We start from the raw sequence: 44,272 nt of genomic DNA, 5'->3' as shown, positions 1-44,272 counted from the left end.
CATGCGGAACAGACTTTTTTGACCTAGGCCTACTACCTCGCAACTTGGGTTAGCTGCTCTCTTCGTTGAAAAGCCAGCCTACTTGTGGGCTGGCTTTTTCATTGCCTTTAATCCGAAGGACGCAGTTTCCCTCCTCTGTCCGCTACTATCTTTGCACCCTATGCTTCGCTCTCCGCTCACTTGGCTTTTGCTTTTTGTTGTTTCCACGGCGCTGGCCGCTTGTTGCGGCTCGGTAGCTTGCGACTGTCAGGACTCGGTTGACGATGCTATATTCTTCAACTTCAATCTGGACCCAGCCTCACCCAACCGCTTCAAGCCCAATGAAGTGGAAACGGTTTTTCTGGTGCGGCAACTACTGCGGGACACGGCCCGCCGCCCCGTCATTGATACGGTTGCGCTTATCCGCCCCCGAGTTGATATCGGCAATAGTGTAGTGCTCAACAACACCCAACCCTTTGCCCAGCGCGGCACTCGCAAACTCAACCAGTATTCTTATATTCTCTACTTGGGCCGGCGGCGCGCCCCTACCACCAGCTTCAAAATTGATAGTATCAAGCTCCGTGACCAGCTCGACAGCGACGGCTGCTGCACCTGCAACCGCAACACGCAGAAGCTGCTTTACCTCAACGGCCGCACCACGCCGCAAGACCTCACCGACCCCACCGGCAAAGACCAGCCGGTGCCCGTAGTGCTGAGTCGATAGGCATTCGGCTGGGCCGCGCTAACGTCCGGTTGGCAGGTGATTTCGTATAGCTAAACATGCCGCAAGCTAGCTGCAATCAATTGGCTACCTTCGGTGTTGTTGCTTTTGCTATGCTGCCCGAACTCACTGTTACTCGTCCGGCCCAGGACGTTTTTCCTTTCAAGACCTCGCTTAGCTTTGAGCCTATCATTGCGTATTGGCAGGCCCGCGAAGACGACGCTAATCCCGGCGTGGCTTTGTTGGCGCGCGCTATTGGCGAGAAAGTAGCGGCGCAGGCCTGGTGCCGAGGCTCCATCACCGATATGAGCGTGCTCGACTGTGGCTGCGACCTAGTGGACACGCTCATGCTGGCCGTGTTTCCGCCCGCCTCCTTCGACTGCGACATCAGCGGCGCCATCGTGCCGTTTCAGCGCTACAGCTTCTACCACACCCCACGCTTTGCCGAAGTGCTGCTCACGAGCGCCAAAACTGTAAAGCAGCCGCTCAACATCGACGCTCATACGCTGGAAGTCAACACGGCGCGCATGGCCTACCAGCTGATTCTGGAGAAGGTATATGGTGTGCAAATGCCCCACCAAGGCGGTATTGTCTTCACTGTTCCCGATTATAGTATTGGCCTCTACCGCCACTACAGCGTCGAGTTCAACTCCACGTTTTTGCAGGTGCGCGTGGTGGGCCACAAGCCGGAACTGACCTCGGAGCAGATAGAGCAACTCACTCGCCACCCCCACCGCACCGAGCTGTGGCGGGAGCTGCTACCGCCGGAAAACTTCGAGCTGGAAGGCTTTAATATTCTGCACCTGGTGGACGTGACGGACCAGGAGATTCTCTCGGAGCTGAAGTACGACTTGCTGGAGCGCGACGTGCTACAAGCCTCCGACCGGCTGGAACAGATTCAGGAAAAGCTGCGGGTGCTGTTCAAACGGCCCTTTTTGCAGCTTGGCATTGCGGCCTATAATGACAAGAAACAAGCCTTTGTCGATTTCGGCCGCAAAATCAACCACAGCTTCCTCACCAAGCAGCTCCACAACCAGGATGCTGGCTCAGGCTTCCGGCAGATTTACAGCGAGCTGTGGCGGAACCGCCAGCCGCTGGTGCTGGAAGACGTGGAAACAGCTGCCATCCCCGAAGACCTGCGCCAGCAAATCCTGAGTATCGGCATTCGTTCGGCCATTCTGGCCTTGCTGCCCTACGGCGACGACACCGTGGGCCTGTTGGAACTAGGCTCGCCCAATGTGGGCGACTTGGATGAGTTTGACGTTGACACGGTGGCGCAGTTTATCCCGCTGTTTGCCGTGGCGGTAAAGCGCAACGCCGAAGAGATTCAGACGCGCGTGCAGTCCATCATCAAGGAGAAGTTTACGGCCATTCACCCTAGTATGGAGTGGCGCTTCACCAACGCGGCAGAGAACCTGCTACAAAAGCTGGAAGACGGCAACCGCAACGCCGAAATGGAAGACATTATCTTCCACGACGTGTACCCGCTGCACGGCTCCTCCGACATCCGGGGTTCCAGCACGGCACGCAGCGAAGCCATTCAGGGCGACTTGATTGAGCACTTGAATCTGGCCAATAAGGTGCTAAAAAAGGCCTCGGAGTTTCAGGCGCTGCCTATTCTGGATGAGCTGAAATTTTACGTCAGCAAAAACCTGCGCCGCCTACGCCAAAGCCTCATTTCGGGCGACGAGGTGAGCATCTTCGAGTCGTTGAAGTCGGAGATGGAGCCGCTGTTTAAGTACCTGAGCCAGCACACGCCGGAGCTGCGGCCCGTCATCAACGAGTATTGGTCGAATATTGACCCGGAGCTGGGCATTCTCTACAAGCGCCGCAAGGCATTCGAGCAAAGCACCACCCTTCTCAACGACGCCGTGAGCGACTACCTCGACGAAGAAGAGGAAAAGGCCCAGCAGATGTACCCGCACTATTTCCAGCGCTTCAAAACCGATGGCGTGGAGTATAACATTTACGTGGGCGGCTCGCTGGTAGAAAACAAGCCTTTTGATTTGGTATTCCTGAAAAACCTGCGCCTGTGGCAGCTCCTGACGATGGTGGAAATTACGCGCCGCACCACCGCTCTCAAGCCCAAGCTGCCGGTCCCGCTCGACACCACGCAGCTCATTCTCATTCACAGCCAGCCGCTGGCTATTCGCTTCCGCCAAGATGAGCGCCAGTTCGACGTGGACGGCGCCTACAACATCCGGTACGAAATCATCAAGAAGCGCATCGATAAAGCCACTGTGCAAGGCTCCGGTGAGCGCCTAACCCAGCCCGGTCACATTGCCTTAGTCTATTCGCAGCAACGCGAAGCCGACGAGTATCTTGAATACCTCGACTACCTCCAGGACCGTGGCCTGCTCGAACCCGAAATTGAAGAGCTGGAACTCGAAGAGTTGCAAGGCGTGAAAGGCTTGCTGGCCCTGCGCGTGAAAGTGAAGCTGAGCTGAAGAACGAATTTTCCTAACAGCCCAAGCCCCGGAGGGGCGATATATGGGTAGTAAAGAGTTGGCACCAAAACCCAAAGCCCCGGCGGGGCGGCACCAATCGTTAGGTGTCGCCCGACCGGGGCTTTGGGTTTCTTATATGGCGCGAGGCTACCAATATGCCGCCGCGCTGCGGCTATAGTTCATCACCTAATTACCTAAAGGTGGCATGTCTTTCGGCCATTCTGCCCGCCAAAAAAGTAGGCAGACTCGATCATTAGGCAATTCTTCATCCCTCATTCTTCATTCCTAATTATCACCTGCTCCCGCCACCACAGCCTTAGTGCCGTGCGGACCAGGATCAGCCAGAGCAGGCCGGCGGCGAAGCCGGCTAGCACGTCGGTGGCGTAGTGGACGTGCAGGTAGATGCGGGTGAGGCCGATGAGAACGGCCCACAGCACTAGCAATACGGCCCAAATGGAGTGCCGGCCATGGCGCCACAGCAGCCAGGCCAGGCACCCGTAGAGTGCCATGCCAATCATGGCGTGGCCGCTGGGGAAGCTCAGGCCTATTTGCGGCATCAAAGCCGAGCTGGGCCGCAGCCGGTGGAAATAGGTTTTGAGCAGTTGATTGAACAGCGAAGCGCCCGCCACGGCCAGAAACACTTCCAGCGCCTCGCGCCGCCGGCCCACCCAGCGTAGCACTAGCGGCCCCAATATGCCCGCCGCCACGAGAAAAGGAAACGAAGCGAAGAAGGTAATGAAGCTCGCTACGTGGGTGAGCGGCGGCCAGCTCGCGCGCAACACGTCCATCTGCCCGAAAGCCCAATCATCAAGTTGGGCGGAGTGCGCCACGAATACCACGCGCGTGAGGTAGAAAAACAGCAGCAGCGACGCCAGAAACACGCCGCTCACCAGCAGTACTTCTATGGTGAGGAAGCTCAGAAAGGAAAGCAGGCGGGCCGGAAGGTTTTTCATGAAGTGTAGCTTGCTCCGCAGTATACGCAGTTGGCTTTGTTTGATTCTTGCTGGCTTCTGTCTGGTTCTATCCCGCCAGCCCCACGCCCTAAACCCGCCCCACCGCCCCCGAAGCTCCGTCCACAACGCCCAACGCAGCGAAATTAGCTAGTGGATGGACCTTCGGTTGCTATAGTTAGAGCTTCGGATGCTACAGATAGACCTTCGGATGCTACCGCTGAAGCTTCGGTGGCTATAGTTACAGCTTCGGGTGATACCGGCGGACCTTCGGACGCTATAGATGGAGCTTTGGGGGCCGGGGTGGCGGCGTAGAGTGGAGTGGGGAGCAGTCCGGAACCGCCTATTCCGGGCAGAAGCGAAGGGCCAGCGAAAAATATTTCGCGGGAAGCTGTAACCTTCACTAGAAGGCGAAGTTTCCACGCCCGAATACGCCCTCACCTCCTCACCGGCTCTGCTTGAACATACTTACCGACAATGCACTCATGCTACAAGTGAAGGCCGGCCAGGTCGATAAGATGGGCCTGCTCTTCGAGCGCTATCATCGGCCGCTGTTTGCGTTTTTCTACCACTCCAACGGCAACTCTACGGCCAGTGAGGACCTGGTGCAGAACGTATTCTACCGGATGCTGAAATACCGCCACACCTTCAACGGTGAGGGCGAGTTTCGAACCTGGATGTACCACCTCGCGCGCAACGTGCTAGCCGATGCCGCGAAGAAAGACAAACCCTCGGCCCATCACCAGGACATCGACGATTGGGCCGAGAAAATTGCGGGCGGGCCGGCAGCCGACGCCAGTCTGCAACAAACCCAGGATGTAGCGCTCCTCCACCAAGCCATGGCCCAGCTCAGCGCCGACCAGCGGGAAGTACTGGTGCTGAGCCGCTTCCAGGAAATGAAATACGAGCAGATAGCGCAACTGCTCGACACGACGGTAGGAGCCGTGAAGGTGCGCGCGCACCGGGCCCTGAATCAATTGAAAGACATCTACTTGAAACTGGAAAATGGAAGGAAAGTCCGTGAAGTGTGAGGGCGTACAAGAGGAGCTGATGGACTGGCTGGCTGGCAACTTACCAGCCGCCGAGCACCACACCATAGAAGCGCACCTGGCCCAGTGCCCTGCCTGCCAGCAGGAACTAGCCACCGTGCAGCGGCTCTGGCAGGCCATGCACGCCGTAACGGTACCCGAGCCGAGCGAGCAGCTGCGCCCGCGCTTCTATAGCATGCTGGCTGAATTCCAGGCCGCCGAGCAGCGCAAGCAGCGCTACTCTTTGGCGGCCCTGGTACAACGGCTGCGCGACTGGTGGCAGCCAGTCTACGCCGTCCGCCTAGCTTACAGCCTCGCTCTACTAGTGATGGGGCTAGTGGCGGGCTATAGCCTGAGCAACCGCGCGGAGACGTCGGGGCCGGAGCCGCGGCAACTAGCCGCCAATCAGCCCCAAAACGCGCAGCAAGTGCAGCTATTGGAGTTGTTGGCCGATCCTTCGGCGGTGCAGCGGCTGCGCGCCGTCAGCTACGCCGAAGAAGTGGCTCCTACCAACGAGCGAGTGGTGGCGGCCTTGCTGAGCACGCTCAACCAAGACCCCAACGTGAACGTGCGTCTGGCTTCGCTGGAAGTATTGGCCAGCCTCACCCAGGACCCCGTGGTGCGCCAGGGCCTGGTGCGGTCCTTGGCGCAGCAAGAGTCGCCGCTGGTGCAGTCGGCGCTGGCCGATGTGATGGTGCAGTTGCAGGAACGCCGCTCGGTGCGGCCCTTGCGCAAGCTCTTGCAGCAGGAAAACCTAAACGAGCAGGTGAAAGACAAAATCGAACAAAGCATTGAGTCCTTGTCGACTGACCGGGCTCCCCAACCTTCAACCTACCATGAAAACCACAACGATACTCCGCCTGATCTGGGCACTACTGTGGCTGCCTAGCTGCGCGCTCTACGCCCAGGACCGCGAAGCCACGGAAAAAATCAGCCGCGAACTGACGCTCACCGGCGACGTAGCCAACAGCACGCTGGCGCTTTACAACATCTTCGGCTCCGTGACGGTGCAGGGCTACAACGGCAAAACGGTGGTGGTGGAAGCCACAAAAACCATAAAGGCCGACGACGCGCAAACCCTGGAGCAAGGCAAGAAAGAAGCCCAGCTAGGCTTCGAGCAGCGCGGCGACAGTGTAATAGTGTACCTGCAAGGCCCCCAAGACTCGCGCCCCCGCCGCAACCGAAACTGGGATAACCGGGATATTGAGTACCACTACAATTTCGACATCGTGGTGAAAGTGCCGGCCACCATGCGCGTCAGCGTATCGACGGTGAATGGCGGCAAGGTGCTGGTGCAGGACGTGACGGGGCCGCTACGAGCCCGCAACGTGAACGGCGACGTTACCATCAAAAACGCCCGCCAAGCCACGCTGGCCCATACCGTGAACGGCGATGTGGAGGTGAGCTACGCCGCGGCCCCCACGCAGGCAGCTTCCTACCACACCATCAACGGCAACATTTTGGTGAGCTACCCGAGCAACGTGTCGGCGGACCTTTATTTCAAGAGCATGCACGGAGAGATGTTCACCGACTTTCCGCAGGCCGAGCTGCTGCCGGCCCGCGTGACGCAGAACCAGCAGCGCAACGGCGACGGCACCAAGTACAAACTCAGCAAAGAGACGGCCGTGCGGCTGGGCAAGGGCGGTACCGATTACCGCTTCGAAACCATCAACGGCAACGTCACCATCAAACAGCAAACCCGATGAACAAGATACTTTTCAAAACCCTGCTGGCTCTGCTCTTTCTGGCGTGGGTCCGGCCCCTGGCGGCCCAGCAGAGCAGCAAAGAACAGCTGGTGGTGGCGCTTAGCGCTCCTGGCAAGCCCGGCACGCTGCACCTGAAACTCGTGCGAGGTTCCATCCGGGTGGAAGGCTACAGCGGCAAAGACGTGGTAATTAATGTGGGCAACCGCTCCAGCAAGGATGATGACGATGATGACCGGGGGTCTCGCTCGGAAGACAACACCAGCGGGATGCGGCGGATTTCTAGAGTCAATGGCATGGATGTAACAGCGCAGGAAAAGGACAACCACGTGTACGTCCGCACCCAAAACCCCAATCAAACCGTCGACTTCACCATTAAAGTACCGCAGCGGTTTTCGCTGCAACTCGGCACGGTAAACGACGGGAATATTGTGGTGGAAAACGTAAGCGGCGAATTGGAAGTGTCGAACGTGAACGGCTCCATTCGGCTCGAAGAGGTGGCGGGTTCGGCGGTGCTGAGCACGGTGAACGGCGCTGTGTCGGCCAAGTTCAAAGATGTCACGGCGAGTGCGCCCATGGCCTTTTCTAGCGTGAACGGCAAGATAGACGTGACGCTCCCGGCCAAAGTCAAAGCCGATTTGAAGCTCAAATCTGACAGGGGCGAGATATACAGCGACTTCGACCTGAGCGTGGACAGCAACACGCCCAAAGTAACCCGCACGGCCAAAGACGGCACCTACCGCTTAAGCCAGGACAGCTGGACCTCCGGCAAGGTGGGCGGCGGCGGCGCGGAGTTCATGATGAAAACGCTGAACGGCAACATCTACATCCGCAAAACCAAATAGTTCGCCAGAAAGCCATCTGTACCACCTCCCGGTCTGCTGGCTCTTCGCCAGCTGACCGGGGAATTACTCTCCACTACTCATGGCGCTTTCTGGCGAGTCGGCCGGGCTCGTTCCCTCTTTGGGAGGCTTCCAGCCAGCCGGCAACGCGAGTTTCGCTTGCTCTCGCTCGCTGACGAAAACAAAAAAGCCGATCCAAAAATGGATCGGCTTTGTGCGCTCGGAGAGACTCGAACTCTCACACCTTTCGGAACTGCCGCCTGAAGACAGCGCGTCTACCAATTTCGCCACAAGCGCGGCTTATTTCTCAAACGGCCTCCCGCTGGGGAAGCCGTTTGATGCTGCAAAGATAGAAACAAGTTGAGGCGTTAGACAAGTTTTGCTTTAAAAAAGCCGATTATTTCTTCGCTAAAAAGCTTTTAATACGGCCTATTCAGGCTGTTTTTCAGAGGATTGCGCCTGTTTTTTGAAGCGGATTTTTGCGTTATTTTCCACTTGTTTCAACACCGGAATAGCCACTAGCAGCCACACCAATCCCGCCGTGAAGCCAGCCAGCACATCGGTGGCGTAGTGCACTCGCAAGTAGATGCGAGTAAGGCCAATAAGTAGAATCAGAGTGACTAAACCGGCCGTAAGCAGCCACCGTAGCCAGAGGCGCTGCACGTGGGTTTGCACCAAGTACACGAGTAGACCGTAGAACGAAGCCGAAATCATGGCGTGGCCGCTCGGGAAGCTCAGGCCCGAGGCGGACACCAACGGCAGCAAGGGCCGTGGCCGGTGGTAAAACTGCTTCAGCACCAGATTGAGCGTGATGCTGCCTAGCGCCACTACCGGCACCAACAGCGAGTACCAGCGGTGCCGCTGGCGGTGCAAAAACCAGACGATGAGCACGCAGCCCGCCACCGTAATGAAGTTGCGCGAGGCGAAAAACGTAACGGCTTCCACCCACTGTTGGCGCGGCCCCAGCAGTTCCCGCGCCCACCGAAAGGCTGCCGCATCGAAAGTGGCCGCGTCTTGGTCGAACACCTCTCGGCCCAGCGCTAGAAAGCCCACCACTCCCAGCACGCCGAGCAGCAGCGTAATGGCGAATTCAGTGATGAACAGCGTGAGTCTAACCAGCAGACGACGCAGGGCGTGGGTCATAGAAGGAAATCTAGCGTAAGCTTGTGTTGAACAGGAAGAATTCCATCACACATATTAACCAGCCCGCCGCCAGCCAAACCGACCATTTCGATTATCGTGCAGCAGCCCGATATACATACGGAACAAGCTGGGTATCTCAGATGTGCTATTCGTGGCACAAACTACAATATGCTGCACTCTCCGCCCGATTCTGGCTTTGACCGAGTAGCCGCCTTCTACGACCCGCTAGCTAGGCTCGTTTACGGACCAGCCTTGCAGAACGCCCAGCGGGCGGCCTTGGCAGCCGGTTTGCCACCAGGCGCGCCGCGGCTACTCGTAGCGGGGGGCGGTACGGGCTGGGTATTGATGGAGGTGTTACGCCACCGGCCGCAAGCGCGCGTGCTGTACCTAGAAGCCTCGCCGCAAATGCTGGCTAAGTCGCGCGCTACGCTGGTGCGGCAACTCCCCGCGGCTCTAGCGCAAGTGGAATTTCAACTCGGCACCGAAGCCAACCTAACCCCAACCGACACGTTCGACGCCGTTGTTACCTTCTTCCTGCTCGATCTATTTGAGCCCGTGCGTCTTCGCAGCCTTATAGAACGACTTAATGCTGCTCGCCAGCCTAGCGCACCCTGGCTGCTGACCGACTTCGCGCCGCCGCAGAACTGGTGGCAAAGGTGGCTACTAGCCTTGATGTACGGCTTTTTCCGGCTTACCACCGGCATTAGCGCCCGCCACCTGCCCCCCATTCATTCCGAGCTAGCCCGCTTAGGTTTGCGCCCCGGCAGTGAAGCCCATTTCTTCAGGGGCATGGTGGAAGCCGCAGTGTGGCGCCCTGCTGATACTTCTTAAGACAGTGGATTTTCGTGATTGATGCCGCCTCAAACTGTCAGGGTTAGTGGGCGGTATCCTGCTCAGTGGCAGAGTAGCGCGGAAATCTGTTCTGCACACGAGCCGCAGGCGAGTTCCTCCGCGTTGAGGCAAGTAGCGCAGTACCGGATACTCGCTTCGCTCGTCGCGAAACGGATTTTCGCGCTACTGTTCATCGACCTGCTAGCTTACTTGCTACATTCGTGGTCTTTCTCCATCACGAAATCTTCGATGCGTAAAACTGCTGCTCTGCTTCTTTTGGCGCTGCCGCTGGCTTTCAGCCGGCCCGTGGCGGCTCAGGTTCCGGTCGTTTATAAAGTAGCTTTCCCTAATGCGGTGCACCACGAAGCGCGCATCAGCGTCACGTTCACGGAAGTGGCGGCCGGGCCGCTGTCGGTGCGTATGGCGCGTTCTTCGCCTGGCCGCTACGCGCTGCACGAATTCGCTAAGAACGTGTACGATGTGCAGGCCACCAACTCCCAAGGCAAGCAGCTATCCATCACGCGCCCCGACCCTTACGGCTGGGACGTGACAGGCCACGATGGCACGGTCATTTTCACGTACACCTTGTTCGGCGACCGGACCGACGGCACTTACGCGGGCATCGACAGCCGCAACGCCCACCTCAACATGCCCGCCACTCTGGCTTTCGCACGGGGAATGGAGCAGCGCCCGGCCGAGGTGAAGTTTGACTTGCCCGCTGGCTGGACGGCCGCCACGCAACTGCGGCCCGGCGCCACGCCCGGCACGTACCTGGCTCCGCACCTACAATACCTCATGGATTCGCCTACTTCCCTGGGGCCGCAAAAAGTGCGCACTTGGCAGGAGCGCGGCAAAACCATCGAATTACAAGTGCTGCACGAAGGCACCGACGCTGAGCTAGACGCCTACACCGCACAAACAAAGAAAGTAGTGAAGGAGGCCGCTGCCATCTTTGGCAGCTTGCCCGATTACGATTTCGGGCGCTACACCTTCATTGCCAACTACCTGCCCCAGACTAGCTCCGACGGGATGGAGCACCGCAATTCCACTTCGCTCACCAGCAACCGTCCTCTGCGCGGCCCAGGGGTTCTTACCAACCTGGGCACCGTGGCGCACGAGTTTTTCCACGGCTGGAACGTGGAACGGATTCGTCCGCAGGACTTGGAGCCGTTTGATTTCGAGCGGGCCAACATCAGCAGCGGACTCTGGTTTGCGGAGGGTTTCACGCAGTATTACGGCCAGTTGCTCTTGCGCCGCGCCGGGGCCTACACCGATGAGCAATACTATCAGGAAGCCGCGGGGCCGCTGGTAAATGCCATGCTCAACTCGCCGGGCGCGGCCCGTTACTCGCCCGTCTACATGAGCCAGCAGGCGCCCTTCGTAGATGCCGCCGCCGCCATCGACCCTAACAACCGTCAGAATACCTACCTCAGCTACTACTACATTGGTGGGGCCAACGCGCTGGCGCTGGACTTGCTGTTGCGTCAGAACTTCAAAACCGACCTCGATGCCTACATGCGTGCCGTGTGGGAGCAGCATGGCAAAGCCCAGCACGATTACGCGCCAGCTCGGCCCTATACGGTGCCGGATTTACAGCGTATTCTGGGCGAAGTAGCCAAAGATACGGCCTTCGCGGGGCGGTTCTTCCGCAACCACATCTACGGCCATGAGCTATCGAAATTTGAGGAGCTGCTAGCCCCGGCGGGGCTACAAGTGCGCAAAGCCCGCGCCGGCCAGGCCAGTCTGGGCCTCAATCGTCTGCAATTTCTACCCGACAGCAGCGGCGCCGTATTGCCCGGTTCATCCCTCATCGGCAGTCCGCTCTACACCGCAGGCATCGACCGCGAAGACGTGTTGCTCAAGCTCGATAACCGGCCGCTCAAGCAAGCCAAGGTGCTCCAGCAACTCCTGGCCCAACACAAGCCCGGCGACGTGGTGCCCGTAGAGGTGCGCGCCCGCGAAGGTGTGCGCACTGTGCAGGTCACCCTCCAGGAAGACCCCACGCTGGAAGTGGTGCCGCTGCCTTCCCCAACCCGCAAGCAGCTGGCATTTCGGAAGGCTTGGCTGAATGGCAAGGCAAAGTAAAGCGCAATAATTTATCTGCTGCCCAACTGGCTCTCCCCTAAAAAAGCCCCTTCCAATACGTGTGGAAGGGGCTTTTCCGTGGCTTATTAACTACTGACGCTAGGTACAGGAATCAGTAATGTAGCCCCGGCGGGACGGCATATTGGTAGAAACACTGACTGTAAAAAGCATTTCAAGCCCCATCGGGGCGACACCTGCTTGACCGAGTGTCGCCCCGATGGGGCTTGAACCAACAAGTATAGCTGGTAATTCTACCGATATGCCGCCCCGCCGGGGCTATACACTACCTGTTTCGCAACTGCCAGCACATAGCTACCGCCGCCGGCCGAACAGGCGCAGCAGGAATAGGAAGAGGTTGATGAAATCCAGGTAAAGCGTGAGGGCGCCGAGTACGGCGGCTTTGCGGTCCATATCCTCGTCTTCGTAGCCGAGGAAAGCCAGGCCCTTTACTTTCTGCGTGTCGTAGGCGGTGAGGGCCGTGAAGAGCAGCACGCCCACAAAGCTCGTAATCCAATAGAATATGGAATTAGCCCAGAACAGGTTGACTACCGAGGCGATGATGAGACCCACCAAGCCCATGAACAGTAGATTGCCCCAGCGCGAAAGGTCGGTGCGGGTGACGTAGCCGTAGAGACTCATCACGCCGAAAGTGCCGCCCGTAATGAACAACGTAGAGCTTATCGACTCGCTGGTGTAGATCATGAAGATGAAACCCAGCGTGAGGCCGTTGAGCAGCGAGTAGCCCATGAAAGCTGCCGTAGTAGTGCCCGCCGACCAGTCGAAAGCTTTGCGCGACAGGAAGCCAACCACCAGCAGCTCCGCCAGCAAGAGACCCAGAAATACGAAACGGTTGCCGAATATGAGCTGCTGCAAGGTGGCCGACGCGCCGACGGCCATTGCTACGGCGCCGCTCATGGCCAGGGCGCCCGCCATCCAGCCGTACACCTGCGTCATGAACCGCGAAACGACCAGCGAAGCTTCTTCCGGCGACAGCACAATTTGCGGTTGCTGCGGCTCCAGTGGATTTTCAGAAGTAAGATCTTCCATAGATAGAAATGGGTTGAAGAGTGAAGTCGGGGCAAATTACTGGTTTATACCGTGCCAACCTAAAAGCCCGACGTGCCACACCTGACAGGTCCACGGACCTGTCAGGTATTCGTTGCTGACACCCGCCCCGCTCCGGTTAGTAATGGCTCGGTTCGGCGTCGGGCAGCGAAAACCTAAGAGGTCTGCGGACCTGTTAGGTTGCCCCTACCTTTGCGCCATGCCCGCCCCCGACCGTCGCCTGCCCCACATCTACCTCATCATCCTCATCGACGTGATTGTGGGCGCGGCTATTGGGCCCGTGATGCCGGAGTTTGTGCGTGGGCTGCCGCAGCCGCAGCTGTGGCTTTCAGTCGGGACGGGGCTGTTTCTGGGGGTGCAGCTGTTTTCGGCGCCGGTGCTGGGGCGGCTCAGTGATGGCTACGGGCGGCGGCCCATCTTCGTTTTATCGGCGGTGGGTACGCTGCTAGCTAATGTGCTGCTACTGCCGGTGCGGGCCGGATTGTTTTTCGTGAACCGCGCCTCCGACGGCCTCACCAACGGCATGTACGCCACCGTCCGCTCCGCCATCACCGACATTTCACCCAAGGAGCGGCTGTTCAAAAACCTCGGCATTGAAGGCGCTATTATTTCGTTGGGCTTTGTAATTGGGCCGATGGTGTCGGGCGTGCTGCTCACGACGCTGCACGTGCCGCCGGGCCACGAAGCGGCGTACGTGGTGCGGCTGGCCGTGGCGCTGGCGGCTCTGAACGTGCTGCTGAGTCTGTTTCTGGGCGAAACCCACCTTCAGCGCAACGGTGTACGCGGCGCCGAGCTGCGCAACGAGTTGGCACTGGCGCTCAACCCGCTCACGCTCTGGGCTCGGCTGCGCGACAAAGACGCCGCCACGCCCGGCATCCGCCGCATCGTGCTCACGCAGGTGGCGCTTACGCTCAGCACCGGGTACTATTTCTACATGGTGCCCTTCATCAGCCTGGGGCCGCTGCGCATGGACGCCCGCGCCATTTCTTACTTTTTCATGTGTTTTGGGGCGCTGAGCGTGGGGCTGAACTACGTGTTCTACACTTACTTCGCCGACCGGATAAACCAACGCCGGGCCATTGTGTGGCTGGCGGCGCTGGGCGTTCCGGTGCTGGCCGCCTACGGCCTAATGGGTTCCTCGCTGCTGACGATGTACGTGCTGGTCGTGTTCGATTGCCTCACGCTTTCTCTCATCCAAGGCTTGCTGGAAGGCCTGCTCGCCCAGCGCACCACCGACGTTGACCGGGGCGAGATTTTCGGGCTGAACCAGGCGTTCCAGGGGTTGGCCAGTTTCGCCACTACACTGGTATTTGGGGCACTGTCGGTACTGGATTTGCGGCTGCCTTGGGCATGGTTTGCGTTGTGTCTGGCGGTGGTGGCCTGGCTGGCAGGGCGCGGTAGCCGCTAGCAGGGAGACATGAGACGGTGAGACATGAGAAGTGAGACAGACGGATGGATGCACCAAGCGGACTAGAGCCAAGACTAGCTCCCCTCCTTTTTCAAGGAGGGGTTGGGGGTGGTTGACCATCATTGAACGTCCCTAAAAACTAGCTTTACTAATCGTTCTGGCGTCATCAACCACCCTTAGCCTCTCCTTAGATGAGGAGGGAAACTAGCTTTAAAATCACTTCGCGACTTGGTCTGTCTATCGGATTCTCACGCCAGCAGATTTACGCTGTTCTTACTGGCGGCTGTGCACTCCCGGCCATGCTGCCAGCGGCATTTCGCGGATCAAGCCTTATCTTTTCATCGGCAAGGCACTCTGGGTGCCACCTTTTCGTTTGGCTTCGTATCAGTCTAGTGCTGGCTGTTTCTGAAATCTATGCTTCGTCTTTCTATTTTCCTGGCGAGTTTGCTGCTGGCTGGCACTGCCGCCGCCCAAACTACGCCCGTCGCCACGAGCCTGCGGGCACCTGCTGCCTCTTTGCCGGGCGTGCTGGGGCCGCGGCAGACCTTTCGCGTCAACGCCGGCTTCCTGACGGCCGGCCGCCTCGGCACGGCCTCCTACCTCAGCCCAGAAGCGGCGTATCGGCTCACCAACCGCCTCACACTATTCACTGGCCTCACTTACGTGCGCGCCACGCCCGGCATCCTCAATTACCCAACCTACGCGCTTGATGACCGTACGCAGGCTACCTGGGCTGGCACCAACCACTACTTCGTGCAGGCCGGCGCGCAGTACGCCGTATCGCCGCGGCTGGCTCTCACCGGCACCGCTTGGAAAGATCTATCAACCGGATTACCCAGAGGGCCCATCGTAAATCCCTACGCGGGTTTCACCGGCAACATGGGCTCCGGCATGAGCCTGCGCGCCGACTATATGGTTACGGAGCACCTCTCGATTTCGGGCGGGCTACGAGTTTCGAATGGCACAACGGGTCTGCCCGGAAGTGGCTTCGCGCCATTTTATACGCCAGGTCTGCCCTAGTATTCCGCCAACTTATTCTTTCCCTAATCAAAAGGCCCACTGATTAAATCAGCGGGCCTTTTGATTGATGCATGGAAGTAGCGCGGAAATCTGTTCTGCGTACGAGCAAAGCGGGTTCCTACGCGGTGGCGCAAATAGCGCGGTAGTGCATACTCGCCTATGGCTCGTGCGCGAAACGGGTTTCCGCACTACAGTGCTCTAGTACGAAACTCCGAACGTGCCCCGGTCGGCGTAGTAGTACTGGTTGGTGCCGCCGGTGCCACCGCTCCAGGTGCTGAGGTTGAAAGTATTGGTACCGGTGCTGGTGCCCGCCACTTTGTAGACCTTCACGGCCTGCTTGGCGCGGTACCAGTCTAAGGAGCTACCACTGACGCACCGCTCCGGCGTGTTGCTGCTGCCGTTTTGTTGCAGGAAAAACGCCAGTCCAGTGCCAAACACCTTGGCTGTACCATTGGGCTCGATGCAAACGGCCGTTTCCTCATCAGTGCCTATACCACGCGCCAGCACGCCATTATCCTTGCTGGTACGGGCCATGAAGGTGAGTAGCCGACCCCGACGGTCGGGATTGTTGAAGTGGGTGTCTACCACCGTGTTGCCGAGGTAGGGGTTGTTGAGGAAGTCGTTGCCGCCCAGCGTCATGTCGCTGTTGTAAGGATTAGCTAGGGCCTGCGCCGAGGTTACGCTGTTGTTGAGGGCACTGTAATAGATGCTGCCCTCGATGGCACTGCCGGCGCTGGTACCGCCAATGGGGCACTGCTTGGTATTGCGCAGGTAGTTTAGTGCATCTTCCACTTTGGTGTCCTTCCAGAAGTTGACGTAGTTGGCCTGATTGCCCCCGGAAATAAATACAGCCTCCGCGCCCCGGATTTTGGCTTCCACTTCCGGATCGTTGGCGAGGGTGCGGGAGTTGATGAGCAGCGTTTCACAGGAATTAACGCCGCCCAAACCGTAGATGTAGCTGTTGTAGGCATCGGTGCCGGTGGCGCGCAGCACCAGGAAGTCGCCGCCGCCGGACTTGGTTATCATCCACTGAATGGCTGCATCGACATCAGGACCGCCGCCCATGAGGACGGTGCCGCCGGCCGTGGTGCGGGTTACGTCGGCCGCATCGCCGACTAGGCCGAGCGAGCCGGTTGCGTTGGTGGTGGCAGTGGCCGAAGGCGCGGGCACCGCTTCATTCTGGTGTTGCTGGCAGGCGGCAGCGCCGAGCAAGGCCGAAGCCAGGAGAAAAGAAGAAAGCTTCATAGGGGTTGGTTGGGGAGTTTGGTGAGGTGAAAAAAGAGCAGACTGGCAACCGCGCCGCGCTATATAGCGGCGGGCTACCTCCGACAAGGTACTGGATTATTCCGGGCAGCCTTCCCGGCTTTGCACTGTTCCCAGGCTTTGTCGTTTCTTTGGTCTCCGCCTTTCCTCTCTCCGTCCTATGGCTTCTGCCCCGCATTTCGCCCGCAACCCGCAGCTGCGCACCATCAAGCCCAACTATCCTGGCAACAAGATGATAGGCCAGGAATATTGTAACGGCGAAGAACTGTACGAGCCCTCGTTTGGCACCGTTCTTAAGTGGCAGCTCAGTCAAAATCCTCAGAAAGAAGAAAAGAAAGCCGATACCTGGGTGCCGGAGGTGGTGGATTGCACTGCGTTTTTGCAAAGCTCCGCCGAAGGCTTGGTGTGGCTGGGGCACGCAACCTTTCTGCTGCGGGTGGCGGGCATCACGCTGCTCTTCGATCCGCTGCTGTTTTCGTCGGTGGGGCTGCGCCGCCGCCACGCCCTGCCCTGCCGCCCCGAGGACCTCATCAACATCAATTTCCTGCTACTCAGCCACGGCCACCGCGACCATCTGGACGAGCAATCCATTCGGCTGCTGGCCCGCCAGAATCCGCAGCTGCTCACCCTGACTTCGCTGAGCATGACGCCTTTGCTGCGCGGCATGGTATCGGGCCTGAAGGTGCAGGAAGCCGGCTGGTGGCAGCAGTACGACCTCGGCGAAAACGCACCGTTTGAGCTATTCTACCTGCCCGCGTCCCACTGGCACCGTCGTGGCCTTTTCGACCTCAACACCGTGCTCTGGGGCTCTTTCCTGCTCCGCCTGCCCGATGGCCGCACTATCTACTTCGCCGGCGACACGGCGATGGGTGACCATTTCGAGCAGATCGAGAAGCAGTTTGGGCCGCTGGATACTGTGCTCATGCCCATTGGCGCCTACAAGCCGCCGTACATGATGCAGCTCAGCCACGTGAATCCGCACGAAGCCGCCAAAGCCACCAACCTGCTCCGCGCCGGCCACGTGGTACCCATGCACCACGGCACCTTCGACCTGAGCGACGAGCCGGCCTCGGAGCCAGTGCGGGAGCTGCAAACCGTAGCACACGGCGGCATGTTGCGCGCCGAACTGCACGTGCCGGCCGTGGGCGAAGTGCTGCGCTGGCAGGACTGGGAGTGAGTTATTAGTGCTTAGTTGGTAGTGCTTGGTGCTTAGTTGTTGGCTTTTCGTTTTTGGTTGTTGATTTTTTGGTGGCTGTGGTTGATGGTTGCCAATTGTTGGCGCCAAGGTGGTAGCTTCGGAGCCGTTTTGCTGCTGCCTCAGCAACCAGCCCCAGTTCACCAGCTAAGCACCACGCCCCAAGCACTAGGCACTAGGCACTAAGCACTACCACCTAAGCACTAACCAAAAAATGTCCCCCACCCTCATCCTGAGCCTGATTGCGGGCTATTTTGTCGTTCTCATCATCATTTCGATTCTGACGTCGCGCAAGGCGACGAGCGAGTCGTTTTTTATTGCCAACCGCAACGCGCCCTGGTACATGGTGGCCTTCGCCATGATAGGCACCTCGCTTTCCGGCGTCACGTTCATTTCCATTCCGGGCATGGTGGCCTCGCAAAGTTGGAGCTACATGGCCGTGGTGCTGGGCTACATCGTGGGCTATCTGGTGATTGGAACCGTGCTCATGCCCATGTACTACCGGCTGCGGCTCGTGAGTATCTACACGTATCTGGAGCAACGATTTGGGTTTTGGAGCTATAAGACCGGGGCGTTTTTCTTCCTGATTTCGAGGGCCGTGGGGGCGGCGTTTCGGCTGTTTCTGGTGGCGGGCGTGCTGCAACTGGCCGTGTTCGACGGGCTGGGCGTGCCGTTTGCCGTCACGGTCAGCATTAGCATTTTGCTGATCTACCTCTACACCTTCCGCGGCGGCCTCAAAACCATTCTCTGGACCGATACTTTCCAGACCATGGCCATGCTCGTGTGCGTGGGCGTGAGCATCTACCTCATGGCCGACGAGTTGAACCTGGGCTTTGCGGGGCTGGTAAAAACGGTCAAGGAAAGCACCATGTCGCAGATCTACTTCTCCGACCCGCGCGACGATAAGTTCTTCTGGAAGCAGTTTGCTTCGGGCGCCTTCATCACCATCGTCATGACTGGCCTCGACCAGGATTTGATGCAGAAGAACCTGAGCTGCCGCAACCTCGGCGACGCGCAGAAAAATATGTTCTGGTTCACTATCGCCATCGTGATAGTGAACGTGTTCTTCCTGTCGCTGGGCGTGCTGCTGTACCAGTACGCGGCGGCCAAAGGCATTGCGCTGCCTACCAACCCCGCAACTGGTAAGGTCGTCGGCGACAATGTGTTTCCGCTGCTGGCCACTACTCACTTCACGCTCTTCGCGGGCATCGTATTCATTCTGGGCATCATCGCCGTCACGTACGCCTCCGCCGATTCGGCCCTAACGGCTCTTACCACCTCGTTTTGCGTGGACATGCTCGATATCAAACAGTACGATGAAACCAAGCAGAAGCGCCTGCGCCAGCTCACCCACTTCGGTTTCTCGCTGGTCCTGATTGTGATTATCCTCATTTTCCGCGCCATCAACGACCAAAGCGTCATCACGGCGGTCTTCAAGGCGGCGGGCTATACTTACGGGCCGCTGCTGGGGCTGTACTCGTTTGGCCTGTTCACAAAGCGCGGCATCCAGGACCGGCTGGTATTGCCAGTGTGCCTTGCTACGCCGCTCCTCACTTACTTCATCAACGCTAACTCTAAAGCGTGGTGGGGCTACGAGTTCGGCTTTGAAATTTTAATTCTGAACGGTCTGCTCACCTTCGTTGGACTGCTGGCCATTTCGCGGGAGCGAACTGCGGCCGAATTGAACCCTGCTGTATAGGACATGTTTAGGAGGATGCAGCGTACCTTTGCACTGTAGCGTGGTGCGCTTTGTGCCATGAAAATCCGTTTCCTGACAAGCCAGACGAGTATTCGGTGCCGCCCCAGTTGCGCTGCCACTTAGGCAATCGTTTGTTGCTCGTCGCGAAGCGAGTTTTCGCGCTGCTTCCATCCTATGAAACACCTGTTCTTCTTGCTGCTACTCCTCGCAACGGCCGACTTGGCCCGAGCTCAACAGCCAGCACCAACCAAGCAGCCCATTGAATTGAAAGCGGGCCGTATGCAAGCCCAGGCTCGCCCGGCCGCCAACCGTCCCGATGTGCCGCCGCAGTTTCCGGGCGGCGCGCAGGCAATGGGCGCTTTTTTTCGGGAGAACGTAAAGTATCCCGAGTCTGCGCGCGTCAAAAGCCTCACTGGCAACGTGGAAGTAACCGCGACGGTGCAAGCCGACGGCCGCCTCGCCAACCCAGTAGTAGCCAAATCGCTTTCCCCGGAGTGCGATGCCGAAGCACTTCGCGTGTTGGCTCTAATGCCCGCCTGGAAGCCCGCCACTCGCAAGGGCGAGCCGGTGCCCGTGCAAGTCCGCTTGCCCGTACCCTTCGGCAACGCGGCAACGCTGAAAGTGGAGCAGGGCAAAACGAAATTTGAATAAATTTTAAGACATGAGAGATGAGACATGAGAAGTGAGATTTTGTTCAAAATAGTCCCAGCGATGCCAGAACACAGTCTCACTCCTCATGTCTCACCTCTCACTTCTCACCCAGGATGGCCCGAAGTGGATTGAATACAAGCGGCACTGGCCCTGAGTCAGAGCCCGAAAAGAAGAAGCTCAACAAAGAAAGTTTTCAGCGCGGGCTGCGGATTTTCCGCTTCACGCTGCCCTACCGGGGCAAGTTTGTGGTAGGGCTGCTGCTATTGGCGCTCAGCACCAGCACGTTTCTGGCGTTTCCGTGGGTGGCCGGCAAGCTCGTCGATGCCGCCAACCACAAGGCTGTCGTCATGCCCGGCGGCTTGGCGCTGAACATCGACCGAATTGCGCTGTTGCTCTTCGCCGTGATTCTGATGCAGGGCTTTTTCTCGTTTGGGCGCATCTGGTTTTTCACGCAGGTGAGTGAGTTCACGGTGCGCGACATTCGCCGGGCGCTTTACGAGAAATTCATGCGTCTGCCCATTCCGTTCTACGAAACGCACCGCGTGGGCGAAATCACCTCGCGCATTACCACCGATGTAGCGCAGATTCAGGACACGTTTTCGCTCACGCTGGCCGAGTTCTTCCGCCAGATCGTGACGCTCATTGGCAGCACGGTGTTCATCATGGTAAGCAGCATGCGGCTGTCGCTGTTTATGCTGGCCACGTTTCCGCTGATTGTGGGGCTGGTACTCGTATTTGGGCGCAACATCCGCAAGCTTTCCCGCAACACGCAGGACGAGTTAGCCAAGACCAACATCATCGTGGAAGAAACGCTGCAAGCCATTAACACGGTGAAGGCGTTTACCAACGAACTGTTTGAAGTAGGCCGCTACAACTTCTCGCTGAACCGGGCGGTGCAAGCGGCGCTACGCGGCAATATGTACCGCGGCGCTTTCGTGTCGTTTGTGATTATCGGCTTGTTTGGCGGCATCATTCTGGTGCTCTGGCGCGGTGCTTCGCTGGTATTTGCCGGCGAGCTGACGCAGGGACAATTGGTGTCGTTTATCATTTACACTGGCTTCGTAGGCGCTTCAGTAGGTGGCCTGGGCGAAATGTACGGTAAAGTGCAAAGTACGCTCGGCGCCTCGGAGCGCATTCTCGAAATCCTCGACGAGCCTACCGAGCCCACACACCTGCCCCGCACCGCTGGTCTCGCGCCGCTGGAAATACGCGGCAACATCGACTACTGTAGTGTGGCTTTCCGTTATCCCACCCGCCCCGATCTGGCGGTGCTCAAAGACATCAGCTTCGACATTCAGGCCGGCGAGAAGATTGCGCTGGTGGGCCCATCGGGCGCCGGCAAGTCTACTATCGTGCAGCTGCTCATGCAGTTTTATGAGCTGAGCGGCGGCCAGATTCTCGTGGATGGCCGCGACGTGCAACAGTACGACCTCACCGAGCTACGCCGCCACATCGGCATTGTGCCGCAGGAAACTATCTTGTTCGGGGGCAGTATCCGAGAAAACATTGCCTACGGCAAAACCGACGCTACCGACCAGGAAATCATTCAGGCAGCGCGCAAAGCCAATGCCTGGCAATTCATAGAGTCTTTCCCCGAAGGGTTGGACACGTTGGTAGGCGAGCGGGGCATTAAGCTTTCCGGTGGGCAGCGCCAGCGCGTGGCCATTGCCCGTGCCATCCTGAAAAACCCCGCCATCCTCATCCTCGACGAAGCCACCTCTTCTCTCGACTCGGAGAGCGAAAAGCTGGTGCAGCAGGCCATGGATGAGCTGATGCAGAACCGCACCAGCATCATCATCGCTCACCGCCTCAGCACCATCCGCAAAGTCGACAAGATCCTCGTCATCGACAATGGCCGCATCGTAGAACAAGGCACCCACGAAGAACTCGCCCATAACGACAACGGCCTCTACGCGAATCTACTGAAGCTACAGTTCGAGCTTTCGTAGTGCCTGAACTGTCAGTTCACTTCTTTGGGCCAATCCAATTGCAATCGGATTGATGCTGTTCTTCTAGGTCCGGTAGGCAACAATGAAAACCTAACAGATCAAAAAGGCTGTTAGGCTTTGTTTTCCGTACAATTGCTTCCATCACGCGCCAATTTGCAGCTTGGTTGCCGTTGCCTATGTCCATCACCCGTCTCAAACAACGTCTGGCTTTGCTCTCGCTCGTGGTGAGCGTGGTGTTGGTGCTGGTGAAATTCTACGCCTACTTCCTGACCCGTTCTCAAGCCGTTCTGACCGATGCACTGGAGTCCATCATCAACGTGGTAGCCAGCGGATTCGCGCTTTACAGCGTGTATCTGGCTAGCCTCCCCAAAGACGAAAACCACCCCTACGGACACGGCAAGATTGAGCACTTGTCGGTGGGGTTTGAGGGCGGGCTGATTTTGATGGCGGGCGGCTACATTTTCTACTCGGCGGTGAGGTCATTTTTCTTCCCGCACGCGCTGGAGCAGCCCGGCTGGGGTATGACGCTGCTGGCAGGCACGGCCCTCGTGAATCTGGTAGTCGGCTTTGTGCTGATTAGGGCTGGGCGGCAGCACCATTCGCCCACGTTGGTTGGGGATGGACAGCATTTGTACCTGGATGCAGTGAGCACGCTCGTGTCGTGCTTGGCGCTGCTGCTGGTGCTGCTCACGGGCCGCGTCTTGTTCGACTCCGTGGCTTCGGTGCTACTCGGTTTGTTTATCGTGGTGAATGGCTTCCGCATGGTGCGCCGCTCGGTAGGCGGGCTCATGGACGAATCGGATGTGAAAACCGTAGCACGCGTGATTCAGGAGTTGCAGCAGCACCGCCAGCCTTCCTGGATTGACGTGCACAACCTGCGCGTGCTGCGTTACGGCGCCAACCTGCACATTGACTGCCACATGACCATGCCCTACTATTTCAGCCTCGACGAAATCCACACCGAGCTGCACCGCATTGAGGAGTTCATTCAGAGTCGGTTTGAAGTAGATGTCGAAATGTTCGTGCACGCTGACCCGTGCAACTTTTCCGCCTGCTCACACTGCCACATGCCCGAATGCCCGGTGCGTCATCATCCGTTCAGCCAGGAAATTTCCTGGACCGTAGCCAACGCTATGAAGAACGAGCGCCACCAACTGGTAGAGTAGAAAGCTTTCTGGTAGATCATGCGGCTCATCTTATATAGTGATGGCCGTGAAGCTCAACTTCATATTTCGGCATATTCCATTGGCTTCTCCTCTAGCCCTCCTAGCTCCCGGCGTCACGATGACGACCGATGAATTTGTGGCCGTGAACTTCCGGCTCTGGCTGCGGCAGCCCGCCACTCGCCGCAACCACTGGATTTTGGGCGCCGCACTGCTGCTGCTCAGTACAAGTGTGGGACTGGATATAGTGAGGACAGGGCATGTTAGTAACCGGAAGACGCTGGCTTTTCTAGCAGTGGGCGGGCTTTATGGCTTATTGCGCAAGAGTCTAGTGCGCTATCAGTTGCGGCGCGGCTACTCGCGTAATTCTGTGTTGCGCGAACCAACCAATTTTTTCTTCGCAGCCGACGTATTACGCGGCCAAAGCGCCACTGGTGGCTTCGAGATACCCTGGGCTAAAGTGCGACGCGCGGTGTGGGTCCGCCCCAATTGGCTGCTCCTCTACCCCAACGAAACGGGCTGCTTCTACGTGGACCTGCGGCACCTGCAAGCACCTGCTACGCCAGATGATTTAATGGCCATATTGCGCGACCAGCAGATTACAGTGCGGGAAGTATAGGAGACCGTATTTTGAGTAAAACAATTAGCTTTAAATAGTTGCATCTTTCTAACCACAACCTTCCTAGCGATGACCCGTCATGGCTTATATCCCAAAGTATCCGCAGCTGCGCCATTATTCTCGCCCGATTCTCATGCTGCCCGACATGGCTCCGTTAGCAGGTGTAGTGTTTCTACTGGTTACCTTTTTCATGTTGACAAATCATCTTCATCTTGCTTGGCCTGAACCTAATGTTGAAATGCCATCAGCTCAGCCAGAAAGAGGCTGCATGATAGAAAAACACCTACAACATCACGATCAGCAAGGATAATCGCATCTTTTTTTCTGTAACAGACGAAATGTTTCAGATAGATATCATTGAACAGGTAGCAGCTAAACACAACATTAGGTTCACGGAGGGGCAGAAGAAAGAACTACGAAAACTACCCTACATCGGCATGAGTATACAGCAGATGGCAGAATATGCTACTGCATCCCGATTCCAACGTTATGCGCTAATGAAGACAGGAGTACCTTTTAGATCGAGCGATAATCAGTTGATTGAGTATGTGAATGAGACGCGCGATTTCTATCGCTCACGAAATAAGCCTTATACTTTTTGTGCGATCAGAGCCGATGGGAAAATACCCTTTGCTGAATTTAAGAAGGTCCAGGCGGCGTTACAGAAGCTAGGCATCACTCGTTATCATCTAATCACGAACCGGGAAAAGTGGATAGAACGGTAGCAAAAGCGTGCTCTTATCGCTGCTTTTGAAGGCTTTCCACTCATCACCCACTAGAACCTTTCCCTGTCGTTATAATATCCCAGCGGACGCCGAGCTTGCAAATGCGCGCATCGATGATATCGAGCTGAATTTGGAGATATTAGGCAGGCCTAATAATACCGGCCCAGCCGGCCTACCCAAGCGCCCGGCAGCTTTTGCTGCCGGGCGCTTGTGGGCATGGCTTTGCTTAGAATCTGGGCTGTCCGGGGGTTTTCGCTACTTTTACAGCCTCCAATCTTCCTCTCACCTTTCCTTTATGATGACGACTCTTCTCACGTCTTCTTCCCGTACCCTGGGCGCGACATTGCTGGTAGGCGGCCTGCTGCTGAGTGCCAGCACTCAAGCCCAAATTGCCACGCCAGCCGCCAGTCCCAAAAGCACCATCACGCAACGTGTGGGCCTCACCGAAGTAACCGTGACCTACTCGCGACCTAGCGCCAAAGGCCGCGCCGTTTTCGGGACGTTGGTACCGTTTGGCAAACGTTGGCGCACTGGAGCCAATGCTACTACCACTATCAAATTCTCTGATGAGGTAACGGTAGAAGGCAAAAAAGTACCAGCTGGTGAGTACGGCATCTACACCATTCCGAACAAGACGGAATGGACCGTCGTGTTCAACAAAAGCACCAAGCAAGGCGCCGACGTGGACGGTTTCAAAGACGACCAGGATGTGGCTCGCTTTACCATCAAGCCGTACAAGCTAACCAGCAAAGTAGAAGCCTTCACCATCAACTTCGCTGACCTCACCCCCGCCACCGCTAACGTAGACATGCAGTGGGAACTGACCGGTGCGAAGTTTAAAATAGCCGCCGACGTGGAGCCCAAAGTAATGGCTCAGATTGACGAGAAAGTGGTTAAAAACGCTGCCCCCGCCGCCAACGACCTCGCCGCCGCCGCCGTGTATTACTACGACACCGATAAGGATCTGAAGCAGGCACTGGCCTGGATGCAGAAAGCCAACGAGAAAGACGCCAAGTTCTGGAACGTGCACACGGAAGCTAAAATCCGGATGAAGATGAAGGACTACAAAGGCGCCCTCACCGCCGCCGAACAGTCGCGCACCCTGGCTCTGGCCGCCAAGAATGCCGACTATGTAAAGATGAACGAGGACGTCATCATCGAAGCCAAAAAGAACGGCGCGAAGTAGTACAAGCTTCACTTGCGTTGCGTTCTGCCAGTTTCGAAACAACACAAAAACACCTCCTGCTGCTTGCTAGGAGGTGTTTTTGTTTAATGGCTGTGGCGCGGACTCCAGTCCGCAGCCTATACCACTCAGGTTGGACACTTTAAAATGGCGGGGGCGCTTCCAGCATCTGAAGGCGCTGTTGCGCTTCTTACAGTCCTCCATGTGGGTGCACCTAACGTGACGATGTGCCTTACTGCGTTCAGCCCATATCCCGATGAAAGAATCTGGTTGTTGAGGCAGCAGACTGAAGTCCGCGCCACACTCTGAGTGGGGCGTATCGGCAGCTGAAGCCTAGGTCGCTTTTTTAGTGCCAACCAGCGTCAGGATGGAGCTCAAACCTAGTACGAGGGCGCTGCCGATGATATTGAACCAGAGGTAGCCAATGTCGGTGCGCCAGAAGAGCAGCAGCACCACAATTTGCGCCACGATGGCCGACCAGAACACGGCCGTGCCGCCCACCCGCTTCAGGAAGAAGGCCACCATGAAAATGCCCAGAATGGTGCCGTAGAACAGCGAACCAAGAATATTGACGGCTTGGATCAGGTTTTCGAGGCGGGCGGCAAAGGTAGCGAAGGCAATGCCCAGCACGCCCCAACCCACGGCAGCCCAGCGGGAGGCGCGCACGTTGTGAGCTTCATCGGCGAGCGGGCGGCTAGGGCGGTACAGGTCGATGACGGTGGTGGAAGCCAGGGCGTTGAGGCCGGCGGCGGCGGACCCCATGGCCGCACTCAGCACAACGGCAATCAACAGGCCCACAAGGCCTTGCGGCAGGTAGTTGAGCACGAAGGTGAGAAAGACGTAATCGGTGTCTTTGGCTTCGGCGGAAGGCACAGCTTTTTTGAGCAGCACCTGCGCTTGTTGGCGTAGGCCCCGGCTAGCGGCGTTAGTAGCTTGCAGGTTGGTTTGCGCCGCGGCCAACTGCGTTGGGTTGTCGGAGTGCAGGGCTTCAACTAGCTGCGTGGCAGCCTGGCGCTTGGTTTCAAATAAGGTGGTGTGTTGCTCTTCTAATTCGCGCAATGCGGGGCCATACTCCGCAGAACCAGCTACCCGGTCGTAGACGGGGCGGTTGAAGGTGAGCGGCGGCGGGCTGAACTGGTAAAACACGAACAGCAGCACCCCAACCAACAGAATCCCAAACTGCATGGGCACTTTCACGAGCCCGTTCATGAGCAGGCCCAGGCGGCTTTCGGTTACGCTACGACCGGCGAGGTAGCGCTGCACCTGGCTTTGGTCGGTACCGAAGTACGACAGCGCCAGAAACAAACCGCCCGTCATGCCCGACCAGAAATTATACCGGTCCGTGGGGTCGAAATGAAAGTCTACCAGATTGAGTTTGCCTTGGTGCCCGGCCACTTGCAACGCATCCTGAAAGCTCACTTCGGCGGGCAGGTAATGCACCAGCAGATAGCCCGCCACCACCATGCCCGTGAAAATAACGGCCACCTGCCCTTGCTGCGTAACCGTGACAGCGCGCGTGCCGCCGGTTACGGTGTACACAATCATGACACCGCCAATGAGCCAAACCGTAAGGTTGATGTTCCAGCCCAAAATGGCCGACAGCACCAGTGCTGGGGCGTAGAGCGAGAGGCCATTGCTGAGGCCGCGCTGCACCAGAAACAGAATGGCCGCTAAGGTGCGGGTACGCCGGTCGAAGCGGCCTTCGAGGTACTCATAAGCCGTAAATACCTTGAGACGATGGTAGATGGGCACGGCAAACAGCGCAATCAGCACCATGGCCAGGGGCAGGCCGAAATAGAACTGAATGAAGCGCATACCATCATCGAAGGCCTGGCCGGGCGTGCTGAGAAAGGTAATGGCCGAAGCCTGGGTGGCAATAATGCTCAAGCCAATGCCCCACCACGAAGCGTCCCGGTCGCCGAGCAGGTAAGAATCGAGGGAGACGCCGGCCCGACGAGTGCGCCAGGTGCCATAGCCCACAATGAAGAGCAGCGTGCTGCTGAGCACCAGCCAGTCGAACGTACTCATGCAGCGAAGAAACGGGTGAGATAGGAAAAGGCGGCTACCTCCGCGGCCAGAGCCGCCAGCACCAGCCAGTACCAAGCCGACCAGGACGGTAACAACGGGGGCTTTTCAGTTTCGGGGGAAGTAGGCATGCAGGGTGAAGATAGTAGACAAGGCGCTGGAATAGGCGGCGCAGCAGGTAACAAGCAACGAAGGTCGTGTAATCAAACAACATCAGCTAATGGAGCCTCACCCCCTAGCCCCCTCTCCCGTGGTGAGGGGGGACTAGCTGCTAATTTCTAGAGCCAGCTCCCCTCCTTTTTCAAGGAGGGGTTGGGGGTGGTTGACAATCGTTGCACAACAACTAGCTCTAACTTTCTAGCTCTAGCCAACCACCCCGGCCTGCGGCCACCCCTCCTTGAAAAAAGGAGGGGAGCGTGACTAGTTCTAATTCTAGTTCCCCCTCTCCCTTTGGAGAGGGGGTTAGGGGGTGAGGTCACCGCCCCAACGACACCATGTTGGTGAGCAAACGGTAGGCGCCGGGCACGCCAGCCGGCAGCTCCCGGAAGAAGCTGAGGCCGGTGTAGATGTAGTGGCCCTTGCCATAGTCAGCGACGAGGATGGCGCCTTCTTTGGCGGGCTCGTTGGGGTCGTGGGAGCTGAGTACGGTCTGGTATTTAGCGTCCCACTGCGAAGGGTAATAGAGGCCCTGCTCTTGCACCCAGCCTTCAAAATCCTTGGTTGTGATTTTATTGGGGGCGTTGAGCAAGGGCTGCTTGGGGTTGAGGAAGGTAACGGGGGCATTTTCCACCGTTACCCGGTCGTTGGAGAGTGTGAGCGGGAAGGGGCCAATCTGCGGAACGACGGTGCCGCGGTTCACCACGTACTGCACCACCATCGTACCGCCGTTTTCCACGTACTTGAGCAGCGTGGGCTGGAGCGTTTTGAGCTTATCGACGGTGTTGTAGGCACGTACGCCTAACACCACGGCATCGAACCGGCGCAGATTTTGGTCGGTGAGGTCTTCTGGTTTGAGCAGCGTAACAGTGTAGCCGATCTGGCGCAGGGCGTCGGGCACTTCGTCGCCGGCTCCCATGAGGTAGCCAATTTCCTGGCCTTTGCGCTTGAGGTCCAGCTTCACGAGCGGGGCCACGGCCTCGGGGAAAAGCGTCTGGGTGGGAATATGGTTGTACTCGATGACCTGGTAGCCACGCGAGTACGCTTGACCATCTACGGTAGCTACGGCGCGCAGCTCGGTTTTGCCCTCAACTGCGCCCGCGCCGGGCTGCACCCGAAACTGCACGGTTTGCTCGGCGTCTTTGGCGGCAAGCTCAAACAGAATGCTGGCGGGTTCGGCTTTCCAACCGGCGGGCAGCGTGAGAGCCACGGAGCCTTTCACCCCGGCTTTACCGGCACGGAGCGTTACGGGCACTGTTTTGGGCTGCGCATCGGCAAAGACGTAGGCCCGCCCGGCAATGTTGACGGCTACAGTTGGCACTACGGTGAGTGGCCGGTACTTCTCCCCTTCTACCGGGTCGGTGCTTTTGTATTGGACGGGGATTGGAGGAAAGTGCGTATTATTTTTTGCGAACAGGAGTACATGTGCAACTGGCGGATTATTCGGCCAGCCTACTAAGTCTTGACTTGATAGCGTCGTCATTGGTGTGGCTTGAGGCTGACGGCCACCGAACGGGGGATACAATGTCGTACGGCCTATTGGGTATTGCTCGGGTATAGCATACATACCATTCGTACCCTGTACCTGCAACCAATAGGGTTGCGAGATAGGCAGAAAGGGAATTGTAGTCTCTTTTTTCTTGCCGCTCCCTTTTTTTGTACCAATTCCAGCGGCCGAAAATGTACTTACTCTGCCCCGTAAGGATATGCGAACAGCTTCGCCCGCCTCAATCACGAGTGGTTTTGCGAATGAAGTGTCGATATCCATCAATCCGTAACTGTTGATATGGCTTACTTCCATAGGCGAGCCTGATCTATTTGCAACCTCCAAGCTGACAGCAACTAATTGCCCCGCTGTTACGGCAGAAGTTTCCGCAATAGCCTCAGCATATATACCTGATGCGGCCCAGATAATTTGTTGTACTGCATCAAGCTTTTCTTCCTCCCAAAAAGACTTCCCACCTTTTTTTGACTCTGAGGCTACTGCTTCTTGCAGTGTAGCCCTCACCTTCAGCAGACCCTCCACACTAGCCGACGGATTTGCTGGGTCATATTTTCGAATCACCTCATCTACGAGCTTACCCACCGCCGCGCCACCGGACACCCGGTTCCAGGTCATGTCGATGCCTTCGAATGGGTCTTTGGCCGCCTTGTCTCCTTTTAAGTACTGGAAGTACTCCAGGGCCTCGCCGCGGGTGGCGGTGGAGCCGAAGCCTTGGCTTTTGTGCTGGGAGCGGCTGCGGGCGGCTATTTCGCCGTAGCTCTGGCCGAGGAAGGGGTTGTAGCCGCCCGCATCTAGCTTGAGGTAGCCGCTTAGGTCTTCGCCGGGTTTCACGAAGAAGCTGCCCGTGTTCCAGAACAGCCGCTTGGGCTGCCAGGCTTGGACATATTGCAGCTGTTCCGGGAAACGCTTCGGGTCACCGGCCGCGTCGAAGGCTTCGATGGCGAGCATGGCAGAGGCGGTGTGGTGGCCGTGGCCGGCGCGGGCATCGGGCGGGAAGCGGGTGATGAGCACGTCGGGGCGGCGCTGCCGGATGACCCACACCATGTCGGCGAGTACCTGCTCCTTGTCCCAGATAGTGAAGGTTTCTTCGGGCGTTTTGGAGAAGCCGAAATCGTTGGCGCGGGTGAAGAACTGCCGGCCCCCGTCGATGCGGCGGGCGGCGAGCAGCTCCTGCGTGCGAATCACGCCGAGTCCTTCGCGCAGCTCGGGGCCGATGAGATTCTGTCCCCCGTCGCCGCGGGTGCAGCTCAGGTAGCCGGTCTCGACCAGCTTGCCATTGGCGAGGTAGGCAATGAGGCGGGTGTTTTCATCGTCGGGGTGGGCGGCGATGTAGAGCACCGAACCTAGTACGTTCAACTTTTTGAGGCCCAGTAGAATGTCCGACGACGACCAGGTTTTGGGGGCCTGAGCCGCGCTTCTACTTGGCAATGAGCAATGAGCAATGAGCAAGGCCAGGGTCGTGGCGAAGGAGCGAAAGCGCATACGGGAGCTACTAGTTGAGGCGTGAAGATAACCCGGCGTTTCGCACACTACTCATTATGGCCATTCTCCTCTTCCAATAGCAAGCTTTTGCTGCTGCTCATCTGGTTTCATCCGTACATATAGAGTATTTACCCATTCAGTATCTATTTTTGCCCTATGGATAATTATTTAATCTCTATCAAACATATTTACATCCGGTAATTATAGCTTTTAACTCTATTGTAGTGCTAATAGGCCTCTTGATGATTAGTATTTGTTCCTTTATACATATTATTTATCCTTTCAAGAATTAGATATGCCTGGTGCGCGGCAGTATAAATCCTTTCGATTTGTACGGATGTCCTTCCGTTAAATGTGTTTGTTCTTCCCAACGGTGCTTTTACTTTTTCTTACGGCCTTTTTATTCTATCAGTCGTGCCGGTTGTTCTTCCGTAGCACCTGTTTGTCCTTTCGAATTTGCTTTTTATTCTTTCCGTCGGTCTTTTTATCTTGTCGCTGACATATTCATCTGTTGGGTAGCAGATCATATCTGTCATGCTCTTACTTTCAGTACTTGCAAGCAGGCCTCCGCGCTAGCCGGTGTCCCAACCAGACAGTTGCAGGCGCTCATACGGCTTTTTCGCGCGCTTCGAGGACTGTTTGTCTCACTCATTAACCCAAGTTGCGGAATAGCCGCGTAGCGGCTCCAGGGTTGTAGAAAATTAGGCTTAAAACGCCTCGCGCCGCGTAGCGGTGCTAGATCGGCTGGCGGCTCTGGCACCGCTACGCGGCGCAACCCACCCGAACCCCGAACCGACTGGGGTCTACAAATCTGTCACCGCTACGCGGCCACCCCGCAACTTGGGTTCATTACTGTTTTTTCTGCTGGTATGCTCGATTCCACACCTTCTAATCTACCAACTTCTCCCGTTGTGGAGCAGCTCGTGCAGCGCATTGCCCAGCGGGGCGTGCCCCCTCCTATTCTCATGACGCCGGAAGCCATTCGGGGGCGGCTGGGGCAGGCCCTGGGAAAGCGCATGGGCACCAAAGACCCACGCCGACGCCGGACGCTGGCACACATTGTATACGCGCTCATGGCGGCGCCGGCGCTTAGCAATGCGGAGCTGGGAGAAATTGCGGGGCTTACTCCCCAGGCCATACAGCGCGTGGCCGACGGGCTGCGCAAGGAAGGACTGCTGGAGGTCTACTACAAGCAGAACGTGCGGTTTCAGCGCCTTAGCCACGCGGGCGAGGACTGGATACTGCCGCACGCGCAGGGCACGGCCTGATCTTCCGGGTTCGGCGGATGGATTGCACGGTTTATGATGCGTCCGGGGAAACGGAAACTTTGTCTATTGCGGCAGAGTTTGCAGCGGAGCGTCCGCTTACCAGCCGTTTGCGTACATGCCGTTTTATTTTCTGCTAAGTTTCTGATGAGGTTTTCTTTTTCTTCCCGGCTGCGTCTGTTTGGCCTGGCCTTGTTGCTGCCTACGCTGAGCACGGCCCAGAACGCGGCTCCCGTGATGCCCGCCGTACCGCAGCCGCAGTGGTACCTGCTCGACCCCACCGCCGACGGCGTGATGGGCGTGAGTGCCCGCAAAGCCTACACCGAGCTGCTGAAAGACCGGCCCTCGGCGCCGGTGGTAGTGGCCGTTATTGATGCCGGCATCGATACGGCCCACGCGGATTTGAAGCGCCTGCTCTGGACCAACCCCAAAGAGGTGGCCGGCAACGGCAAGGACGATGACGGCAACGGCTACATCGATGACGTGCACGGCTGGAATTTCCTGGGTGGGGCCGACGGCCGCAACATCGACGTAGAAAGCTACGAGGATACCCGCCTGCTGTTCCGGCTCAAGCCACTCTACGAAGGCAAAACCCGTAACTCCGTGCCCGCCGCCAAACGAGCCGAGTACGATCTGTACCAGAAAGTAAAGAAAACCCAGGCCGAAAAGGTGGCGGAGAATTCGGGCCGGGTCCAGTCGCTGGGCAAGTCGTATGAGCTGACCAAGGAAGGCGCCGAAAACCTCAAGCAGGCCCTGGGGCTGCCGCGCCTCGATACGGCCAGCCTGCGCCGCGTCTCCCCCACCGACCCCAACCTGTACCGGGCGGCCCTGGGGCTGTACAGCAACCTACGAGAAGGCGGCTACGGCGACCTGGAATCGGTGCTGGTTGATATGAAAGAGGGCCTGAGTGAAACCAAGAACCAACTCGATTTCAGTCTCAATCCGGCCTACAATCCCCGCGCTACCATCATCGGCGACAACCCGGAGGATACCAAGGACCGCAATTACGGCAACCGCGACGTGCACGGCCCCGACCCCAGCCACGGCACCCACGTGTCGGGCATTATCGGGGCCGACTGGCTCAATAATGTGGGCGTGCTGGGTTTGGCCAACAACGTGCGCCTGATGGCCGTACGGGCCGTGCCCAACGGCGACGAGCGGGACAAGGACGTAGCCAACGCCATTCGCTACGCCGTCGACAACGGGGCCCAAATCATCAATATGAGCTTTGGCAAGTACTACTCGCCGCAACGTGAGGCGGTAGAAGAAGCCATTAAATACGCTTCCACGAAAGGAGTGCTGCTGGTGCATTCGGCCGGCAACGAGAGCGAGAACATGGACGTGAAAGTGGAGTATCCGGCACCAGTATACCTCAGCGGCCAGCGCATCCCGAACCTGATTACGGTGGGCGCCGCCGCCCGCACCAACGACCAAAGCCTGGTGGCGGAATTCTCGAACTACGGCAAAAAGAACGTGGACGTGTTTGCGCCCGGCCACCAGATCTATTCCACGCTGCCGGGCCAGCAATACGGCAACAAAAGCGGCACCAGCATGGCTTCGCCGGTGGTAGCCGGCATGGCGGCCGTGCTGAAATCGTACTTCCCCAGCCTGACAGCCACCGACCTGAAGCGTATTATTCTGGAGTCGGCGGTGGTGTACCATACCAAGGTGCAGCAGCCCGGCACGCGCAAGGAGGTGGATTTCGCGGAGCTGTCCAGCACGGGCGGCCTCGTAAACCTCTACCGCGCCGTGCAGCTGGCTAGCGGGCAGGCGCTGAAATAACCAGTGCCCGCGGGCTGAAGCCCGGGGCTACGCAGCGGTTGTGTACAAGCAGCAAAATGCCCGCAGCCGCAGATAGGCCCGTCCCCCATAGCTCTAGCGGGGCGGCATATCGGTAGCAAAAACAACGTTGAGAACAACCAAGCCCCAGCGGGGCGACACTGCGCTGATGCCAGTGTCGCCCCGCTGGGGCTTGTCCATTTTTAGCTCGGTTGTTCTACCGATATGCCGCCCCGCCGGGGCGTTAGATTCCGCAATGTGAAGCGGCTATATGTTTCCGTCTTGGTGTCTTGGCGAGAGGAAATGACTCCTCTCAAGCCAGCTGCTTAAAGCTACCTCATCCTGCGTCCTGGCAAGGGCACATAGGCTGGCACGGTGGCCGGAATACCGGGCAACACAAGCAGTAGTAAGTAAGCGGGCAGGTTGACGATGGGCACCAGCAGCGCCAGCGCGTGCCAGCCGCTGAGGCGCAGGTCGTGGAGGCGGCGTACGGAGAGCAACGCGGCCAAGGCGGTACACACGGCTAGCAAGACGCCCATTAGCAGCACGTGGTACCAGGTTTGCGGCGGGCTTGGCAGGTAGTAAAGGGTGGACAGCGGAGCTATGGTCAGCACCAGCCAAAAGCCATACTCGAAGCGGCCGAAGCGGCCTTCCAGAAAGTCGAATTGTTTCATGATAATACTAGAATCGGGGTAGACACGAGGCTCCAAAATTCGGGCCAGCTTCGAGCCAGTTTCGGGCGCTTTTGCGTGCGTCTCAACATTACAACCCGCCCGGCGTACCCCACCCTATATATTGCGGCCATGCTCCTTCCCCAGTTCATCATCCTCGACAAGCTCCGTCGCCGGGCGGGTAGCCCGCCACCCGTCAGCCGGTTTCGGCGCCCAACCGGCAAACGCGACGCTGCGGCCCGTCGGTGGCTGCGCCAGCACGTGATGAGCACTGTCTTTCTGCTGTTGGGCGTATTCTCGGCGGCTTTCGGCTTGAAGGCCTTTCTGTTGCCGAATGATTTCATCGATGGGGGCGTGACGGGTATTTCCTTGCTGGTGCGCCAGCTCACGGGCCTGCCGCTTTCGGCGCTAATCGTGGTCATCAACGCGCCGTTCATCGTAATGGCGTACTTCCAGATGGACCGGGTGCTGGCCTTCAAATCGTTGGCCGCTATTCTGGCGCTGGCCGGCGTGCTGCTGCTCGTGTCGTTTCCGACGCTGACGCAGGACAAACTGCTGATTTCCGTTTTCGGGGGCTTTTTCCTGGGTGCGGGCATCGGGCTGGCCATGCGTGGCGGCGGCGTGCTCGATGGCACCGAAATCCTGGCCGTGTTCCTGAACAAGAAAACCAGCCTCACCGTCGGCGACATTATTCTGCTCTTCAACATCGCCATTTTCGCGGTGGCAGCCTGGGTGTTGTCCATCGAAACCGCGCTGTACTCTATTCTGGCCTACTTATCGGCGGCCAAAACCATCGACTTCATCATTGATGGCATTGAGGAATACACCGGCGTCACCATCGTATCGGGCCGCTCCGATGCCATCCGGCGCATGATCACCGAAAAGCTGGGCCGCGGCGCAACCGTCTACAATGGCAAGCGTGGCTACGGCACCCGCGGCGACCAGCCAAATCCGGTGGAAATTGTCTTCACTGTGATTACCCGCTTGGAGCTGGCCCGCCTCAAAACCGAAGTAGAGCAAATCGACCGGCAGGCGTTTATGGTGATGCACAGCGTGAAAGACACCAAAGGCGGCATGATCAAGAAACGGCCATTGCACTAGGCAATGAGTGAATAAATCCCTCTGACGGCCTAGTCCGGCAACTGTTCATTGTCAATTGCTCATTGTCGTTGGCTCCGGTCTGCTCGCTTTTTCGGCGAGCAGACCGGTCGAAGTATGCGCCATCTGTTGATTACCCCACGTTGCGGAATAGCCGCGTAGCGGTCGAAGGCTTGTAGAGTACCAGACCTGAAACGACGACGCGCCGCATAGCGGTGCCAGAGTGGCGAGCTTCTCCGCTACCCCCGAACCGATTGCGGCTACAACCCTGTCGTCGCAATCGGTTCGGGGGTAAGCATGAATTGTGGCGACTAGGAAGTGAAACATCATCAGCATACTTCGACCGTTCAGCTCGCTGAAAAAGCGAGCAGACCGGAGCCAACGACAATGAACAATGAACAGTTGCCAGGCCTTTAGGAAGTTCTTCATTCTTCATTAACCAATTGTCCAGTTTCCCTGTCAAGTGGGCGTCGCGTAACTTCGCCGCATGAATTCTCTCTTGCTGCAAGACCTTTATATCTATCCGGTAAAGTCGCTGGGCGGTATTCGCCTCACCCAATCTGCAATTGAGCCGCGCGGCTTGCGCCACGACCGGCGTTGGCTGTTGGTGGACGAGAAAAACAAGTTCATGACGCAGCGCCAGCTGCCGGCTATGGCGCTGCTGCGGCTGGCGCCCGCCTACAACGGCTTCCTACTCACGCACGCCGAGCGGCCCGACCTGCTGCCCCTCTACATTCCGTTCGAAGCCACGCCCGAACGGACCCTGTTCGTGACCATCTGGAACGACATCGTGTTTGCCTGGCGCGGCACATCTGAAGCCGACGAATGGCTGTCGGAGGCACTGGGCCGCTCGTGCAAGCTGGTGTACATGTCGGACATGGCCCGCCGCGACGTAGAGCCGGAATACAACCCCGAAGGTCAGCTCGTGAGCTTTGCCGATGGCTACCCGTTTCTGCTCATTGGGCAAAGCTCCTTGGATGAGTTGAACACCCGCCTCGCCGAACCCGTGGCTATGGACCGGTTTCGGCCCAACCTGGTGGTGAATGGCAGCGCCGCTTTTGCGGAAGACTCCTGGGCGCAGTTCCAGCTCGGCGGCCTGCCATTCCGGGCCGTGCGGGCCTGCGGGCGTTGCGTGCTCACCACCGTAGACCAGCAGACGGCCCAGAAAAACCCGCGTAGCGAGCCGCTTCGCACCTTAGCCAGCTACCGCACCGTCGATGGCAGCGTACAGTTCGGCCAAAACGTAACCGGCCCCGGCCGCGGCCACCTCCGCATCGGCGACGCTTTGCAAGTTGTCAGCACGAAGTGAGGTGATTGGGTGAGAAGGAGGTAACAGGTTTTTAGGTGACACGTGACAAGTAATTGGCGAGGTGGTGTGTTACGTAAGTCTTTTTGCCTCATTGCCTATCACTATTAACCTGTCACGTGTCACCTCCTCACCTAATCACCCCCTCAAAGCATGGACCGCGAATTTGTGCTCACTTTTCTTCGGGAATTAGCTGCCAACAACCGTAAAGCCTGGATGGATGAGCACCGTGCGGAGTATCAGCGGGCACGCGGAGCTTACACGGAGCTGGTGCGGGAGTTGCTTACGAGCTTGCAAGAGTTTGAGCCCGACGCGCGCGACCTGACGCCCTCCGACGTGATGTACCGCTTGCACAAGAACGACCGTTCGCAACGCGACCCTGAAATCTATAAGCGCCACCTGGGTGCAGGGCTGAAGCGGAACGGGCGGCAAAGTCCCTGGGCGGGCTACTTTGTGGCGCTGGAGCCGGGCGGCGAATCCTACGTGGGCGCCGGGCGCTGGGAGCCGGAACCGCAGCAGCTGGCCCGTATCCGGCAGGAAATTCACTACGACGCGCCCACCTTCCACGCGCTCCGCCAAGCCCCCGATTTCGTGCGCCACTTTCCCGCCGGCTTCGACCGAACCGACGTGCTCAAAACCGCCCCCAAAGGCTACGATCGAAACGACCCGAACCTTGAATGGCTGCGCCTCAAACGCTACTTCGTGTGGCGCCCCTTCCCCGACGCCGAAGTGCTCCGCCCCGACTTCCCCAAGCGCGTAGTAGAAGCCTGGCGCGCCGCGCAGCCGCTGGTCAGGTTTTTGAATGAGGCGATGAAGTGAAGTAAGATAGTGTCCTTGCGAGGCGCAGCCGTGGCAATCCTTCCTCTCTCTGAGACCAGCCTACTGAAGCAGTAAGCCCTTGGCGTTAGGTTAGTAAACTAATGCCAAGGGCTGGTCTGTATAGAAGAGGTGAGTCTTCGAGAGGAAGGATTGCCACGGCTGCGCCTCGCAAGGACAGAGGCTGCGCTGGAATGATGCTACTCTTAGAAGAGTCCGAACAACGTGCTGTTGATTCGTTCGATGATAATGCCTAGATCCTCGGGGTGTTGCACGTAGTCGAGCTTGTTGACGTCGATGATGAGTAGCTTACCGTACTTATAGCCGGCAATCCACTTCTCGTAGTGTTCATTGAGGTTTTTGAGGTACTCAATTTTGATGTTATTCTCGAATTCGCGGTTGCGCCGCTCGATTTGCTGAATGAGCTTGGGCAGGTCGGCGCGCAGGTAGAGCAGCAGGTCGGGCGGGTCTACCATGCTAATCATGGACTCGAACAGGCCCAGGTAGTTCTGGTAGTCGCGCTCCGACATGAGTGTCGATTCGTGCAGATTGGCGGCGAAAATGTGCGCATCCTCGTAAATAGTCCGGTCCTGAACCACGCCTTTACTGGCTTGTTGCAGCTCTTTGATGCGCTGCGTCTGGCGGAAACGGCTGTTGAGAAAATATACCTGCAAGTGGAAAGCCCACCGCGGCATATCGTCGTAGAAGTCCTTGAGGTAGGGATTGTGGTCGACGTCTTCGAGGAATACTTCCCAGTTGAAATGGTGCGCCAGCTTGTTGGCGAGCGTGGTTTTACCGGCCCCGATGTTGCCGACGATGGCAATGTGCATACGTGAAAAAGAAAGCGCACCTAACCGCCGCGGCTAGGCCCGAACCACAAAAATACAGAAGCCCTTGAAAGCCGCCGCACCTGTTTAGCTTGCTTCGGTTCTTTCTTATATTTACTCACTACCATATTTACTCCTGCTCCTCGGTAGCCTTACTCATGTCTGCTTCTCTGCCATCCTTCCTTTTGGAGCCTGAGCCGGGGCGTGCCCTGTTGCCCGGCGCGCAACCGCTCACGCTTCTACGCGACGAGCACGGGGCTCCACTCCTGCGCCAGCTCTACTACGCGCCAGAGCGGCTGCTCTACGTGCAGTGGTTTGGCAACCTAACTCCCGAGTCCGTTATTGCGGGGGCGGAAGCTATGCTCGATACGCTCCGGCAACTACGCCCACTCCTATTGCTCAACGACAAGAGCATTGCCACCGGCGACTGGCTGGAAGCCATGGATTGGGCCGAATTTGAGTGGCTGCCCCAGGTTCGGCAGTATGAGTTGCGGGCTTTTGCCTACGTTTTTTCGCCGGACATGCACAACCAGCTAGCGGCTCTTGAATTCATTGCCCGCGTTCGGCGCGACCTGGACATCCTGCTCTTCTACGACATTGACATTGCCCACCGCTGGCTACGCGACAAGCTGTAAGCAAAGGTCATAACGCAAAAAGCCTTCCTCCGCACTAGTGGCGAAAGAAAGCTTTTTGGTGATAATAGCTCGATTACTCGGCCATAACGCCTTTCACGTCGCGGGCTTTTTCCAGGGTGCGAAACTCACCTTGCCAAGAACGAATACGCACTCGCTCTTCCAGCGGCAGTTGCTCGCGCACTTCCTCGTAGCGAGCGTTCAGGCGGCCTAGCACGGCGGAAGCGTTGCTCCAGTCGGCGGCGGTCCATTGGCGGCGCTGGGCGCGGGTGGTTTCAATGAAGCGACCGTAGAGGTCGGGCAGCTCGGAGGCGCGGGCGCGGCTCAAAATTACCTTTTCGCCCAGGAGCCGGTCTTGCGACTGTTGAGCCGTTTCGGGCTTGCGGGCGGCCCGGTCGAGGCTGTCTTGCCGCGCCGACCAGTTGCTGTAGCGTTTTTTCTGCGTATTGTATTCGCGTTTGCCTTCCACCGTGAGACTGTCGACGGCCTTATCGATGCGCTTGCTTTGGCGGTCGAATTCGGCGGAAACCTTGGGCGATTCGCGCACCACATCTTCGGTTATGCGGTCCACTTTTTCATTCACCCACTCGGAGAAAATGCGCAAATCGCGCTCCACGGCCGAAGCAGTGCTGCTGGTGGTGCTGGTTGCCGGGCGCTTAGCGGGCGCGGGCGCGGGTGTTTTCTGCTGCGCTACTACCGCGGAAAAGGAAAGCAGACTGGCGGCCAACGCGAGAGGGAATAATTTCATGGGACGAAGAAAGTAAGAGCAGACAAAAACCAACGGCACGAACGGGTGCCATCGTATGCAGGAGCTGGCAATTTCTGGCCCAAAAACGAATACCGGTTGGGTTTGGGTTCGGTTTTCCGTGAAATAATGCCGTTTTTGCGCCCCATGTCACGCGTCGAACCTGCTTTTGCAACCATCCGGGCGGCCACTCTGGCCGACATTCCTACCATTATTGAGTTGGCCGAAGCAACCTGGGAGCCGACCTACCGCTTCATCATCTCGAAGGAGCAGATCGACTACATGTACCGCGTGATTTATACGCCCGCCTCGCTACACCGTCAGATGACCGACGACCGCCACACCTTCCTGCTGCTGCACCAGGAAGAGCAACCGGCCGGCTACGCCTCGTTTTCGCGGCGGCCGGTGGCCGAGCCGGTTTTCAAGCTGCACAAAATCTATCTGCTGCCTTCGCACCAGGGGCAGGGCCTCGGCCAACAGCTCTTGACGGCGGTGGAAGCCGCCGTGCAGCAAGCCGGCGGCCATACGCTGGAGCTGAACGTAAACCGCCACAATCCAGCCTTGGCCTTCTACGAGCGGCTGGGTTTCCAGCAGCACCGCGAAGAAGACATTCCCATCGGCCCCTACTGGATGAACGACTACGTGATGCGCAAAGAGCTGCGCTAATACTGGTTACACTTTAGCGGTGAAGATAGCTTAGCAGCCCAAACACGTGAAGCCTTCTTCGGCCAGTACAGCCCGCTGGCCGTAGTAGGAAGAGTTTCTACCTTGATTTTCCTTTCTTCATCCAGCCCCGGCTACCGCCTAGGCTTCATACTTCACCACATGGCTACCAAACTCACCGTCCTCAGCAATGGCTCTCTCCGCGTAGAGGGCACCGATTTTGAACTCGTCGATGCGCAGGGCCAGCCGTACGGGCTGGGCGGCCGGGAACGAATCAGCATTTGCCGCTGCGGTCTTTCCGGCAACAAGCCCTTCTGCGACGGTTCGCACAAAGGCCATTTCGAGCACGACGCGCAAGCTTTCGACCTGCCTGCGCCGGGCACTCCCGTAAAACCCGCCGTACCGCCCGGCACTCCTTCCGAGGCCGGCGGCACGCCGCTGGCGTAAAGTCACCGAACGTAGAAGCGGCGCTTCAACCCATCAAACGGCCTTGTTAACAGGCATTTTGGTGAGTTGAAGCGCCGCTTCCGCGTCTATGATATTATTGGTTAGGCTTTTTGGAACAGCTCGTTCACGAAGTCTACGTACTCCTGGCGGGCTTCTTCCTGCGACTTGCCCCGTAGGCTAGCCCAGGCATCATACTTGGCTATGGCTTTGAAGTCGAAGCCGCCGGGCCTCTCGCCGGTGCTGTCGCCTTCGCTGCCTTGCTTGTAGAGGGCGTAGAGCTTGAGCAGGCTCATGTTGTCGGGCTTGGAGGGCAGTTCTTTGCTGCGGGCAGCGGCGGCTTCAAATTCTTCGGGCGTGGCCATGTTGGGAGGTGGTTGAGGATGAATACTGCGGCCGGAGCCTGGTGGAGCTTTCGGCGGGAAAAGATACATATTGCCGCGGATATAGGCTGCATGCAGCGCTTTTTTGGCAGGCGTTGCACTGGCTTGGGGCGTAGCAGAATAGGCGAGCGGTACGGCGAAGGTGCGATGCGGCTCGTGAATAAGTAAGTTGCGCTGCCGATGCCGTTGTCGGCTGCCAGCTTAATCCGCTATGCGCCCCAAACTTTCTCTTCTCCTTCTCTTATTGCTGACCGGCTACCTCTCCGTAGCGCAAACGAAACCCAAGGTGCTGCAATTTCACAACCCGGCGGGAGTGGCGCCGCCCAAAGGCTACTCCCATGTTGCGAAAATCGACTTAGGAACGGCGACCATGCTCCTGCTTTCGGGGCAGGTGGCGCTTGATGCGCAGGGCAACACCGTGGGGCCCGGCGATGTAGGCAAGCAGGCGGACCAGGTTTTTCGCAACATCAAACAGCTAGTGGAAGCGTCGGGCGGCACGATGCAGCACGTAGCGAAGCTCTCCTACTTCCTGCTCGATATTTCGCAGATTCAGGCGGTGCGCGACGTGCGGGACCGATACCTCAATACCGCCGCGCCGCCCGCCAGCACCGCCGTACAAGTGAGCAAGCTGTTCCGCGACGACCTGCTCATTGAGGTGGAAGCTACGGTTATCATCCCCAAAAAGTAAACTTGCCGGAGTAAGGCACCAGAAGCTCTGTAACACGCAAGCTCGGCCAATTGTGGTCGGGCTTGCGTGTTTTTGCTGCGGATTGGCGGGTAAAACGCTTTATTGCGGCGTCCACCTTACTTCCCGCTCCTATGCGAAACTGGCTACTCACCTTTCCCGCCGTGTTGGCGGCCTCCTTGCTCCCTCATCTTGCTTCGGCCCAGAAAACTTACTTGCACTGCGGCCGACTGCTGGACATGCGCTCCGCCGGGGCCCGTGCGCAAACTGAAATGACCATTGTAATAGAGCAAGGCAAGGTGCTGGCCGTGGAACGCGGCTATACGGCTCCCTCTGGTCCGAAAGACCAGGTTATCGATCTGAAAAATCGCACCGTACTGCCCGGCCTCATCGACTGCCACGTGCACTTGGAAGGCGAAACCAGCAAGGATAACTTTCTGCGCGAATTCACCGAAAACCCCGCCGACGTGGCCTTTGGCTCCCTCGACCACGCCCGCAAAACGCTGTTGGCCGGCTTCACCACGGTGCGCGACCTAGGCGGCTCCGGCGTGAATGTGGCCTTGCGCAACGCCATCAACCGCGGGCAGGTGGTGGGGCCGCGCGTATTCACGGCGGGCAAAGCTATATCGGGCACTGGCGGCCACATGGACCCCACCAACGGCTACCGCCAAGACCTTATGGGCGTACCCGGCCCCGCCGATGGCGTAGCCAACGGCCCCGAGCAGTGCCGCCAAGCCGTGCGCGAACAATACAAGCGCGGCTCCGACCTCATCAAGATTGCCTCCACGGGTGGCGTGCTGAGCGTGGCTAAAGACGGCTCTTCGGCCCAAATGACGGAAGAGGAAATCCGCGCCATCGTGACCACGGCGCGCGACCTGGGCTTGAGCGTCGCCTGCCACGCTCACGGCGCCGAAGGCATGAAACGCGCCATCCGAGCGGGCGTGACCAGCATCGAGCACGGCACGCTCATGGACGAGGAAACTATGGAATTGATGCGCGCAAAAGGTACTTGGTACGTGCCAACTATCACCGCCGGTAAGTCGGTGGCTGACTCGGCGAAGATTCCTAATTACTACCCAGCCCTCGTGACGCCCAAGGCCCTAGCCATCGGCCCCAAACTCCAGGACACATTCGGCCGCGCCTACAAGAAGAAGGTGAAAATTGCTTTCGGTACTGATGCCTCCGTGTTCCGGCACGGTGTAAATGCGCTGGAATTTCGGTACATGGTGGAAGCTGGTATGCAGCCGCTGGAAGCCTTGCGCACGGCCACGGTCAATGCCGCTGAGTTGCTCGGCCAGACGCAGAACCTAGGCACCCTCGAAGCTGGCAAGCTCGCCGATGTAGTGGCCGTGGAAGGCGACCCAACGCAGGACATCAACGCCATGCAAAAAGTAAAATTCGTGATGAAGCAAGGCGTGGTATACCGACAGGAGTAGCACAAGCTAGGCTGGTGTGTGGGCTGATGAAAAGCTTGCTTTAAGAACCTCAACTGCAACATTTACGCAACCAAACCGCGTAACAGGAAGCTCCCCACTTCCCGCTATGAAACCTACCGACCTCAACAAACTCGTCCAGAAGTTCCTGCAATACAAGCTCACGGTAGCCTTTGCCGAGAGCTGCACGGCGGGCCTGCTGGCGTCGGAGTTCGTGAGGGCTACGGGTAGCAGTGAGGTGCTGCTCGGCTCCGTCGTGACGTACCATCCGCTGGCCAAGCAGCGGCTGCTTGGCGTGAAGAAGGAAACCTTGGAACTCTACACCGCCGAAAGCCAGCAGGTGACCAATGAGATGGTAATGGGTCTGCACAAGCACCTGCCCACCGCCAACATTTGCGTGGCCGTCACGGGCCTCTGCGCCAGCGGAGCCTCCGAATCGGACGACAAGCCGGTGGGCACCATGTATTTCACGGTGCTCTATCAAAACCGCGCCTACGAGCTGCGGCAGGAGTTCGAGGGCAGTTGCGACAAAGTGCGCCAGTTAGCCGTCGACTTCATCCTCGACTACCTCAACAACCTACTCGACACCCACGCCGAGCAGCAAGCCGGCGAGGCCGTAGCGGAGAAAACAGAGTAACTGATGTTACGCAACGAGTCGGGCGAGTTGTTGATACATAGCTTTCACGCCT

At 58.0% G+C, this 44,272-nt stretch carries 40 protein-coding genes and 1 tRNA gene; 29 read left to right on the top strand and 12 right to left on the bottom strand.

Annotation, left to right across the window (positions count from 1 at the left end; translation table 11 throughout):
• Positions 1 to 160 precede the first annotated feature (160 nt).
• Positions 161 to 703, top strand: a complete 543-nt coding sequence (locus ACYSMN_RS24400) for a hypothetical protein (protein ID WP_488926546.1) — start codon at positions 161 to 163, stop codon at positions 701 to 703.
• A gap of 110 nt (positions 704 to 813) precedes the next feature.
• Positions 814 to 3,147 (top strand): GAF domain-containing protein, encoded by a 2,334-nt coding sequence (locus tag ACYSMN_RS24395; RefSeq protein ID WP_488926545.1) that lies wholly within the window; start codon positions 814 to 816, stop codon positions 3,145 to 3,147.
• A gap of 272 nt (positions 3,148 to 3,419) precedes the next feature.
• On the opposite strand, the gene ACYSMN_RS24390 is transcribed toward ACYSMN_RS24395, so the two are convergent.
• Positions 3,420 to 4,100: a phosphatase PAP2 family protein gene (locus tag ACYSMN_RS24390; protein ID WP_488926544.1), complete on the bottom strand. Its 681-nt coding sequence runs from the start codon at positions 4,098 to 4,100 to the stop codon at positions 3,420 to 3,422.
• Between the two features lie 455 nt (positions 4,101 to 4,555).
• On the opposite strand from ACYSMN_RS24390, the gene ACYSMN_RS24385 reads away from it, so the two are divergent.
• Genes ACYSMN_RS24385 through ACYSMN_RS24370 form a run of 4 tightly spaced genes read left to right on the top strand, consistent with a single transcriptional unit; the run spans position 4,556 to position 7,673 of the window.
• Complete coding sequence (locus ACYSMN_RS24385) at positions 4,556 to 5,128, top strand: RNA polymerase sigma factor (RefSeq protein ID WP_488926543.1); 573 nt, start codon at positions 4,556 to 4,558, stop codon at positions 5,126 to 5,128.
• Positions 5,103 to 6,014 (top strand): HEAT repeat domain-containing protein, encoded by a 912-nt coding sequence (locus ACYSMN_RS24380; RefSeq protein WP_488926542.1) that lies wholly within the window; start codon positions 5,103 to 5,105, stop codon positions 6,012 to 6,014. Before ACYSMN_RS24385 ends, ACYSMN_RS24380 begins: the two co-directional genes overlap by 26 nt.
• Entirely contained in the window at positions 5,962 to 6,831 is an 870-nt protein-coding gene (locus tag ACYSMN_RS24375; protein ID WP_488926541.1) for a DUF4097 family beta strand repeat-containing protein, read from the top strand. Before ACYSMN_RS24380 ends, ACYSMN_RS24375 begins: the two co-directional genes overlap by 53 nt.
• Positions 6,828 to 7,673: a DUF4097 family beta strand repeat-containing protein gene (locus tag ACYSMN_RS24370; RefSeq protein ID WP_488926540.1), complete on the top strand. Its 846-nt coding sequence runs from the start codon at positions 6,828 to 6,830 to the stop codon at positions 7,671 to 7,673. Before ACYSMN_RS24375 ends, ACYSMN_RS24370 begins: the two co-directional genes overlap by 4 nt.
• A 212-nt stretch (positions 7,674 to 7,885) precedes the next feature.
• Here the strand turns inward: ACYSMN_RS24370 and ACYSMN_RS24365 are convergent.
• Positions 7,886 to 7,967 (bottom strand) — tRNA-Leu (locus ACYSMN_RS24365).
• Positions 7,968 to 8,099: 132 nt separating this feature from the next.
• Positions 8,100 to 8,813: a phosphatase PAP2 family protein gene (locus ACYSMN_RS24360; protein ID WP_488926539.1), complete on the bottom strand. Its 714-nt coding sequence runs from the start codon at positions 8,811 to 8,813 to the stop codon at positions 8,100 to 8,102.
• A 168-nt stretch (positions 8,814 to 8,981) separates the two neighbouring features.
• On the opposite strand from ACYSMN_RS24360, the gene ACYSMN_RS24355 reads away from it, so the two are divergent.
• Together ACYSMN_RS24355 and ACYSMN_RS24350 are read left to right on the top strand one after the other, a co-directional pair.
• The gene (locus tag ACYSMN_RS24355; RefSeq protein WP_488926538.1) at positions 8,982 to 9,644 is read left to right on the top strand and encodes a class I SAM-dependent methyltransferase; all 663 of its coding nucleotides are present in this window, start codon (positions 8,982 to 8,984) and stop codon (positions 9,642 to 9,644) included.
• Between the two features lie 249 nt (positions 9,645 to 9,893).
• The gene (locus ACYSMN_RS24350) at positions 9,894 to 11,729 is read left to right on the top strand and encodes a M61 family metallopeptidase (RefSeq protein WP_488926537.1); all 1,836 of its coding nucleotides are present in this window, start codon (positions 9,894 to 9,896) and stop codon (positions 11,727 to 11,729) included.
• Between the two features lie 312 nt (positions 11,730 to 12,041).
• Here ACYSMN_RS24350 and ACYSMN_RS24345 read toward each other — a convergent pair whose 3' ends face one another.
• Complete coding sequence (locus ACYSMN_RS24345; protein WP_488926536.1) at positions 12,042 to 12,776, bottom strand: Bax inhibitor-1/YccA family protein; 735 nt, start codon at positions 12,774 to 12,776, stop codon at positions 12,042 to 12,044.
• A gap of 217 nt (positions 12,777 to 12,993) precedes the next feature.
• Between ACYSMN_RS24345 and ACYSMN_RS24340 the strand changes: the two genes are divergently transcribed.
• Positions 12,994 to 14,202: an MFS transporter gene (locus tag ACYSMN_RS24340; RefSeq protein ID WP_488926535.1), complete on the top strand. Its 1,209-nt coding sequence runs from the start codon at positions 12,994 to 12,996 to the stop codon at positions 14,200 to 14,202.
• A gap of 414 nt (positions 14,203 to 14,616) precedes the next feature.
• Positions 14,617 to 15,222 (top strand): hypothetical protein, encoded by a 606-nt coding sequence (locus ACYSMN_RS24335; protein WP_488926534.1) that lies wholly within the window; start codon positions 14,617 to 14,619, stop codon positions 15,220 to 15,222.
• A gap of 198 nt (positions 15,223 to 15,420) precedes the next feature.
• On the opposite strand, the gene ACYSMN_RS24330 is transcribed toward ACYSMN_RS24335, so the two are convergent.
• A complete protein-coding gene (locus ACYSMN_RS24330; protein ID WP_488926533.1) occupies positions 15,421 to 16,467 on the bottom strand; it encodes a cyanophycinase in 1,047 nt (348 codons plus the stop codon).
• Positions 16,468 to 16,645: 178 nt separating this feature from the next.
• Here ACYSMN_RS24330 and ACYSMN_RS24325 point away from each other — a divergent pair, with 178 nt between their 5' ends.
• The 8 genes from ACYSMN_RS24325 (at position 16,646) to ACYSMN_RS24290 (ending at position 25,672) form a co-directional block, all read left to right on the top strand.
• Positions 16,646 to 17,662: an MBL fold metallo-hydrolase gene (locus ACYSMN_RS24325; RefSeq protein WP_488926532.1), complete on the top strand. Its 1,017-nt coding sequence runs from the start codon at positions 16,646 to 16,648 to the stop codon at positions 17,660 to 17,662.
• A gap of 232 nt (positions 17,663 to 17,894) precedes the next feature.
• Positions 17,895 to 19,379 (top strand): sodium:solute symporter, encoded by a 1,485-nt coding sequence (locus tag ACYSMN_RS24320; RefSeq protein WP_488926531.1) that lies wholly within the window; start codon positions 17,895 to 17,897, stop codon positions 19,377 to 19,379.
• Positions 19,380 to 19,553: 174 nt separating this feature from the next.
• The gene (locus tag ACYSMN_RS24315) at positions 19,554 to 20,030 is read left to right on the top strand and encodes an energy transducer TonB (RefSeq protein ID WP_488926530.1); all 477 of its coding nucleotides are present in this window, start codon (positions 19,554 to 19,556) and stop codon (positions 20,028 to 20,030) included.
• Between the two features lie 113 nt (positions 20,031 to 20,143).
• Positions 20,144 to 21,979, top strand: coding sequence for an ABC transporter ATP-binding protein (locus tag ACYSMN_RS24310; protein WP_488926529.1), 1,836 nt, complete (start codon positions 20,144 to 20,146; stop codon positions 21,977 to 21,979).
• Positions 21,980 to 22,155: 176 nt separating this feature from the next.
• A complete protein-coding gene (locus tag ACYSMN_RS24305; RefSeq protein ID WP_488926528.1) occupies positions 22,156 to 23,145 on the top strand; it encodes a cation diffusion facilitator family transporter in 990 nt (329 codons plus the stop codon).
• A 79-nt stretch (positions 23,146 to 23,224) separates the two neighbouring features.
• Positions 23,225 to 23,761: a hypothetical protein gene (locus tag ACYSMN_RS24300; RefSeq protein WP_488926527.1), complete on the top strand. Its 537-nt coding sequence runs from the start codon at positions 23,225 to 23,227 to the stop codon at positions 23,759 to 23,761.
• Positions 23,762 to 24,099: 338 nt separating this feature from the next.
• On the top strand, positions 24,100 to 24,486 hold the full coding sequence (locus ACYSMN_RS24295) for an ExbD/TolR family protein (protein WP_488926526.1): 387 nt from the start codon (positions 24,100 to 24,102) through the stop codon (positions 24,484 to 24,486).
• A 295-nt stretch (positions 24,487 to 24,781) separates the two neighbouring features.
• Complete coding sequence (locus ACYSMN_RS24290; protein WP_488926525.1) at positions 24,782 to 25,672, top strand: DUF2911 domain-containing protein; 891 nt, start codon at positions 24,782 to 24,784, stop codon at positions 25,670 to 25,672.
• 330 nt (positions 25,673 to 26,002) lie between these two features.
• Here ACYSMN_RS24290 and ACYSMN_RS24285 read toward each other — a convergent pair whose 3' ends face one another.
• The 3 genes from ACYSMN_RS24285 to ACYSMN_RS24275 form a co-directional block, all read right to left on the bottom strand.
• Entirely contained in the window at positions 26,003 to 27,697 is a 1,695-nt protein-coding gene (locus tag ACYSMN_RS24285) for a sodium:solute symporter family protein (protein WP_488926524.1), read from the bottom strand.
• Positions 27,694 to 27,825: a hypothetical protein gene (locus tag ACYSMN_RS24280; protein WP_488926523.1), complete on the bottom strand. Its 132-nt coding sequence runs from the start codon at positions 27,823 to 27,825 to the stop codon at positions 27,694 to 27,696. Before ACYSMN_RS24280 ends, ACYSMN_RS24285 begins: the two co-directional genes overlap by 4 nt.
• Positions 27,826 to 28,169: 344 nt before the next feature.
• On the bottom strand, positions 28,170 to 30,836 hold the full coding sequence (locus ACYSMN_RS24275; protein WP_488926522.1) for a PIG-L family deacetylase: 2,667 nt from the start codon (positions 30,834 to 30,836) through the stop codon (positions 28,170 to 28,172).
• An 869-nt stretch (positions 30,837 to 31,705) separates the two neighbouring features.
• Here ACYSMN_RS24275 and ACYSMN_RS24270 point away from each other — a divergent pair.
• A complete protein-coding gene (locus tag ACYSMN_RS24270) occupies positions 31,706 to 32,104 on the top strand; it encodes a MarR family transcriptional regulator (protein ID WP_488926521.1) in 399 nt (132 codons plus the stop codon).
• 144 nt (positions 32,105 to 32,248) lie between these two features.
• Positions 32,249 to 33,883: a S8 family peptidase gene (locus ACYSMN_RS24265; RefSeq protein WP_488926520.1), complete on the top strand. Its 1,635-nt coding sequence runs from the start codon at positions 32,249 to 32,251 to the stop codon at positions 33,881 to 33,883.
• Between the two features lie 329 nt (positions 33,884 to 34,212).
• Here ACYSMN_RS24265 and ACYSMN_RS24260 read toward each other — a convergent pair whose 3' ends face one another.
• Positions 34,213 to 34,554, bottom strand: coding sequence for a DUF805 domain-containing protein (locus ACYSMN_RS24260; RefSeq protein WP_488926519.1), 342 nt, complete (start codon positions 34,552 to 34,554; stop codon positions 34,213 to 34,215).
• A gap of 129 nt (positions 34,555 to 34,683) precedes the next feature.
• On the opposite strand from ACYSMN_RS24260, the gene ACYSMN_RS24255 reads away from it, so the two are divergent.
• The 3 genes from ACYSMN_RS24255 to ACYSMN_RS24245 all read left to right on the top strand — a co-directional run bounded on the left by ACYSMN_RS24255 (position 34,684) and on the right by ACYSMN_RS24245 (position 37,774).
• Complete coding sequence (locus ACYSMN_RS24255; RefSeq protein ID WP_488926518.1) at positions 34,684 to 35,652, top strand: YitT family protein; 969 nt, start codon at positions 34,684 to 34,686, stop codon at positions 35,650 to 35,652.
• Between the two features lie 484 nt (positions 35,653 to 36,136).
• Positions 36,137 to 36,958, top strand: coding sequence for an MOSC domain-containing protein (locus ACYSMN_RS24250; protein WP_488926517.1), 822 nt, complete (start codon positions 36,137 to 36,139; stop codon positions 36,956 to 36,958).
• Positions 36,959 to 37,108: 150 nt separating this feature from the next.
• Entirely contained in the window at positions 37,109 to 37,774 is a 666-nt protein-coding gene (locus ACYSMN_RS24245) for a DUF2461 domain-containing protein (protein ID WP_488926516.1), read from the top strand.
• Positions 37,775 to 37,977: 203 nt separating this feature from the next.
• Here ACYSMN_RS24245 and ACYSMN_RS24240 read toward each other — a convergent pair whose 3' ends face one another.
• Positions 37,978 to 38,601, bottom strand: coding sequence for a deoxynucleoside kinase (locus ACYSMN_RS24240; protein WP_488926515.1), 624 nt, complete (start codon positions 38,599 to 38,601; stop codon positions 37,978 to 37,980).
• A gap of 155 nt (positions 38,602 to 38,756) precedes the next feature.
• Between ACYSMN_RS24240 and ACYSMN_RS24235 the strand changes: the two genes are divergently transcribed.
• Positions 38,757 to 39,233, top strand: a complete 477-nt coding sequence (locus ACYSMN_RS24235; protein ID WP_488926514.1) for a hypothetical protein — start codon at positions 38,757 to 38,759, stop codon at positions 39,231 to 39,233.
• Between the two features lie 73 nt (positions 39,234 to 39,306).
• Here ACYSMN_RS24235 and ACYSMN_RS24230 read toward each other — a convergent pair whose 3' ends face one another.
• Positions 39,307 to 39,978, bottom strand: a complete 672-nt coding sequence (locus ACYSMN_RS24230; RefSeq protein ID WP_488926513.1) for a hypothetical protein — start codon at positions 39,976 to 39,978, stop codon at positions 39,307 to 39,309.
• Between the two features lie 144 nt (positions 39,979 to 40,122).
• Between ACYSMN_RS24230 and ACYSMN_RS24225 the strand changes: the two genes are divergently transcribed.
• Together ACYSMN_RS24225 and ACYSMN_RS24220 are read left to right on the top strand one after the other, a co-directional pair.
• The gene (locus ACYSMN_RS24225) at positions 40,123 to 40,641 is read left to right on the top strand and encodes a GNAT family N-acetyltransferase (RefSeq protein WP_488926512.1); all 519 of its coding nucleotides are present in this window, start codon (positions 40,123 to 40,125) and stop codon (positions 40,639 to 40,641) included.
• Positions 40,642 to 40,800: 159 nt separating this feature from the next.
• Positions 40,801 to 41,085, top strand: coding sequence for a CDGSH iron-sulfur domain-containing protein (locus ACYSMN_RS24220; protein WP_488926511.1), 285 nt, complete (start codon positions 40,801 to 40,803; stop codon positions 41,083 to 41,085).
• A gap of 101 nt (positions 41,086 to 41,186) precedes the next feature.
• Here ACYSMN_RS24220 and ACYSMN_RS24215 read toward each other — a convergent pair whose 3' ends face one another.
• The gene (locus tag ACYSMN_RS24215; RefSeq protein WP_488926510.1) at positions 41,187 to 41,447 is read right to left on the bottom strand and encodes an acyl-CoA-binding protein; all 261 of its coding nucleotides are present in this window, start codon (positions 41,445 to 41,447) and stop codon (positions 41,187 to 41,189) included.
• A gap of 229 nt (positions 41,448 to 41,676) precedes the next feature.
• Between ACYSMN_RS24215 and ACYSMN_RS24210 the strand changes: the two genes are divergently transcribed.
• From ACYSMN_RS24210 to ACYSMN_RS24200, 3 genes are all read left to right on the top strand, one after another.
• Positions 41,677 to 42,153 carry a RidA family protein gene (locus tag ACYSMN_RS24210; RefSeq protein ID WP_488926509.1) on the top strand — a complete coding sequence of 159 codons (477 nt, stop codon included), beginning with the start codon at positions 41,677 to 41,679 and terminating at the stop codon, positions 42,151 to 42,153.
• A gap of 131 nt (positions 42,154 to 42,284) precedes the next feature.
• Positions 42,285 to 43,586, top strand: a complete 1,302-nt coding sequence (locus ACYSMN_RS24205; protein WP_488926508.1) for a metal-dependent hydrolase family protein — start codon at positions 42,285 to 42,287, stop codon at positions 43,584 to 43,586.
• 106 nt (positions 43,587 to 43,692) lie between these two features.
• A complete protein-coding gene (locus ACYSMN_RS24200; protein WP_488926507.1) occupies positions 43,693 to 44,220 on the top strand; it encodes a CinA family protein in 528 nt (175 codons plus the stop codon).
• Positions 44,221 to 44,272: the final 52 nt, after the last annotated feature.

The sequence above is a fragment of the Hymenobacter sp. M1-2 genome (assembly GCF_057808495.1).
The sequence above is the reverse complement of the archived record's forward strand: the minus strand, read 5'-3'. Positions and strand labels throughout refer to the sequence as shown.

Coding starts and splice junctions, on each gene's coding strand:
- ACYSMN_RS24400 (WP_488926546.1), top strand. CDS start 161: ATGCTTCGCTCTCCGCTCACTTGGCTTTTGCTTTTTGTTGTTTCCACG.
- ACYSMN_RS24395 (WP_488926545.1), top strand. CDS start 814: ATGCTGCCCGAACTCACTGTTACTCGTCCGGCCCAGGACGTTTTTCCT.
- ACYSMN_RS24390 (WP_488926544.1), bottom strand. CDS start 4,100: ATGAAAAACCTTCCGGCCCGCCTGCTTTCCTTTCTGAGCTTCCTCACC.
- ACYSMN_RS24380 (WP_488926542.1), top strand. CDS start 5,103: ATGGAAGGAAAGTCCGTGAAGTGTGAGGGCGTACAAGAGGAGCTGATG.
- ACYSMN_RS24375 (WP_488926541.1), top strand. CDS start 5,962: ATGAAAACCACAACGATACTCCGCCTGATCTGGGCACTACTGTGGCTG.
- ACYSMN_RS24370 (WP_488926540.1), top strand. CDS start 6,828: ATGAACAAGATACTTTTCAAAACCCTGCTGGCTCTGCTCTTTCTGGCG.
- ACYSMN_RS24360 (WP_488926539.1), bottom strand. CDS start 8,813: ATGACCCACGCCCTGCGTCGTCTGCTGGTTAGACTCACGCTGTTCATC.
- ACYSMN_RS24355 (WP_488926538.1), top strand. CDS start 8,982: ATGCTGCACTCTCCGCCCGATTCTGGCTTTGACCGAGTAGCCGCCTTC.
- ACYSMN_RS24350 (WP_488926537.1), top strand. CDS start 9,894: ATGCGTAAAACTGCTGCTCTGCTTCTTTTGGCGCTGCCGCTGGCTTTC.
- ACYSMN_RS24345 (WP_488926536.1), bottom strand. CDS start 12,776: ATGGAAGATCTTACTTCTGAAAATCCACTGGAGCCGCAGCAACCGCAA.
- ACYSMN_RS24340 (WP_488926535.1), top strand. CDS start 12,994: ATGCCCGCCCCCGACCGTCGCCTGCCCCACATCTACCTCATCATCCTC.
- ACYSMN_RS24335 (WP_488926534.1), top strand. CDS start 14,617: ATGCTTCGTCTTTCTATTTTCCTGGCGAGTTTGCTGCTGGCTGGCACT.
- ACYSMN_RS24330 (WP_488926533.1), bottom strand. CDS start 16,467: ATGAAGCTTTCTTCTTTTCTCCTGGCTTCGGCCTTGCTCGGCGCTGCC.
- ACYSMN_RS24325 (WP_488926532.1), top strand. CDS start 16,646: ATGGCTTCTGCCCCGCATTTCGCCCGCAACCCGCAGCTGCGCACCATC.
- ACYSMN_RS24320 (WP_488926531.1), top strand. CDS start 17,895: ATGTCCCCCACCCTCATCCTGAGCCTGATTGCGGGCTATTTTGTCGTT.
- ACYSMN_RS24315 (WP_488926530.1), top strand. CDS start 19,554: ATGAAACACCTGTTCTTCTTGCTGCTACTCCTCGCAACGGCCGACTTG.
- ACYSMN_RS24310 (WP_488926529.1), top strand. CDS start 20,144: ATGGCCCGAAGTGGATTGAATACAAGCGGCACTGGCCCTGAGTCAGAG.
- ACYSMN_RS24305 (WP_488926528.1), top strand. CDS start 22,156: ATGTCCATCACCCGTCTCAAACAACGTCTGGCTTTGCTCTCGCTCGTG.
- ACYSMN_RS24295 (WP_488926526.1), top strand. CDS start 24,100: ATGTTTCAGATAGATATCATTGAACAGGTAGCAGCTAAACACAACATT.
- ACYSMN_RS24290 (WP_488926525.1), top strand. CDS start 24,782: ATGATGACGACTCTTCTCACGTCTTCTTCCCGTACCCTGGGCGCGACA.
- ACYSMN_RS24285 (WP_488926524.1), bottom strand. CDS start 27,697: ATGAGTACGTTCGACTGGCTGGTGCTCAGCAGCACGCTGCTCTTCATT.
- ACYSMN_RS24280 (WP_488926523.1), bottom strand. CDS start 27,825: ATGCCTACTTCCCCCGAAACTGAAAAGCCCCCGTTGTTACCGTCCTGG.
- ACYSMN_RS24275 (WP_488926522.1), bottom strand. CDS start 30,836: ATGCGCTTTCGCTCCTTCGCCACGACCCTGGCCTTGCTCATTGCTCAT.
- ACYSMN_RS24270 (WP_488926521.1), top strand. CDS start 31,706: ATGCTCGATTCCACACCTTCTAATCTACCAACTTCTCCCGTTGTGGAG.
- ACYSMN_RS24265 (WP_488926520.1), top strand. CDS start 32,249: ATGAGGTTTTCTTTTTCTTCCCGGCTGCGTCTGTTTGGCCTGGCCTTG.
- ACYSMN_RS24260 (WP_488926519.1), bottom strand. CDS start 34,554: ATGAAACAATTCGACTTTCTGGAAGGCCGCTTCGGCCGCTTCGAGTAT.
- ACYSMN_RS24255 (WP_488926518.1), top strand. CDS start 34,684: ATGCTCCTTCCCCAGTTCATCATCCTCGACAAGCTCCGTCGCCGGGCG.
- ACYSMN_RS24250 (WP_488926517.1), top strand. CDS start 36,137: ATGAATTCTCTCTTGCTGCAAGACCTTTATATCTATCCGGTAAAGTCG.
- ACYSMN_RS24245 (WP_488926516.1), top strand. CDS start 37,109: ATGGACCGCGAATTTGTGCTCACTTTTCTTCGGGAATTAGCTGCCAAC.
- ACYSMN_RS24240 (WP_488926515.1), bottom strand. CDS start 38,601: ATGCACATTGCCATCGTCGGCAACATCGGGGCCGGTAAAACCACGCTC.
- ACYSMN_RS24235 (WP_488926514.1), top strand. CDS start 38,757: ATGTCTGCTTCTCTGCCATCCTTCCTTTTGGAGCCTGAGCCGGGGCGT.
- ACYSMN_RS24230 (WP_488926513.1), bottom strand. CDS start 39,978: ATGAAATTATTCCCTCTCGCGTTGGCCGCCAGTCTGCTTTCCTTTTCC.
- ACYSMN_RS24225 (WP_488926512.1), top strand. CDS start 40,123: ATGTCACGCGTCGAACCTGCTTTTGCAACCATCCGGGCGGCCACTCTG.
- ACYSMN_RS24220 (WP_488926511.1), top strand. CDS start 40,801: ATGGCTACCAAACTCACCGTCCTCAGCAATGGCTCTCTCCGCGTAGAG.
- ACYSMN_RS24215 (WP_488926510.1), bottom strand. CDS start 41,447: ATGGCCACGCCCGAAGAATTTGAAGCCGCCGCTGCCCGCAGCAAAGAA.
- ACYSMN_RS24210 (WP_488926509.1), top strand. CDS start 41,677: ATGCGCCCCAAACTTTCTCTTCTCCTTCTCTTATTGCTGACCGGCTAC.
- ACYSMN_RS24205 (WP_488926508.1), top strand. CDS start 42,285: ATGCGAAACTGGCTACTCACCTTTCCCGCCGTGTTGGCGGCCTCCTTG.
- ACYSMN_RS24200 (WP_488926507.1), top strand. CDS start 43,693: ATGAAACCTACCGACCTCAACAAACTCGTCCAGAAGTTCCTGCAATAC.